The following is a 57,484-nucleotide window of genomic DNA, read 5'->3' on the forward strand; positions in this document are numbered from 1 at the left end:
ATGACAATGGAACAGGATCGCTGGTCACGCGTGAAGGGTCGGCTGCGCTCGAGCGTTGGCGAGGACGTCTACACGAGCTGGTTTGCACGCATGGATCTCGAAGGCGTGCAGGACGAGAGCGTGCGGCTCTCGGTGCCGACGCGGTTCCTGAAGAGCTGGATCCAGGCCCATTATGCCGAGCGCGTGCTGTCGTGCTGGCAGGCCGAGATGCCGGAAGTGCATCGCATCGACCTCACGGTCCGCTCCGCCGTGCGCCCGGCGGCACACCCGAAGGAAGCGCCCGCGCCGGTCGAGGCGCGCCGCGCGCCGACACCGGAATTGCGCTCGACCGCGACCGCGCCGGTCTCGGCCAATCACGACGCGCTCGGCGGCTCGCCGCTGGATCCGCGCCTGACCTTCGCGAGCTTCGTCGTCGGCCGCTCCAACACGCTGGCACATGCCGCCGCGCGCCAGGTTGCCGAAGGACGCCGCGGCGATCCCGTCATGTTCAACCCGCTCTACATTCACGCCGGCGTCGGCCTCGGCAAGACGCATCTCTTGCAGGCGGTGACCTGGGCCGGCAATTCCGGCAACGAGCGCAAGGTGCTGTATCTCACGGCGGAGAAATTCATGTACGGCTTCGTCGCTGCGCTGAAGACGCAGACGGCGCTGGCCTTCAAGGAAGCGCTGCGCGGCATCGACGTGCTCGTCATCGACGATCTGCAATTCCTCCAGGGCAAGTCGACGCAGGCCGAGTTCTGTCACACGCTGAACGCGCTGATCGACGCCGGCCGCCAGGTCGTGATCGCGGCCGACCGTCCGCCGTCCGACCTCGAAAGCCTCGACGACCGCGTGCGCTCGCGGCTCGCCGGCGGGCTCGTGGTCGAGATGGGCTCGCTCGGCGAGGAGCTGCGCCACGGCATCCTGAAGTCGCGCGTCGCCGCGGCCCGCGCCCATCATGCGACGTTCGAGGTGCCCGAGGAGGTGCTGCAATATCTGGCGCGCACCATCACCCATAATGGCCGCGATCTCGAAGGCGCGATCAACCGTCTGCTCGCGCATTCCAAGCTCAACAACCGGCCGGTGACGCTGGAGATGGCGGAGCACGAGGTGCGCGACCTGGTGCGGCCGCAGGAGCCCAAGCGGATCAAGATCGAGGACATCCAGCGCGTGGTGGCGCGGCAGTACAATGTCAGCCGCTCCGACCTGTTGTCCTCGCGCCGCACCGCCAACGTGGTCCGCCCGCGGCAGGTGGCGATGTATCTCGCCAAGACGCTGACCCTGCGCTCGCTGCCCGAGATCGGCCGCCGCTTCGGCGGGCGCGACCACACCACCGTGCTGCACGCGGTACGCAAGATCGAGGCGCTGGTCTCCAAGGACACCGCGCTGCTGGAAGAGGTCGAGTCGCTCAAGCGCCAGCTTCAGGAATAAAGGCCTATTTGTTTCACCTTCAGCAGAGGTCGTCATGCCCGGGCTTGACCCGGGCATCCACGTTCTTTGGGCTCCTTAGGCAAGCCGTGGATGGCCGGGACGAGCCCGGCCATGACGCTGTGGGGACGATTGCTACCCCACCAGCGAGGGAGCGCACCTGCACCCGGCTGCCGGCGCCGGTTTGCCGTTAAATCGTGGGGAACTGCCCCCAATGCCTTGAATCCCAGCGCCATCCGCGCCACCTTGCGCGACCCTGACGGCTTTGGTCATATCGGCTCGATGACCCGGCCTTCCGGGGTCTTCGGTGCCGTGGCGCTTTTCGGCTGCCGGGCTTCTTCCAACGCAGTGTTTTCCTTGGGGATCGGGCGAGTAGTGCAATGAAGGTTACGGTCGAACGCGCGCAACTCCTGAAGTCGCTGGGCCATGTCCACCGCGTGGTCGAGCGCCGCAACACGATCCCGATCCTCGGCAACGTGCTGGTCCGCGCCGAAAACGCCAAATTGTCCCTGAAGGCGACCGACCTCGACCTCGAGGTGACGGAGACGCTGCCGGCGGAAACCGCGACCGCGGGCTCCACCACCGTGCCGGCGCACATGTTCTACGACATCGTGCGCAAGCTGCCCGACGGCTCGCAGATCGTGCTGGAGGCCGACGGCGACCGCGCGGTGCTCGCGATCCGCGCCGGCCGCTCGCGCTTCACGCTGCAGACGCTGCCGGAGAATGATTTCCCGGATCTCGCCGCCGGCGACATGTCGCACTCGTTCTCGCTCGCGGCCAAGGACGTCAAGCGGCTGATCGACCGCACCCAGTTCGCGATCTCGACAGAGGAGACGCGCTACTACCTCAACGGCATCTATCTGCACGCGGCCGGCACGGCCAAGGCCGCCACCCTGCGCGGCGTCGCCACCGACGGCCACCGCCTCGCCCAGCTCGACCTGGTGCAGCCCAGGGGCGCCGAGGGCATGCCCGGCGTGATCGTGCCGCGCAAGACCGTCGGCGAGGTGCAGCGCCTGATCGAGGACACCGAGGCCGAGATGACGATCGAGCTGTCGCAGGCCAAGATCCGCTTTACGATCGGCAACGTCGTGCTGACCTCGAAACTGATCGACGGCACCTTCCCCGACTACGGCCGCGTCATCCCGCAGAACAACGACAAGGAGCTCGTCGTCGACAAGAAGGACTTCGAGGACGCGGTCGACCGCGTCTCCACCATTTCCAGCGAGCGCGGGCGGGCGGTGAAGCTGTCGCTGTCGGCCGGCAAGCTGGTGCTGTCGGTGACCAATCCGGATTCGGGCAGCGCGACCGAGGAGCTCGAGGTCGAATACGCCGCCGACGCCCTCGATATCGGCTTCAACTCCCGCTATTTGCTCGACATCGCCGCCCAGATCGAAGGCGACGTCGCAACCCTCCGCCTCGCCGATCCGGGCTCACCAACCCTGGTGCAGGATCGTGACGACAAGAGCGCACTGTACGTGCTGATGCCGATGCGGGTGTGAGGCTATTTTCTCCTCTTGTCATGGCCGGGTCATGGCCGGGCTTGACCCGGCCAGCCATCGAACAGAACGACCTGGGTGTACATCCTCGCCAGCAAGCCCGGTGGAACACTCTACATAGGCGTCACGAACATTTTGGTCCGCCGCGTCTATGAACATCGCGAGGGTCTGGCCGATGGCTTCACCAAACGTTACGGCGTGAAGGCTTTGGTCTATTTCGAGGCGCATGACACGATCGCCGCTGCCCTTCAGCGCGAAAAGAACATGAAGCACTGGTCCCGTGAGTGGAAGATCGATCTGATTGTGAAGAGCAATCCCACCTGGCAAGACCCATATGATGAAATTGCCCGCTGACGCGGGCGAGGGATTGCCGGGTCAAGCCCGGCAATGACGAGTTGAGATGACCCCCTCCCGCATTCATCGCCTGACGTTGACGCACTTTCGCAATTATCGGGCGGCGGGGCTCGAGACGACGGCTGACGTGGTGGCGCTGGTCGGGCCGAACGGGGCGGGCAAGACCAATTGCATCGAGGCGATCTCGTTCCTGTCGCCGGGCCGCGGCCTGCGCCGCGCGACGCTGGAGGACGTCGCCGACAACCAGGGCGACGGCTCCTGGGCGGTGTCGGCGCAGGTCGAGGGCGCGCTGGGGCTCGCCACGCTCGGCACCGGGATCGATACGCCGCGCGCAGATGGGCCGGTCAGCCGGCGCTGCCGCATCGACCGCGAGCCGGTGGGGTCGGCCAGCGCCTTCGGCGACCACATCCGCATGGTGTGGCTGACGCCGGCGATGGACGGGCTGTTCATGGGGGCTGCGTCCGAGCGGCGGCGCTTCTTCGACCGCCTGGTGCTCGCCATCGACAGCGAGCATTCCAGCCGGATCAACGCACTCGAGCGCTCGCTGCGTTCGCGCAACCGCCTGCTGGAGACGCGCAATTACGACGACCATTGGTGCGACGCGATCGAGCGCGAGACCGCCGAGCTGGCCGTCGCGGTCGCGGCAACGCGCGGCCAGACCGCGGCAAGGCTCACCGGCATGCTCAACGCACGCGCGCAAGAATCCGCGTTCCCGTCGGCGCAGATCGCGCTCGACGGCTGGATGGAGAACGCGCTGCTCCAGGAGACCGCGACGTCGGTCGAGGACCGCTACCGCCAGATCCTGCGCGACAACCGCCCGCGCGATGCGATCGCCGGTCGCACCACCGACGGTCCGCATCTCACCGACCTGCAGGTCGTCTACGCGCCGAAAAGCATGCCCGCGCGCGACGCTTCGACCGGCGAGCAGAAGGCGCTTCTGATCGGCCTCGTGCTCGCGCATGCGACGCTGGTCGCCGAGATGACCGGCATCGTGCCGCTGCTGCTGCTCGACGAGGTGGTTGCGCATCTCGACCCGAACCGCCGCGCGGCGCTGTTCGAGGAGCTGAAGAAGCTCGGCGCGCAGGTGTGGCTGACCGGCGCGGATCCTGCCGCCTTCACCGAGATCGGCGCAGGGGGCGAAGTCTTTGACGTCGAGAGCGGACGAGTCTCGGCCCGAAGCTAGACCGCCGCCTTGAACCCGCCCGTTTGCGGCCGCGACTAGCTTTTTGAGCGCGCGGCGGCGATGGCGTCGCGCGCGATATCCTGGGGAGAAAGATGCGGACGGTAATGACCGGGGCGCAAGCCCCGGCACGATGGCTGGCGTTTGCGTGCGGCCTCTGCTTTCTCGCGATCTGCATGCTCGCGGCGAGCGCCGGAGCCTGGGTGTCGCAGCTGCCGCCGCTGTTCTCGGCCGGGCTCACGCCGGATTCCGCGACCAAGCTGCCCGCGCCGACCCGCTACAGCTACAGGGGAATCCACACCACCGTGGTGAGCGGCATCGAAGCGCCGCTCCGTACCAGGCTGGAAGCGACCGTCCCCTTCGATCTCGGCGACGTGCTCGCCTTCTACCGCGCCGAACTCGGCAAGCTCGGCTGGCAGGAAAAGCCTGACGGCGCGGTGATCGCCGCCGATCACGTCGAGCTTGCCTTCGCCTCACCGCTCGGACCGGCGCTGCTGGAGCTCCATCGCAAGGACAACAGCACCGCGATCGAGCTCGTGCAGAAGAATTCGGATACGGCGACAAAGGCGAACGTCATGCCCGAACCCGGCCAGGCCAAGGTGGTGTTCAGCAATATCGGCGAGACGGAGGCCGCGCTCACCATCGACGAGCGGACCATCATCCGCGCCCGCGGCGCCAATGCCGTCGCGCTGGACCTGCCGGCCGGCAAATATCCCTACGAAGTGAACGTGCCCGGGCATCCCGCCCATACGAACACCCTCGTCATCGCGGCCGGCGACACCTGGGAGCTCACGGTCGGACGCGACGGCGATGCGTGGTCGCCGCTGCATCTGTATTGAGCCCGTCTCGATCCGCGGGCAGCGAGACGCGCAGCGTGAAATCTCTCACCCCGGCGGCGCGGAACCAGCCTTCAGCCCCGCAAAATCCACGCCCCCTTCGAGGCCCCAACGGGCCCTCGAATCGCGCTTTTTGCAGTGCCGGAAACCGCCCTCCAAAAGCCTTGAAAACCGGCCCAAAAACCCTATCTACTCAAAGGGTTGCCGGGAGATACTTTGCGCTAGGCGCAAGCGGTCTTTCATGGCACAAATAACCTCGCAAATCAGCGCCTTTTGCGCCGCTGATTCGGGCGACATCTCGAAGGCCTCTCATGACAGAACCTGCTCGGCAGCATGCTGCCGAAAACGAGCCCTCCACCGCGAGCGAATATGGCGCGGAATCGATCCGCGTGCTCAAGGGTCTCGACGCCGTCCGCAAGCGTCCGGGCATGTATATCGGCGACACCGACGATGGCTCGGGCCTGCACCACATGGTCTACGAGGTCGTCGACAACGCGATCGACGAGGCGCTCGCGGGTCATGCCACGCGCGTCGACGTGATCCTCAACGCCGACAATTCCGTCACCGTGCGCGACGACGGCCGCGGCATTCCCGTCGACATCCACAAGGGCGAAGGCATCTCGGCGGCCGAGGTCATCATGACCCAGCTGCACGCCGGCGGAAAGTTCGACCAGAACTCCTACAAGGTCTCCGGCGGCCTGCACGGCGTCGGCGTCTCCGTCGTCAACGCGCTGTCGAGCAAGCTGATGCTTCGCATCTGGCGCGACAACAAGGAGCACTATATCGAGTTCGCCCATGGCGACGCCGTCGCACCGCTCAAGGTGGTCGGCGAGGCACCGGGCAAGCGCGGCACCGAGGTGACGTTCCTCGCCTCGACCGAGACCTTCAAGAACATCGAGTACGATTTCGCTACCCTCGAGCACCGCCTGCGCGAGCTCGCCTTCCTCAATTCCGGCGTGCACATCGCCCTCTCCGACATGCGCCACGCGGTCGAGAAGCGCGAGGAGATGTACTATTCCGGCGGCGTCGAGGAGTTCGTCAAATATCTCGACCGCAACAAGAAGGCGCTGGTGCCCACGCCGATCATGGTGCGTTCGGAAGCCAACGGCATCGGCGTCGAGGCCGCCTTGTGGTGGAACGACAGCTACCACGAGAACGTGCTGTGCTTCACCAACAACATCCCGCAGCGTGACGGCGGCACCCATCTTGCCGGTTTCCGCGGCGCGCTGACGCGCCAGGTCAACGGCTACGCCGAGGCCAATGCCAAGAAGGAAAAGATCGCGCTGACCGGCGACGACTGCCGCGAAGGCCTCACCGCCGTTTTGTCGGTGAAGGTGCCCGATCCGAAATTCTCGTCGCAGACCAAGGACAAGCTGGTGTCCTCGGAAGTGCGTCCCGTGGTCGAGAACGTCCTCAACGAGGCGCTCCAGGCCTGGTTCGAGGAGCACCCCTCCGAGGCCAAGATGATCGTCGGCAAGGTGATCCAGGCCGCCGCTGCCCGCGAAGCTGCGCGAAAGGCGCGCGAGCTGACGCGCAAGAGCCCGCTTTCAGTCTCCTCGCTGCCCGGCAAGCTCGCCGACTGCCAGGAGAAGGATCCAGCCAAATCCGAGCTCTTCATCGTCGAGGGCGACTCGGCAGGCGGCAGCGCGAAGCAGGGCCGCAACCGCGAATTCCAGGCGGTGCTGCCGCTGCGCGGCAAGATCCTCAACGTGGAACGGGTCCGTCCCGACAAGATGCTGTCGTCGGAGCAGATCGGCACCCTGATCACCGCGCTCGGCACCGGCATCAGCGACGAGTTTTCGGTCGAGAAGCTGCGCTATCACAAGATCATCGTGATGACGGACGCCGACGTCGACGGCGCTCACATCCGCACGCTGCTGCTCACCTTCTTCTACCGGCAGATGCGCGACATCATCGACGGCGGCTATCTCTATATCGCCCAGCCGCCGCTCTATAAGGTCTCACGCGGCAAGTCCGAGCAGTACCTGAAGGACGAGCGAGCGCTGGAAGACTATTTGATCGACGCCGGTCTCGATGACTGCGTGTACATCCCTGGCACCGGCGGCGACCGTTCCGGGCGCGATTTGCGCGCGCTGGTCGACGACGCCCGCGTCGTCCGCAGCATCCTGCGCAACCTTCACAGCCGCTATAACCGCAAGGTGGTCGAGCAGGCCGCCATCACCGGCGTGTTGAACAAGGACATCTACGGCGATCCCGAGAAGGCCGCTGCGGCCGCGCAATACATCGCGAGCCGGCTCGACAACCAGGCCGAGGAGGTCGAGCGCGGCTGGGTGGGACAATTCGTCGAGGGCCAGGGTTTCGTGTTCGAGCGCACCGTGCGCGGCGTCAAGGAAGCGGCTGTGATCGACGATGCGCTGCTCGGCTCGGCCGAGGCGCGCAAGCTCGACGAATATACGACCAGGCTCCAGGACGTTTACGCCCGCTCCGGCAAGCTGCGGCGCAAGGACAACGAGCACGTGGTCCACGGCCCGGTCGATCTGTTCGAAGCCGTGACCGACGCTGGCCGTAAAGGCATCACGCTGCAGCGCTACAAAGGCCTCGGCGAGATGAACCCCGAGCAGCTCTGGGAGACCACGCTCGACACCGAGGCACGCTCGCTCTTGCAGGTGAAGGTCAAGGAGGTCGACGAGGCCGACGACATCTTCACCAAACTGATGGGCGACGTGGTGGAGCCGCGCCGCGACTTCATCCAGGAACACTCGCTGAGCGCGACGATCGATATTTGAGGCCGGGTTGGCTTGATCGGAGCCAACCACGGATGCAGATCACCTGATCGGCGCGCTGATCCTGATCGCGATCCTCTATGTGATCGGGAATATCGTCGGGCTGTTTTGAGGGCCGCTTCCACAAGCTTCATCCTCATCCTGAGGAGCCCGCGAAAGCGGGCGTCTCGAAGGATGGCCACAGGCGACATAGGGGCCTGCATGGTTCGAGACGCGCGTTCCGCGCTCCTCACCATGAGGGATCAGCAGCTTCGCCTGGGCTCACGGATCGGCTACGAACCACCGCCCAGCACAATTGCTCCCGCGCTCAAATCTCTGTAGTTTCCGCCCGAAACAGCCCTCCCCACTCCATCAGGACAGCGAGAATCCATTTGGCGCCCATCCAATATATCGTCGAGGGCGGTCACCGGCTCTCGGGCTCGATCGAGCCGTCCGGCAACAAGAACTCGGCGCTTCCGATCATCGCCGCCGCCCTGCTCACCGAGCATCCGGTCACGCTGGAGAACGTGCCGCGGATCCGCGACACCGAAACACTGGTCGAGCTGATCCGCTCGGTCGGTGCATCGGCGGAATGGACTGCCCGCAATACGCTTCACATCCATGCCAAGAGCATCCGCGCCGCCGATCTCGATCCCGAGCTGTGCGTGCGCATCCGTGCCTCGATCCTGCTCGCGGGGCCCCTGCTCGCGCGCTGCGGCGAGGTGATGCTGCCGCCACCGGGCGGCGATGTCATCGGCCGCCGCCGTCTGGACACCCATGTGCTGGCGCTGGAGCAGCTGGGGGCCAAGGTCACCGCGACCGACCGGCTCGAGTTCCGCGCGCCAAAGCTCGCCGGCGCGGACGTGTTTTTGGACGAGCCGAGCGTCACCGCGACCGAGAACGCGCTCGTTGCAGCGGTCGCCGCCGAAGGCGTCACTTACTTGCGCAACGCCGCCTCCGAACCGCATGTGCAGGACCTCGCCAACTTCCTGGTCGCGCTCGGCGCGAAAATCGAGGGCATCGGCACCAACACCATGACCATCCATGGCGCGGCGACGCTGGGGGAAGCGAGCTACAGGATCCAGCCCGACCACATCGAGGTCGGCTCGCTGATCGGACTTGCCGCGGTGACGCGCTCGCCGCTGCGCATCACGCGCGCCGGTGTCGAGCATCTGCGCTCGATCCGCATGGGTTTCGAGCGACTCGGCATCGTCTGCCGAATCGAGGGCGATGACCTCATCGTGCCCTCCAATCAGACATTGAAGATCCAGGACGATTTCGGCGGCCATGTGCCCAAGCTGGAGGACCAGCCCTGGCCGGCCTTCCCGGCCGACCTGATGTCGATCGCGATCGTCACCGCCACGCAATGCGAGGGCGTGATCCTGATGTTCGAGAAGATGTTCGAATCGCGGATGTTCTTCGTCGACAAGCTGATCGCGATGGGCGCGCGCATCGTGCTCTGCGACCCGCACCGCGCCATCATCGCCGGCCCCAGCCGCCTGCGCGGCGCGCCGATGACCTCGCCCGACATCCGCGCCGGCATGGCGATGCTGCTCGCCGCCGTCTGCGCCGAGGGCACCTCCACCATCAACAACGCCGACCAGATCGAGCGCGGCTACGAGCGCATCGAGGAACGGCTGAATGCACTGGGCGCGAAGATCAAGCGCGTGCCGGAAAGGAAGAGCTGAAGGCTCTTTCTTCATTCTCCCCCTGTGGGAGAAGGTGGCGCGAAGCGCACAATATCGTAGATTCCATGGGCGGTGGCTCCTGTTGGGTCCCGGCTCGCGCTTCGCGCGTCCGGGACACGTGGGCCATGTTTTCGACGTGTGGCCGTGCTATTGACCGGCGATGCTCGACACCGTGCAACATCATTCGCAGCCGCAGGCCGGCGTGCCGCCAAATCATCTCGCCGAAGAGTTCGTCCAGACGCTGCGCCTCGCCGTGCCGATGATGCTGACGCAACTCGGGCAGATCGCGATGATCACGACCGATCTCGCGATGATCGGCCACCTCGGCGAGAGCGCAGTGGCCGCGGCGGCGCTGGCGCATACGGTCTATTTCGTCAGCTTCACCTTCGGGCTCGGACTGATGTCCGCGGTGTCGCCGCTGGCCGCGCAGGCGTTCGGCGCCGGCGATATCAGGCGCATCCGCCGCTCCCTCCGCGTCGGCCTCTGGGCCGCGCTCTTGATCTCGCTGCCGATGATGGCCTCGCCGCTCTATGGCGAGCAGATCCTGCTCGCACTCGGACAAGTGCCACAATCCGCCGCGCTGGCGCAGCGCTACCTGAACGGCCTCGCCTGGGGAATCGCGCCGGCGCTGGGCTTCATCGCGCTGCGCAGCATGATGAGCGCGGTGAACCGGCCGCAGGCGCCGCTCTGGATCACGGTGGCGGCGATCCCGGTCAATGCCGCGCTGGTCTACGCCCTGATCCACGGCCTGTTCGGCCTGCCGGAGCTCGGCCTGTTCGGCGCGGGGCTTGCGACCACGCTGGTCAATCTCGGCACCTTCCTCGCCGCGCTCGCCATCGCGGCATGGCGAAAACCCTTCGCCGGCTATCATCCCCTCGCCCATCTCTGGCGGATCGACTGGCCGCTGATGCGTCAGCTGGTTGCGGTCGGCGCGCCGATCTCGTTTTCCCTGCTGCTGGAATACGGCCTGTTCTCCTCGGCCGCGCTGCTGATGGGGCTGATCTCGACCACGGCGCTCGCCGCGCACCAGATCGCGCTCCAGGTCACCGCCGTGCTGTTCATGGTGCCACTCGGCATCGGCATGGCTGCGACGGTGCGGGTCGGTCATGCCTTCGGCCGCCGTGATCCGGCGGCGGTGAAGCGCGCAGGGCTCGCCGCAGCCGTGCTCGGTGTCGCGCTGGTCTTCGCGCTGACGATCGCCATCGTGATCGGGCGCTATCAGCTCGGCCGGCTGTTTTTCGGCGGCGCCAGCGAAAGCGCGGCCACCGTCGAACTGACGGGGACGCTGCTCCTGGTCGGCGCCACCTTCTTCATCGCCGACGGCCTGCAGACCATCATGGGCGGCGCGCTGCGCGGCATCAACGACACCAGGATGACACTGCTGTTCGCGGCGATCGGCTATTGGGGCGTCGCCTTTCCCACAGGCTGGATGCTCGCGTTCCACGCAGGGTTGGGCGCGATCGGCGTCTGGATCGGCTTCTCGATCGGCACATTCGTCTATGCCGGGCTCCTGGTCTTGCGCTTCCGAATGCTGACGCGCAGATTGGTGGAATGAAGGGGACGGTCCACGAAGTCACGCCTGAGGTCGATGCCAATGCATTGCTGCCCGGCGCGCAGTTCATCGACGCGTTTCGCGTCGAGATCGGCGCGGCGGCGGTCGATGCCCGCCAGGCCTGCGTCCGGATGGTGCTGCACGGGCGGCGCTGGGTCGACGGTCTGGTGCACCTGCGCAACATTCTGGTGACGCCGTTCGGGCTGAAGACCTCGGGCGAAGGCGCGCCGGCGCCGCACGGCCTGATCGGCCTTTTTCCGGTGGTGAGCGAGACGCCGGAGCGGCTCGTCGCGGGCTTCAACGATTCTCATCTCGACTTCCGCCTCGTCGTCGACGTGACGGGCGATGCCGCGAGCCGCCGGGTGACCTCGACCACGCTGGTGCGCACGCACAATCTGCTCGGCCGCACCTACCTCGCCCTCATCACGCCCTTCCACAAGCTCGTGGTCCGCGGCATGATGGGACGGATCGTGGAGCCGGCCCGTTAAAGCGCGATGAGATTTGGATGAATCGTCATCGCGCTTTAGCTTGTTGTTTACGCATGATCTTTCCGGAAAACCGCTTCGCACTTTTCCGGATCATGCTCTAGCTTACTCCGCCACCCGCGCGGACTTGTTGCTCGACGCCTCCGACCATTCGCCGACGACGCGATCGAGATCGCACAGATTCTGGTGCATCTGCTCCAGGGAGAAGCCGAGGGCGAAGAAGCGCTCGGCGGTGTCGCCGGGCTGGCCGCGGATCAGGCCGTCCTGGCGGACAGAGGCGACCGCTTCGGCGTAATGCTGGAGCGCGAGGTGGACAGGATGGATCGGCGGCGCGCCGGCGCCTTCGCGCAAGGCGGCAGCGGCCGAGCGCAGGAAGCGCGCGATCACGGTCGAGACTTCCATGAGCGGGCCCGATAGGCGCGTCTGCACCTCGATCGGCAGTGGCACGACAGTCGCTCGGCCAATCATCACGACGTCATGGCGCAGCCGCAGGATCGTTCGCAGCAACGGGCCGGTGTCCGGGCCGCTCGACAGGCGCGCGGCGCGCTCGCGCTCGGCTTCTGAGCCGATCGCATTGAGGCTGACCATGGCCGTGCCGATGCCGTCCTGGATCCTATGCAGCGCGTCATTGTCGCGTCCACGGGTGAGACCCGCCAGCGGCTCGGTGAAGGCATCCGCGATCAATTCGAGCAGCGTCGCCGCGCTGGCGCGGATCTGCCGCACCGCGCGCGAGGGCAGCACCAGGAAGGAGACCAGCAGACCCGTGATGGCACCGACCGCGACCTCGCTGACCCGATCGATCGCCGAGGTCATGGGATCGGAGTGATGCATGGTCGGCACCAGGAGCACGATCACCGCGGTGACCGTGGCCGCGCTGAGGCTCGGATTGATCGCAGCGATGAAGGCGAGCGGAGCGACCGACAGCACGAGGAGGCCGAGAAGGCCGGCTTCGCTGGAATAGGGGATCAGGATCGCAATGGCACCGCCATAGACGGCGCCGCCGATGGTGCCGAGCATGTAGTCGCGCGTTGCCTTCAGCGAGCGGCCAACGCTCATCTGGGTCACGATCAGCGAGGTCAGCACCGCCCAGAGCGGCAGCAACAGATGCAGGGCGGTCGCGATCGCATAGGCCGCTGTCGCGGCCACCGTGACCCGGATCGCCAATCCCAGCTGGGTCCGCCGCGACCGGATGCGAGCGAACAGCGCTTTTGCGAATGCCATCGGCGGAAGTCTCGATCCTCTTGAAGCCAAGCAAAAGCATGGCTGATGCCCGCGGCCGCAAGGCCGCTTGAAAGGCCAAATCAGCCGGCTTAACTTGCGCGCCAAACGAGGAAACACGATGGCCCACGAAACTGCAACGCTCGCCGCGTACGTCTTCAACCTGAAATACCAGGATATTCCGGCGGAGGTGCTGGAGCGCGCCAAGGTGCTGACGCTGGACTTCCTCGGCAGCGCGATACGGGCTCGGCGCCAGGCCGAATCGACCCCGTCGATGCTGAAGATGCTGGAGGCGCTGGCGCTCGACACCAAAGGCGAGTCCACCGTGTTCGGCGACACCAAGACCTGGACGCCGGCGGTCGCGGCCCTGCTCAACGGCGCGCTCGGCCATTCCCTCGATTTCGACGACACCCACGCCGATTCCTCGCTGCATCCGAGCGCGCCCGTGGTGCCGGCCGCCTTCGCCGTCGGCGAGATGGTCGGGGCGTCGGGACGCGACGTGCTGACGGCGATCGTCGTGGGCTATGAGGTCTGCTGCCGGCTCGGCAACGCGCTCGACCCGACCTCGCATTACGCGCGCGGCTTCCACCCGACCGCGACCGCCGGCACTTATGGCGCCGCTGCCGCGGCAGGAAAGCTGTTCGGCCTCAGCGAGAAGCAGCTGATCGCCGCGTTCGGCGTTTCCGGCAGCCAGGCCGCGGGCTCGCTGCAATTTTTGGTCAACGGCGCCTGGAACAAGCGCTACCAGGTCGGCGCGGCCGCGATGAACGGCGTGATCGCAGCGACCCTGGCACGCAACGATTTCGTCGGCGCGACCGAGTCAGTTGAGGGCAAGCACGGCCTGCTCGCCGGCTACACCGACGACGCCCATCCGCAAAAGGCGGTGGCCGATCTCGGCAAGACCTATGAAACGATGAAGATCGGCGTAAAGCCCTATCCGAGCTGCCGCTACACCCATGCCGCGATCGACGCGCTGATCGCCATGCGGCGCGAGCACAATCTGACGCCCGATCAGGTCAAGCGTGTCGAGATCGGCCTGCATCGCAACGGCATCACGCTGACCGGCGATGCCGCGACCAAGCGGCATCCGCGCTCGATCGTCGGCGGCCAGTTCTCGATGTTCTTCACCGGCGCGCTCGCGCTGGACCAGGGCTCGTTCGGCTGGGACGACTACAACCGCCTCGGCGATGCCGCCATCGACGCGCTCGCCGACAAGTTCGACGTGGTGCAGGACGACCGGCTCGAGATCGGCCGCACCCATCCGTTCGGCGCGCGCGTGAGCATCACCACCGACGATGGCGTGCACGAGCGGCTCTATGCGGATCCGTCCGGCGAGCCGACGTCCTTCCCGGATACGCAGGCGATGCAGCAGAAGTTTTTGACGCTGGCTCGCCCGGTGCTGAACGCGCGCGCAGAGAAGTTTGCCGATGCGATTCTGGCGCTGGAGCGGTTCGACCGCGTGGCGCAGGCGACGGAATTGGGGAGGTAGAAGCTAAGCCGCAGCCGCATCTTACCCTCCCCTGGAGGGGTCCGGGACGAGCGTAGCTCGCCCGTGGGTCGGCACGCGATCGAGCGACGCGAGATTGCGTGACGGGGTGGGGTGATCTCTCCACTCGGGCACTGTTCGTCGCGGAGAGACCGTCACCCCACCCCGCTCGCGGTGCGCGCGATCGACCCTCCCCCTCCAGGGTCCCTCCAGGGGAGGGTAAGAAGCGGCGCGGTCCGCTCTTCTCAATCCGCCCCCGCCAGCTTCCCCTTCTCGCGCGTGGCCGCGACCACATCGTGCACGAGATCGAACACGCCGTCGGCTTGCGGCGGCCAGTTCGGCGAGCGCCCCATGCGCACGATCACCAGCTGCTCCGACGGAATCACGATGGTGTATTGCCCGATCGTGCCCTTGGCGAAGAAGGCATCGCGCGGCCAGCCGTGCTCCACGCGAAAATTTGCGCCAAAGCTGTCGCCCTGGTTGGTCCAGAAGCCGGCGCCGATGCCGACCCACGCATTCGGCGTGGCCCTCGACGAATAGTTCACCCACCCTTCCGGCAAGATGCGCTTGCCGCCGGCGACGCCGCCATTGAGATAGAGCTGGCCGAAGCGCGCCCAGTCGCGTGCGGAGGCCAGCATCTCGCTCGATCCCTCGATCGTGCCGGCGCCGTCGAGCTGGAGCACGACACGACGCATGCCGAGCGGGGCGAACAATTCGCGGCGCGCAAAGGCAAGCGCATCTGCGGGACTGCCGCCGGCCGCAGCACGGATCAGATGCGAGAGGATGAGCATATTGCCATCGTGGTAATTCCACGCCGCGCCCGGTGCGGTCTCGAGCGGAATGGTCTCGGCATAGGCCACCATGTCGGTCTCCACGAACTTCATCCGGTTGACGGGCTCGAAGGCCGAGCCGAGCGAGGCTTGCAACGAACTGCCGAGCGCAAGGCCCGCGGTGTGACGCAGCAGCTGATCGACGGTGATGGCATGGCGCGGATCATCGGGGTTCTTCCAGGCTGCGATCGGCGCAGGCCCCTCGAGCTTCAGCTTGCCCTGGCGCACCAGCACACCGATCAGCGCCGATATCACCGACTTTGTCATGGAGAAGCCGAGCAGCGGCGTCTCCGGCCCGATGCCATCCGCGTAGCGCTCGGCGATGATACGGCCGTCCTTCATCACGACGATGGCACGGGTGCGGCGGTAGGGCGGCTCTGCGGGTTCGGTGAAGGCACGGTCGAGCGCGGCGGCGAGTGAGGGGCTTTGCGGCGGCACGATCGCGGGGCCGGCGATCTCGGGTAGCAACGCCGGCCGTTCGTCGTCAGGCAGCGGTTCGACGGCAGTCATGCCAGCGCCATGTTCGAGCGTGCAGCCGAGTCCCTCGCGGTAGACGGCGTGGCTGCGGCCGAGGCCGAACAGCGTCACCGTGACGTCCTTGCGGACGCTATCGACCCTGTAGTCCATCGCCCAGCTGATCAGGCTGGTCCCGGGCATGGCATCGGTGGTCTCGGCGAAGTTGCGTTGGGGATCGAGGCCGGAGACGAACGTCTCGGAGCAGAGAATGTCAGCGACGAAGCCGGTCGCGACCTCAGGCAAGTCGCGGGCCCGGGCGGCGCCGAGCGCAAGGCCGGCTGCGGCAATGGTGGTGGCGAGGAGGACGATCTTGCGGCGGCGGGTCACAGGCTTTCTCCGGCTGGGGCGTATGGCGGGAGGAAGCGGAAGGCGGACGGTGGATGCTCGCCGGATTCGGAAAATGGGCTGGCCTAAAACTGAACGAGACTGGCCGGTTCTGGAATAAGTCAGTTATTTCAGAGTAATACGAAAAATGCCGCCGCAGCTGCGGTGGCCTCCCCGGGGGAGAGGCGAAGCGGGCGCGTCACGCCGCATTCACCTTGAGCCGCCGGTATTCCGTCGGTGTCACGCCGGTGACTGCCTTGAAGGCACGGTTGAACGGACCCAGCGACTGGAAGCCGGCATCCATGGCGATGGTGATGATTGGGACTTCGGCCTGGGCGGGATCGGCGAGCGCGGCCTTGGCTTCCTCGATCCGGTGGTTGTTCAGAAACACATTGAAATTGCGATAGCCGAGCCGCTGGTTGATCAGCCGGCGCAACCGGTATTCGGGAATCTTGAGCCGGGTCGCAAGCACGCCGATGGTGATGTTCTCCTGGCGATAGACGCGCTCGTCCGCCATCAGCCGCATCAGGGCGTCGATGAGCTTCTGGTCGGCGGATTCATCGCTCCTCGCGGGTTGAGGAAAAATTGCCGGCGCGGACGTTGACGCCGGAAACAGATCGGCGCCGTCGATGCGCATCATCGCACAGGCAATGGCCGCAACGATGCAGGCGAGCACACCGGCGTTGATCGTGTTGGCGACATCGCCTGCACTGCCGGCAGCAAGGATCTGAAGCAGCGCATTCAGCCCGCCATAGAGCGCGGCGGCGCACACGATGAAGACGCGCACGCGACGGCGACGCTCGACCAGATCGGCGGACCACGATCGGATGGTCTGCGCCACCGCGAGCGCGATGAAACCGAGCACGATCAGATTGACGACCGTCACCGAGAACCGCGCGTTCCCGCCGGGCGCGATCCACAGACACCCGACCAAGCTGAAGGCGGTTACCGCAGCCCAGATCAAACCGTGCCACCAGCGCAACCGAAAGGCTTCGTCGAACAGCCCACGCGTGAACAGCCAGAACACGACGATATTGCCGGTCGACAGCGCGATCAGCGGCGCGTGCCAGACCGGAACGAGCGACGACACGCCGATGGAATAGCTCGCCGCATGCGCCGCCGAGCCGAGCGCGAACGCCGCGCCGAGGCGGGCTGCCAGCACGTTGCGGAAATCGGAGAGCAATGACACCGCCAGCACAAGCAGCAGCGCGACGCTGGCAGCGCGAAAGGCGAGCTCGGTTGCGGCAAGGGTCATCGGATGGTTCGATTGACGTGGTTGGAAGCAGCCGAACATCGTTCGTTGTGCCCGGTTTTTCAAGGACCATCCGCATGCCATTGTCGTAGCGGCATCCACCGCTGTCATCGCCCGGCTTGGTTGACCGGGCGATCCAGTACTCCGAGACGTCGGTGATTGAATCGATGGCTGCGGCGTATTGGATGCCCCGGTCCCGGCGCCGCCAAGCTACGCCGGGCCTACACGCGCTCGGCCGGCGAAGCTTCAGCGAAGACGGCAAGCCGGGGCATGACAGCGGAATTTGAGGAGCGACCTTTGCCGCGACGACGATGCGAAATCCTGCTAGGCTCCCGCTCAACAAAGCCAAAAAGGAGTCCACCCATGAGCTGGCAGCCCTCGAACGACCCCGTGCTCGGCGATCCCATGTCCTGCGATGCGCTCGATCTGGTCATCGTGCCTCGCACGCGCGATCTCGGCGACGGATTTGCGGTGCGGCGCGCGCTGCCGCATGGCAAGCGGCAAATGGTCGGGCCCTTCATCTTCTTCGACCATTTCGGCCCGGTGCAGTTCGTCTCCGGCAAGGGCATGGACGTGCGGCCGCATCCGCATATCGGGCTCGCCACCGTCACCTATCTGTTCGACGGCGCGATCATGCATCGCGACAGTGAGGGCAACGTCCAGGAGATCCAGCCTGGCGCGATGAACCTGATGACGGCCGGGCGCGGCATCGCCCATTCCGAGCGCACGCCGGATGCACAGCGCGCCTCGGGCCAGAAGATGCTGGGACTGCAAAGCTGGATCGCGCTGCCGGCCGGATCGGAAGAGATCGCGCCGTCGTTCCAGCATTATGCGGCGGGCGACTTGCCTATGATCTCCGAGCGCGATTTTACCGCACGCGTGATTGCGGGCTCGTCCTTCGGCATCGCCTCGCCCGTGTCGATGGTCTCGCCCTGGTTCTACACCGAGGTCACGGCGGTCGCGGGCGCGACGGTGCCGCTCGACCCTGATCATGAGGAGCGCGCGATCTACCTGGTTGACGGCGAGGTCGAGATCGCGAACGAACGTTACGAGGGGCCGCGGCTCCTGATCTTCCGACCCGGCGATCGCATCACCGTGAAGGCGCTCGAGGCGACGCGGATGATGTTTCTCGGCGGCGATGCATTGGAGGGCCCGCGCCACATCTGGTGGAATTTCGTCTCCTCCAGCAAGGAGCGGATCGAGCAGGCCAAGCAGGACTGGAAAACCGGCCGCTTCGCCGCAGTTCCGCAGGAACACGAGTTCATTCCGCTGCCGGAATAGGCTAATCCGGTTTCCGGCTGCGCCATCCGGCGCGTCCGGACTCTCTGCCCGAAGGCCATGTCTGCAAAGACTTGCCTGCAAAGACTTGCCTGCAAAGACTTGCCTGCGAAAGATCTGCCGATGACCACCATGCTCTCCAGTGACCTGCCCCTGCCCAAGATCGGACGCGGCAAGGTGCGCGATATCTACGCCGTCGATGATGACCGCCTGCTGCTCGTTACCACCGACCGCATCAGCGCCTTCGACGTGGTGATGGGCGAGACCATTCCGATGAAGGGCGCGGTGCTGACGCAAATCAGCGCGTTCTGGTTCAATGAGCTCGAGGGCGTGGTGCCGCATCACATGATCAGCGCCGATACCGACGAGATCGTAGCGGCCGTGCCGGCGTTGAAACCGCATCGCGCCGAGATTCTCGGCCGCGCCATGCTGTGCAAGCGGACCACCGTGTTTCCGATCGAGTGCGTGATCCGCGGCTACCTCTCGGGCTCCGCCTGGAAGGAATATGCCGCCAGCGGTACGCTGGCGGGCGAGAAGCTGAAGGCAGGCCTCGTGGAGAGCGAGAAGCTGGAGCCTGCGATCTTCAGCCCGGCGACCAAGGCCGAGAGCGGCCATGACGAGAACATCACCATTGCGAAGATGCGCGCGGTGGTCGGCGACGAGGTCGCCTACACGCTGGAGAGCATGACGCGCGCGATCTACACGCTCGGCGAGGAGCTCGCCCGCGAGCAGGGCATCATCATCGCCGACACCAAGTTCGAGTTCGGCCGCGACAAGGACGGCCGCATCATCCTGATCGACGAGGTGATGACGCCGGATTCCTCCCGCTTCTGGGCTGTCGATTCCTACAAGCCCGGCCAGCCGCAGGCGAGCTTCGACAAGCAACCCTTGCGCGACTATCTCGACGCCGAGCGCCGCGCGGGCCGCTGGAACGGCGACGCCCCGCCGCCGCCACTGCCGGCGAGCGTGGTCGAGGCGACCAGCAAGCGGTATCTGGAAGCGTATCGCCGCGTGACGGGCAAAGAGCTGAAGATTTAAGTCCGGCTGTCGTCACTCACTCCTTCATTGCGAGGAGCCCTCGCGACGAAGCAAATCCAGGCTGTTTCCGCCCGCGGATTTACGAATCCGTGGAGCCGCCCAATGCGGCCGCCATCCAGCACCGCCATGTCGATGCCTGTGGCAGCGGGTGTTGTAGCCCCCGGCGCAGCCAGCCTCCAGCCGAACAAGACCTGATCGTGATGCGCGTTCACGGGACCTGCGAGCGTGAAGCGCAGGTCCGGGACCCTCGCTTGCAAGGCTTCCACCAAGTGTTCGATTGCATCCTTTCCCGCGACCGAGTCATTCGGATCGATATAGGCACAGGCATCGTTGAAGACCGAATCGATCAGCCGCCGGCGTTTCCCGGCATCTCGTTCGTTCCACACCGCGATGTAGTCCTGAACAAGTTTTGTCACCTGCGCGCTCATGTTCTTTCCCATATCCATGCGTGCCACCTACGAAAGGGTGTCACGAACCATCGTGTCCAGGCTGCTCGCGGTGACGCCCAGCAGTTTCTCGGTCTCCCCGGCATCGAGCAGAAGCGGCTTTTCGAACAGATAGGCCATCTCGATCCCTTCGCCGAAGCCGATGCGTTCCAGATCGGTCGCGGTGAGCCGAAGCAAATCCGGAACGTCAATCTTCAGCGCGACCGCGAATCTTCGCACGAGCTCGCGCACGGACGCGGACTGCGACGGCACGTGAAAGGCGCGGCCCCATTCTCCGGTGAAGCGCGACGCCGCGATCAGCGTCCTCGCCGTGTCCTTGGTGAACGTCCAGGCGTGGGCCACATCGGGATCGCCGAGGAAAGATACCGGCTCGTTCCTGAGCAGCGACGGCAGGGCCAGCAGCGAGAAATACGCAACCGCATCCTTGCCCAGATAGTCGCTCGCGCGGACTTCGATGGCGGGAACGTTCGATCGCAACGCACGCTGCCACATGATGTGCCGGGTCGTGCCCTTGCGGCTGGTCGGGTCCGGCTCGAGCTCCGGAGTGAGAGGACTAGCGGCCGCGGCGCCATAGCCATAGACATTCCCGACTACGAGCAGTTTGGCGCCAACCTGCTCGGCCGCCTTGACGGTTCCGTCCATGATCGGGAAGAAATCGGTTGGCCATCGATGATAGGCCGCCATAGCGCACATGAAGATCGCATCCGCACCCTTGCCGAGAGCCGCCAGTTGCGCGGCGTCGGTGGCGTCGGACGAAACCGTTCGGACGTCTCCGGCATCGAGCGATCCGGCATTCCTGCTGGTCAGGATGACACTATGCCCTTCCTCCGCCAGAAGGCGCGCGGTTTCGCGCCCGACAGGGCCGGCTCCGACGATCACGTAATGACTCACTTGGCATCCTCATTGTCACGAATGACGGATGAGTTCTTTGCCGTCGGCGCGGTTGAAAATCGCGCACGATGCGCCAAATATCGAACACGTTCCGCCAAGATCTGGAGCCCGGCCCATGCGAGCGAGACCGAGTTCGGCGCCAACATCAGCCGGCGTCGCCGCCGCTGCCAGGCGGACCGAGCCTGATGCCGTTGCGCTCGAGCCGATCGGCGACCATCGGATCATCATCCATCTCAGCCCCGCGACGCGCTCGTTATGCATCGAGACCGGGGACGAGTTCCTGCGTCAGGCCGGCGACATCGACGTGATTCCCTCTGGTGCGTTCGGCCGGCTTCGTCGCCGAGACACCCTACCAGTCGCTTCAGATTCGGCTGGCGCCGAGCATGCTCGACCATGCTGCAGCAAGGAGCCGGCAGCCGGCATCTGCCCGCCTCGCGCATCATCATATGCTGCGGAATGACCGCATCGTTCTGCTTGGACAGGCCCTCGAAAGCGACGTCAGGGCAGGCTCGCCGAGCGGCCCGCTATTTGCCGAAAACGTTGGCATGGCCCTGGCGGTCGAATTGCTCAACCTGGCGAACGATCCGCCAGGTGACCCCATCCGCCTCTCGGACGCGCAGCTCCAGAGAGTGCTCGCCTATATCGACGCAAATCTCGACCAGCCGCTCACCATTGACATTCTCAGCCGCGAGGCCGGCGTCAGCAACTCACATCTGCGGACCTGGTTCAAAGCGGCGATGGATGTCACGATCCATCGCTATATCCTGAGAAGGAGAGTGGAGCACGCACGTCGGCTTCTCCTTCAAGGCAACCGCAAACTAAGCGATATTGCCGCCGAAGCCGGCTTTGCCCACCAGTCTCATCTGGCGAAATGGATGCGGCACGAGCTCGGATATAGCCCCAGCGAACTGCGTCGAAGCAGGAATTGATCGAGCGAGGCCCCTAAACCCCGCCATCATCGCGTATTTGATCTCGACATACTCTTCCATGCCGTGACGCGAGCCTTCGAGGCCAAGGCTGCTTTCCTTGACGCCGAGGCGCTTTGCGACCCTGCGATATCGCCTCCATTGATCCAGATCAAACCGGGAGCCAACGATAAGAGAAAGCTGATCACCTCGGCTTGATACAACAACGAGGGAGATCGCCATGACGCTGGTCGGCACCAAGCGAATGTTACTTTTTACAGCCGTCCTGAGCTGCGGAATTTTCGGCTCGACCAACTGGTCAAAAGACGCCGGCATCGCGTTCGGCGTTCCAAGCGCTGAAGCCAGGGTCGGCCGGCCGGCAACCCCCGTGAGCGTTGCCGGCGTAGCACGTCGAACCACGCGACGCGCGGTCGTTGGGGGAGCGGCGGTGGGTGCGGCGGCTGCCGGCGCGGCATGCGTCCGTGTCTATGTGAACGGCGCCTACGTCTGCCGCTGATGCGATTCGCGCCGGCACACTCAAATCGCCGGCGCGCATCTCGATTGCCGGTTAGACCCCCGCCATCATCACGTATTTGATCTCGACATATTCATCCATGCCGTGATGCGACCCTTCGCGCCCCAGGCCGCTTTCCTTGACGCCGCCGAAGGGGGCGACCTCGGTGGTGATGAGGCCGGTGTTGACGCCGACCATGCCTGACTCCAGCGCTTCGGCGACACGCCAGACGCGGCCGAGATCGCGGGAATAGAAGTACGAGGCGAGGCCGAACGGCGAGGCGTTGCACATCGCGATGACGTCGGCCTCGTCCTTGAAGCGGATCACGGGTGCGAGCGGGCCGAAGGTCTCTTCCTGCGACACCAGCGAGTCCGGCTTGACGTCGGCGAGCACCGTCGGCTCGAAGAAGGAGCGGCCGAGCTCGCTGCGCTTGCCGCCGGTGACGACCTTTGCGCCGCGCTCGACGGCATCGGCGATGTGACGCTCGACCTTGTCGACCGCCTTCATGTTGATCAGCGGCCCTTGCGTGACGCCGCTCTCGGTGCCGTCGCCGATCTTCATCGCCGCGACCTTCTTCGACAGTTTCTGCACGAACTCGTCGTAGATCCCGTCCTGGGCGTAGATGCGGTTGGCGCAGACGCAGGTCTGGCCCATGTTGCGATATTTCGAGACGATCGCGCCTTCGACCGCGGCATCGATGTCGGCGTCGTCGAACACGATGAACGGCGCGTTGCCGCCGAGCTCGAGGCCGAGCCGCTTCACGCCGACCGAGGCCTGCTGATAGAGGATCTTGCCGACCGCGGTCGAGCCGGTGAAGCCGACGAAGCGCACCGCCGGATGCTCGCACAGCACCTTGCCGATCGGCGGCGCGTCACCGGTGATGATGTTGAGCACGCCCTTGGGGATGCCGGCCTTCTCGGCGAGCACGGCGAGCGCCAGCGCCGAGAGCGGCGTCTCGTTGGCGGGCTTGAGCACCACGGTGCAGCCGGCCGCCAGCGCCGGCGAGACCTTTCGGGTGATCATGGAGTTCGGGAAATTCCACGGCGTGATCGCGCCGCAGACGCCGATCGGCTGCTTGATCGCGAGCAGGCGCGCATCGGGCCGCTGCGTCGGGATGGTCTCCCCATAGACGCGGCGAGCTTCCTCGGCGAAGAACTCGATATAGGCGGCGCCGATATCGACCTCACCCAGCGCCTCGGTGAGTGGCTTGCCCTGCTCGGAGGTGAGGATCAGCGCGAGATCCTCGCGGTTGGCGACGATCAGCTCGAACCATTTGCGCAAGATGTTGGAGCGCTGCTTGGCGGTGTGCTTGGCCCAGCCCGGAAAGGCGCGCTGGGCGGCTTCGACCGCCCTGGTGGTATCGTCAGCACCAAGCTGCGGAACCTTTGCGAGCTCGACTCCGGTGGCGGGATTGTTGACGGCAAAAACCGGCGTGCCGACCCAGGCACCGTCGATGTAGCAGGCCTCCTTCAACAACGAGGGGTCCTTCAACCGGTCGCGCAGGGAGGCGGTGGCTTGCGGGGCACGTGCAGCGGCAGTCGAGGTCATGGCGTTACTCCCTGAGACGATCGGATCGGCCCGGAATATAGGGACAGGTGGCGCGCAATGCACCGCCCGGCAACGCACATCTGCCGGGAATTATACTGAGAGCCGTGGGTCCCTTGCCTCTCCCCTGTTCAGACCGGGGAGAGGTGTGGCGTCGCGATCGAGCAAGCAGTCAGGCCGCGCCGCTGATATAGGTCTCGCGGCGACCGATCATGCGCTCGGCCGCGGCCTTGGCGTCCGCCTTCGTGGAGGTCGCGCATGTCCGGTATTCGAGATCAGGCACCTGAGAGGTATCCCGACGGCCGAACCAGGATTTTGAGCCGACCGGCAGCAGCGCCAGCGCCTGCGCCAGATTGTCGACGGCGCCGAAGGAATAGAGTGCGCCGGTGCCGGCGATGCGGACCTCGTAAATGCCGGGCGAAATCGGCGCCTCCAGGTTCTCGCCGCGCCCCGGACGGGGATAGCGCTTCCATTCGCTCCAGGTCGAAATCATCTGAGGTCCCCCTCGCCGCCCATCCGCGGCCGGCAACATTTTGCATCAAGTCTTAATCGGCCCATGGATCGGACCGGGTGCTGAACGCGGCAGCTCGCGAAATGTTTCAGGTGTCCGAAAACTCACGAAACATACGCCTGCAGCCCGTCTCAGGTGAGAGCGAATTCCGGCAATCCACCACAGATTGTGAGGGCGCATCACCGTTCAGCCCCGTTGTCGTCCTGCGTGGGACCAAGACCGTCAAGTCACGACATCGCGACCGGCGCAGGACCATAGATGCGCTGGCCGCGCCGGGCATGCAGGAGGACAATCGATCACTTCCAACAATAATCAAACCCGAGGAAACCCCACGCAAAGCCAAGCACAGTCCCGGCCATCCACGTCTTAGCGGCGCGAGACGTGGAACGTGGATGCCCGGGACAAGCCGGGCATGACTACCAAGCATGAAGCGCGAGCATCGATCCACCGCAATGACGGGGAACGAGCCGCGCCTTAAGCCGTCAACCCGCGCTGCTGCGCGAGCTCCTTCAGCGATACAAGCGGACGCGCACCGATGTGCTGGATCACTTCGGCGGCGGCAAGCGCGCCGAGCTCGCCGCACTGCTTGTAGCCGAAATTGCGCGCCAGGCCGTACAGGAAGCCTGCAGCGAAAAGATCGCCCGCGCCGGTGGTGTCGACCACCTTGTCGACCGGGGAGGCGGGCGCCGCGATGGCGTCTTCCGACGACACCACCATGCAACCTTTCTCGCTGCGGGTGACGACGCCGAGATTGACGTCGTTGCGCAGCTGCTTCAGCGCGGTGTCGAAATCCGAAGTCATGTAGAGCGAATGCAGCTCGGACTCGTTGGCGAAGACGATGTCGACCGTGCCGTTGCGCATCAACGAGAGAAATTCGTCGCGATAGCGGTCGACGCAGAACGAATCCGACAGCGTCAGCGCCACCTTGCGCTTGGCATCATGTGCGATCTTGGCCGCCTTGACGAACGCATCCTTGGCGTTCTTGGGGTCCCAGAGATAGCCTTCGAGATAGACGATGGCGGCGCCGGCGATCTCGGCCGGGTCGATGTCGGCGGGCGACAGGTCCTGCGCCGCGCCGAGATAGGTGTTCATGGTACGCTCGCCGTCGCCGGTGACCAGGATGTAGGAGCAACCGGTGGCGGGACCGTCCTTGGCGGCGGGCGTGTTGAAGGCGACGCCGGCGGCACGGATGTCGTGCACATAGAGATTGCCGATCTGATCGTCCTTGACCTTGCCGACATAGGCGGCGCGTGCCCCCAGACTGGCGATGCCGACGATGGTGTTGGCGGCAGATCCGCCCGAGACTTCCGTGGCCGGGCCCATGTCCTTGTAAATGGCCGCCGCGCGCGCCTCGTCGATCAACGACATGCTGCCCTTGGTCATGCCATGCTTGGCCAGAAAGGCCTCGTCGGTCCTGACCAGCACGTCAAAGAGCGCGTTGCCGATGCCGAGAACGTCATATTTCACGTCAGCCATTCACCTTGATCCTGTTTGGCGGATTGCGATCCCTGCGGAAATCCGCTTCCTGTCGGCCTGAAATCTGAGCTCGCGGCCTATCACGACCGGGCCTTGGCGGGCAAGCAACGGTAATCTCGACGGCAATGATCCGCTCCTTCCTCACCGTGTCGACGGGAACATTGGCCTCGCGGCTGCTGGGTTTCGCCCGCGATTCCCTGATCGCGGCACTGCTCGGCACCGGCGCCGTGGCGGACGCCTTTCTGGCGGCATTTCAGCTCGTCAACGTGGTACGCCGGCTGCTCAGCGAGGGCGCGCTGAACGCGGCGCTGATCCCGGCCTGGCTGCGCGCCCGCGATCGCGACGGGGCCGCGGCCGCAGCGGCATTCGCCGGACGCGTGCTCGGCACGGTTAGCGCCGCTCTGATCGCGATCTCGATCGTCATTGCGCTTCTGATGCCGGTGATCATCGCGGTCATCGCGCCGGGGTTCCTTGGCAGCGGCACGCTCGATCGCGCGGTGGAGAACGCGCGGCTGATGCTGCCTTATCTCGCCTTCGCCGGTCCCGTCACTGTGCTGATGGGGCTGCTCAATGCGCAGGGCCGCTTCGCGCTGACGGCGTTCTCACCGCTGCTGTTCAACATCGCGCTCATCGCCGCGATCGCAGTGCTGCTCGTCTGGCATGCTGACGCGGATTTCGCTGCGCGGATTCTGGCGGCCACCGTCGGCATCGCCGGCCTGCTGCAGCTCCTGATGCTGCTGTCGCAGCGAAGCGCGCGTCTTGCGACGCCGCTGCGCGCCAGTTTCGACAAGGAGATGCGCGGCTTCTTCGCCAAGGCGATCCCCGGCATGATCGCAAGCTCGGGCCCGCAATGGCTGACGGTCGCGGGCGCGATCATCGCCTCGGCGACGCCGTCCGCGGTGTCCTGGCTCTATTTCGCCAACCGCTTGATCGAGCTGCCGCTCGGCATCGTCGGCGTCGCCATGGGCACGGTGCTGGTGCCGGAGCTGACGCGCTCCGTGAGTAGCGGCGATCGCGACGCGGTGGCGCATGCCGAATCACGCGCGCTGGAGCTTGCGACCGGGCTGGCGCTGCCGGCGACGCTCGGCCTGATCGTGCTGGCAGAGCCGATCGTGCGGCTGTTGTTCGAGCATGGCGCCTTCGGCGCGGAGGACAGCACCGCCACCGCGCATGCGTTGATGTGGCTGGCGCTGGGCCTGCCGGCGCATGTGCTGATCAAGGCGCTATCGCCAGCGTTCTATGCCCGCAGCGACACGATGACGCCGCTGCTCGCAACCGCGATAGGTTTCGTGATCGCTGTGGTGCTCGCGCTGCTGCTCGGCCATGTCTTCGGCGCCAGCGGGATTGCGATGAGCATCGCGGCCGGCGCCTGGAGCAGCGCACTTTCGCTGCTCCGGAAGGGCACGAGCGAGTTCGGCTTCTCGGTCGATGCGGCCGCCCGCACGCGATTGCCACGGATCGTGCTGGCCGCGATCGCCATGGGGGCCCTGCTCCGGCTGACCACGGGTCTGGTGCCTGTCGAGACCCATGGCGTCATCAAATTCGTCGCGCTGGGCGTGCAGATCGCCGCCGGAATCGCCGTCTACGGCCTGCTGCTGCAAATCCTCGGCGCAGCCTCCTGGCGCGAAGCGGTTAACGCCTTGAAACGACCGGGTCGTTAGAGCGCTCGGCGCCGGCCTCTTCACCTCTCCCGATGGGAGAGGTGGAATTGCCCTTGACGGGGGAGCGCCGCTGTTGGAAACGACGGCCGTGTCTTCCAGGAAAGCTGACCATGCCATTCGTTGAACGGGTCTTTTCGGGCGTCCAGCCGACGGGCAATCTGCATCTCGGCAATTATCTCGGCGCGATCGTCAACTTCGTGAAGATGCAGGAAACCCACAACTGCATCTATTGCGTCGTCGACATGCACGCGATCACGCAAGGCGTCGACGTCTGGGGCGGACCGGCCGAGCTCACGCGCAACACCCGCGAGGTCACAGCGGCGTTCATCGCGGCCGGCATCGATCCCAAGAAGCACATCGTGTTCAACCAGAGCCAGGTCTCGGGCCATGCCGAGCTCGCCTGGATCTTCAACTGCGTCGCGCGCATGGGCTGGCTCGGCCGCATGACCCAGTTCAAGGAGAAGGCCGGCAAGGATCGCGAGAATGCCTCCGTCGGGCTGTTCGATTATCCCGTGCTGATGGCGGCCGACATCCTGCTGTATCGCGCGACCCACGTTCCGGTCGGCGAGGACCAGAAGCAGCATCTCGAGCTCTCGCGCGATATCGCGCAGAAGTTCAACAACGATTTCGGCGATTCCATTCGCGCGCAGGGACACAGTGACGGCCTGTTCTTCCCGCTGCCGGAACCGTTGATCACGGGCCCGGCGACGCGCGTGATGAGCCTGCGCGACGGCACCAAGAAGATGTCCAAGTCGGATGCCTCGGACAATTCGCGCATCAACTTGACTGACGATGCCGACACCATCGCGCAGAAGATCCGCAAGGCGAAGACCGATCCGGAGCCGCTGCCGACGGAGGAAAAGGGCCTGGAAGCGCGCCCCGAAGCCGACAATCTCGTCGGCATCTTCGCCGCGCTCTCCGGCCGTTCCAAGGCCGACGTGCTCAGGGATTTCGGCGGCGGCCAGTTCTCCAGCTTCAAGAACGCGCTGGCGGAGCTGTGCGTCACCAAGCTCGCGCCGATCGCCGGCGAGATGAAGCGCCTCGTCGCCGACCCCGGCCATATCGACGCGATTCTGAACGAGGGGTCCGACCGTGCGCGCGCGATCGCCGACGAGACGATGAAGCTCTCCAAGGACATCGTCGGCTTCATCCGCCGGCGCTAGGCGCCGAGGTGCCGGCCGCGTCTCCTCTCCCCAAGCGGGAGGGAGTGTGGCAGCATGCGGCGATGCGCACGCCGGGACATGCATGACCAGCAAGCGACTTTGCTACGAGCCGGGTCACAAGCCCAAATGCCTCGTCGTCGTCGACGACAGCGCCGAATGGGATCGCGCGGTCTATTACGCCAGCCGCTGGGCGATCCGCGCCGGCGGCGGGGTGGTGATGCTGCGCATCATCGAGCCCGAACCGCAGAGCCAGGAATGGCTGGGGGTCGCCGATATCATGCGCGCCGAGGCGCAGGAGGCAGCGGAGGCCGCGCTCGACCGTGCCGCCGGGAGAGCCAACGGCATCGCCGCGATCACGCCGGAACGGGTGATTCGGGAAGGCGCCGCGATGGAACAACTGCTCGCGGTGATCGATGAGGATCCTGACATCGCCGTGCTGGTGCTGGCCGCCAATCCCGGCGCCGAGGGTCCCGGACCTCTGGTCACGCTGCTCGCGCATGAGCTGGGCACGTTTCCCGTGCCGGTGACGATCATCTCGGGCGCGCTAAGCGACCAAAGCGTGGATTCGCTGTCGTAGCCGGTGTGCGCCTTTCGCCTCTCCCCGCAAGCGGGTGCCAGCGGCGAGAAGGGAAGGAGAACCTAACCTACTGATCTAATAAGGAAATGCACTCCAACCCCCTTGATCGTGCGTTCGCCGTCGCCATCTGCTAGGGATGGAGCACGCGCCGGCCTTGAACCGGCGACGTCTGGAGAAAACCATGTTCATTCAAACCGAAGCCACCCCCAATCCCGCCACGCTGAAATTCATTCCCGGCCGCGTCGTGGTCGAGGGCACCCCGGTGGAGTTTTCGAGCCGCGAAGCCGCCGGCCGTTCGCCGCTCGCCGAAAAGCTGTTCGACGTACCCGGCGTCACCGGCGTGTTCTACGGATCGGACTTCATCACCGTGACCAAGGCGAGCGGTGAATGGCAGCAGCTCAAGCCCGCGATCCTGGGTGCCATCATGGAGCACTACATGTCCGGTGCGCCGCTGCTTGCCGACGGCACGGCCACGAGCGACGTCGATCTCGACGACGAGGACGAGTTCTTCGACGAGGCCGACGCCGAGACGGTCGACATGATCAAGGACCTGATCGAGACCCGGGTGCGGCCGGCGGTCGCCAATGACGGCGGCGACATCACCTTCCGCGGCTTCAAGGACGGCATCGTCTATCTCAACATGAAGGGCGCCTGCTCCGGCTGCCCATCATCGACCGCGACGCTCCAGCACGGCATCCAGAACCTGCTCAAGCACTTCGTGCCCGACGTGGTCGAAGTCCGGCCGATGTGAATTGCGCGGTCTGCGCACCGATTTTTCTCCGTCATGCCCGGGCTTGTCCCGGGCATCCACGTTTTTGAGGCTGCAAAGTCGTGGATGGCCGGGTCAAGCCCGGCCATGACGGCAAGAAGCTTGGGCATCATCCGATCGGCAATGCTATGATCAGGCCATGCTGATCCTTGCCATCGATACTGCGCTGGAAGCGTGCGCGGCCGCCGTGCTCGACACCGAGGCCGGCCAGCTGCTCGCGCAGGAATCGCTGCTCATGAAGCGCGGCCATGCCGAGGCGCTGATGCCGGTGATCGCGCGCGTAATGCAATCCGCCGATCTCGCTTTCACCTCGATCGACCGCATCGCGGTCACCGTCGGCCCCGGCAGCTTCACCGGCTTGCGCGTCGGCATTTCCGCGGCGCGCGGCCTTGCGCTCGCAGCCGGCAAGCCGGCCGTGGGGTTGACGACATTGTCGGCCTATGCGGCCGCCGTCGTCTGCCAGCGCAAGTCGGCACCCGTGATCTCTGCAATCGATGCACGGCACGATCACGTCTATTTCCAGATCGTCGCCGGCGACGGCAGCCAGCTGGTACGGCCGGGCGTCGCGCCCATCGACGAGGCGATCGCGGCCTCGCAATTCGGTGCGCCGCATCTGGTCGGCAATGCCGCCAAGATCCTCGCCGGTCGCTGGCCGAAGGATGGACCGCAACCTGTTGCGGTCGACGCGCAGCCCGCGCCCGACATCGGCTGGGTCGCATGGCTCGGAGCCGCAGCCGATCCCGAGACGAACCCGGCGCGGCCGTTCTATCTGAAGGCGCCCGACGCAAAGCCGGCCGCAACTCCGCCGCTCGCCCAAGCCGCGAGCTCGTGATGAGATGGCTGTCGGAATGGTGGCGCGGCGGCACGGCCGCCGTCGAGCCGGCTTCCATGCACGATGCCGCACGGCTGGCGCAGCTGCACGGCGCCTCCTTCGCGCGCGGCTGGGGCGAAGGCGAGTTCGAGAGCATGATCAGCGAGCGCAACACGCTGGTGCATCGCTTGCGTCTCGGCCGCAAGACGATCGGCTTTGCGGTGTCGCGGACCGGCGCGGACGAAGCGGAAATCCTCTCGATTGCGGTGGACGGGGCCTATCGCGGCCGCGGTCTCTCCCGCACGCTGCTGATGACCCATCTCGGCCACCTCGCCGGGCGCGGCGTCCGCACAATATTTCTCGAAGTCGAGGAAAATAACCAGCCGGCGCGGCGGCTCTACGCCGGATGCGGATTCGTGGTGGTCGGACGCCGCGATCGCTACTATAAGCAGCCTGACGGGGAACAATTGAACGCCCTTCTGATGCGACGTGACTTGTCGTAACATTGGTGACAGAAAGCCCCGCCAGGCAGACAACGCTATGACCACACTGAAATCCTCCTCTGCATCCAAGGCGTCCGATATCGAGTCGCGCTGTGCCGCCACGGGTATGCGCATGACCGAGCAACGCCGCGTCATCGCCCGCGTGCTCGCGGAAGCGATCGATCATCCCGATGTCGAGGAACTGTACCGGCGCTGCGTTGCGGTCGACGACAAGATCTCGATCTCGACCGTCTATCGCACCGTGAAACTGTTCGAGGATGCCGGCATCATCGAGCGTCACGATTTCCGCGAGGGCCGCGCGCGCTACGAGCAGATGCGCGACAGCCATCACGACCATCTCATCAATCTGCGCGACGGCAAGGTGATCGAGTTCACCTCCGACGAGATCGAGAAGCTTCAGGCGGAGATCGCCCGCAAGCTCGGCTACAAGCTCGTCGATCACCGGCTCGAGCTCTATTGCGTCCCGCTCGACGACGACAAGCCGACGAATTGAATTCGTGCCCATCGACCTCATCATCTTCGACTGCGACGGCGTGCTCGTGGACAGCGAGGTGATCTCCTGTCGCGCGCATGCGGATGTGCTGACGCGCCACGGCTACCCGATCACATCGGATCAGGTGTTCGAGCGCTTTCTCGGCCGCTCGACGCGCCAGGCCAATCTCGAGATCGAGACCGAACTCGGCCGCAAGCTGCCCGAGGCCTATCACGGCGATCTTCAGGACGAGCTGTTCCGCTCGTTCGAGGCCGACCTCGAAGCGATCCGCGGCATCCATGATGTGCTCGATGTCGTCACCCAGCGCGTCTGCGTCGCCTCGAGCGGCTCGCATGAGCGCATGCGCGTGAGCCTGGGAAGCACCGGTCTCTACGAACGCCTGGCGCCGAATATCTTCTCGGCCTCGCAGGTGAAGAACGGCAAGCCGGCGCCGGACCTGTTCCTGTTCGCGGCGAGCGAAATGGGCGTGCCGCCCGAGCGCTGCGTCGTGATCGAGGACAGTCTGGCCGGCATCGCCGGCGCCCGGGCGGCCGGCATGACCGTATTCGGCTTCTACGGGGGCAGCCATTGCCGCGACGGCTACGCCGAGACGTTGCGCGAGGCCGGCGCCGACCTGCTCTTTGCCGACATGCACCAGCTGCCGGAGCTGGTCCGGCGGGTCGACACGGACGTCCTGGCGGGCTGATTGTTGTCGTCTTGCCGTCATTCCGGGGCACGCGCGACGCGCGTGAACCCGGAATCCGGAGGTTTTGGCGCGGGATTCCGGGTTCGCGACTGTGCTGCGCCCCGGAATGACGACCTAAAGGCCCGCATTCGCTGGATTTCCGCCTCTCCAGCCTATATCTGAGGGCCGTCCTCCACCTCAATTTCGGGTTCCATGTCGCCGCCGCGCAAGCTGCACATCAAATCATATGGATGCCAGATGAACGTCTACGATGCCCAGCGCATGGTGGATACGCTGGCGCCGGAAGGATTCGTGGAGACGGCGAGCGCAGAGGATGCCGACCTCGTCATCCTCAACACCTGCCATATCCGCGAGAAGGCCTCGGAAAAAGTCTATTCCGAGCTCGGCCGGCTGCGCCTCGCCAAGGACGAGGCCGCGCGTGGGGGCCGGACGATGCAGATCGCGGTCGCGGGCTGCGTGGCGCAGGCCGAGGGCGAGGAGATCGTGCGCCGGGCGCCTGTCGTCGACGTCGTGGTGGGACCGCAGAGCTACCATCATCTGCCGGAGCTCTTGAAGCGCGCCGGCGACGAGGGCCGTGCGATCGAGACCGAGTTTCCCGCGGCCGACAAGTTCGGCTTCCTGGCCCAGCCGAAGCCCGATGCGATCCGCGCGCGCGGCATTTCCGCCTTCGTCACGGTGCAGGAAGGCTGCGACAAGTTCTGCACCTTCTGCGTCGTGCCCTACACGCGCGGCGCGGAAGTCTCCCGCCCCGTAGCGAAGATCGTCGAGGACGTGAAGCGGCTCGCCGACAACGGCGTGCGCGAGCTCACCTTGATCGGGCAGAACGTCAACGCCTATCACGGCGAAGGGCCGGACGGGAAAATCTGGCCGCTCGGCCGGTTGCTCGAACATCTGGCGGCGATTCCCGGCATCGCGCGGCTGCGCTATTCGACCAGCCATCCCCGCGACGTCGACGACAGCCTGATTGCGGCCCATCGCGATCTCGGTGCCCTGATGCCGTTCGTGCACCTGCCGGTGCAATCGGGCTCGGACCGGATTCTGGCAGCCATGAACCGCAAACATACCGCCGATGATTACCGCCGCGTCATCGACCGTTTCCGCAGTGCACGCCAAGACATTGCTTTTTCATCGGATTTCATCGTCGGCTTCCCTGGCGAGAGCGAGCAAGATTTTCGCGCCACTCTCGCGCTTGTCACGCAAATCGGCTACGCTGCGGCCTATTCGTTCAAATACTCCGCCCGGCCGGGAACGCCGGCCGCGGACATGCAGGAGACGGTGTCCCCCGCCGAGATGGACCAGCGATTGGAGCGGCTCCAGGAACTGATCGACAGCCAGCAATCGGCCTTCAACAAGGCCGCGATTGGCTCAACGGTCGACGTGCTGTTCGAGCGTCCGGCGCGCAAGGAAGGCCAGATCGTGGGCCGCACCGCCTACCTGCAGCCCGCCCATGTGATGGCATCAATCGACATCATCGGACAAATCCTGCCGGTGCGGATCGACAGCCTCGAGCGCTACAGCTTTCTCGGTGAGCTCATGACGCCGCATGGCGCGCGCGAGCCCGCTTTATCGCAAGCCACTGGAGCCTGAACCCTTGCCAAAAAGCGCATCGGATTCGTCTTCGTTCGCTCCCAGCCGCAAATTTGACCGCGACATGCAAGTTCCGCCCGAAACCCAGGTCGTCATCGATTTCGACGACAACCGCGCCGCTTCCGCGCTGGTCGGCCCGTACGGCCAGCATCTGGCGCAGATCGAGCGGCGGCTGGGCGTGATCGTCGATTCCAAGGGCAACCACATCACCATCGGCGGCACCCGCGACGGCTGCGACGCCGCGCGCCGCGTGCTGGAGATGCTCTACACGCAAGCGGTGAAGGGGCAAGATCTCGACCAGGGCGAGGTCGAAGGCGCAATCCGCGCCGTGATCGCGCAGGGCTCACTGTTCGAGTTCGACGCCAAATCGGCCAAATCGACGTTCGACAGCATCAATCTGCGCAAACGGCCGGTGCGTGCGCGCACGGCTGCACAGGACTCCTATATCCGCGCGCTGAAGCGGCACGAGCTGGTGTTCGGCATTGGTCCCGCCGGCACCGGCAAGACCTGGCTCGCCGTCGCCCATGCCGCGCAGTTGTTCGAGCGCAAGGAGGTCGATCGCATCATCCTGTCGCGTCCGGCGGTGGAAGCCGGCGAGCGGCTCGGCTTCCTGCCCGGCGATCTCCGCGAGAAGGTCGATCCTTATCTGCGGCCGATCTATGATGCGCTCTACGATCTCATGGATGCACGCATCGTCGAGCGCGCGCTGCAGACCGGCGAGATCGAGATCGCGCCGCTCGCTTTCATGCGCGGCCGCACGCTGACCAATGCCGCCATCATCCTGGACGAGGCCCAGAACACCACGTCGATGCAGATGAAGATGTTCCTGACGCGTCTCGGCGAGAACAGCCGCATGATCGTGACAGGCGATCCCTCGCAGATCGACCTGCCCAACGGCCAGACCTCGGGCCTGGCCGAGGCGACCCGCCTCTTGAACGGCGTCGAGGGAATTGCCCAGGTTCATTTCAAGGCCGAGGACGTGATCCGCCACGAACTGGTGGCGCGGATCGTCGCCGCCTACGAAGGGCCGCCGCAGCGGCCGGCCAGCGGTCAATCCTGACGAGGCAACACCGGACCCAAAGGGCGCGAACACGGCGCCTTTCGTCCCAGACAGCACAATGTCCCATCCCAATCTTCCCATGACCGAGGTCCTCGTCGTCGCCGATTGCTGGCAGCGCGAGCCTGATTCCGAAGCGGTGATCCAGCGCGCCGTGGCGGCCGCCGCCGAGAGCGTCGAAGACGACGTTGCCGACGCCGAAGTGGCTGTGATGCTGACCGATGACGCCGGCATCCGTGCCCTCAACAGCAACTGGCGCGGTATCGACAAGCCCACCAACGTGCTCTCGTTCCCCGCGCTCCAGCCGGAAGGCGAATGGAAACCGGGCGATGCGCCGCGCATGCTCGGCGACATCGCCATCGCCTATGAGACCACGCGGCGCGAGGCGGACGAGGAAGAAAAGCCGTTCGACCATCATTTGAGCCATCTCGCCGTGCATGGATTCCTGCACCTGATCGGTTACGACCATGAGAACGACGGCGACGCCGAGGAGATGGAAGCGCTCGAACGTGAGATCCTAGCTCATCTCGGCATACCCGATCCCTATGCAGACCGCCCGGGGACGCATTGAGATGCCGGATTCCGATCCGATCCAAGACAATCCGCGCAACACCGCCAATTTGCCGGCCGTGGTGACGCAAGGCGAGGTGATGCGCCCGACGGCGGACAACTGGCTGCTGCGCGCCATCCGGACGCTGTTCGGCTGGAAGGCGGGATCGGTCCGCGATGACCTGCAGGTCGTGCTGGACGCGACGACACCCGACGACACCGGCTTCTCGGCCGTCGAGCGCACCATGCTGCGCAACATCCTCGGCCTGCACGAGCGCCGTATCGCCGACGTCATGGTGCATCGCGCCGACATCGTCGCAGTGAAGCGCGACATCCCGCTCGGGGAATTGATGGACCGCTTCGAGAGCGCCGGCCATTCCCGCCTCGTGGTCTTCAACGAGACGCTCGACGATCCCGTCGGCATCGTCCACATCCGCGACCTGCTCGCTTTCATGACCGCACGCGCCCGCGTGCCGGAAGCCACCAAGACCAAGCGCAAGAAGCCGCTGCCGGCCGGGCTCGACTTGCGCACCGTCGATCTCGCGCTGCCGCTTCATGACGCGCACATCATCCGCAAGCTGCTCTACGTGCCGCCCTCGATGCGGGCGATCGACCTGCTCGCGCAGATGCAGGCCTCGCGCATCCATCTGGCGCTGGTGGTCGACGAATATGGCGGCAGCGACGGGCTGGTCTCGATCGAGGACATCGTCGAGCAGATCGTCGGCGAGATCGACGACGAGCACGACAGCGACGAGCCGCCTTCGATCGTGCGCCTGCCCGACAACGCCTTCATCGCCGATGCCCGCGCCAGCCTCGACGACGTCCGCTCGGTGATCGGCGAAGACTTCGTCACCGGCGAGGCCGGCGAGGAGGTGGAGACGCTGGGCGGCTATCTCGTGAGCTTCGTCGGACGCCTGCCGGTGCGCGGCGAGGTGATCTCGGGTCCCGGCACCTACGAGGTCGAGGTGCTCGATGCCGATCCGCGCCGTGTCAAGCGGCTGCGCATCTCGACGCGGAAGGAGCGTCCGGCGCCGCGCACCCAGCGCGAGAGCCGGCGCCGTGAAGCCACGCCCGAGAGCGGACAACCGCCGGCCAGCGACACGCCCACGCCGCCCCCGAGCGACGGGGCCGGCCCGCAGTGAGTCCATCGCAGCGACTTCGGCAGATTGCGCTCGCCATCATCCTCACCTGGGGATGGCAGCGCGCCGTCATCGCCATGGCGGCCGGGGCACTGTCGGTGCTGGCGCTGGCGCCGTTCAATCTCTTCCCGGTGCTGTTCGTCACCTTCCCGGTGCTGGTATGGCTGATCGACGGCGCCGGCGGCGGACGCTATGGCGGCGTCCCCACCGCCGCGTTGACCGGCTACTGGTTCGGGCTCGGCTATTTCGTGCCCGGCCTCTACTGGATCGGCTACGCCTTCTTCGTCGACGCCGACATGTTCGCCTGGCTGACGCCGTTCGCCGTGCTGGGCCTGCCGGCCTATCTGTCGATCTTCACGGCGATCGGCTTTGCGCTGGCGCGCCTGCTGTGGACCAAGAACGCCACGCGCGTGCTTGCGCTCGCGGCGAGCCTCACCATCAGCGAATGGCTGCGCGGTCATGCGCTGACCGGCTTTCCCTGGAACGCGTTCGGCTATGCGCTCTCCGAGCCACTGCCGCTGGCGCAGACGGCCTCGCTGATCGGCCTGTGGGGCATGACGTTCCTGACGGTTGCGATCTTCGCAAGCCCAGCGACGCTGATCGACCGCACGGCCGATCGCCGCCTGCAATGGCGGGTGCCGGCGGCCGCCGTCGCGCTTCTGGTGGCCATGGGCATCTTCGGCGCAATCCGCCTGTCGCTGCATCCGACCACGATGGTGTCCGGCGCCAAGCTGCGCCTGATGCAGCCGAACCTGCAGCAGGACGCGAAATTCAACTACGCCGCCAAGGCGGAGGTGATGAAGACGTATCTCGCACTGTCGGACCGCGCCTCCGGCCCGCAATCAACCGGCGTGCGCGATGCCACCATCCTGATCTGGCCGGAATCCGCCTTTCCGTTCTTCCTGACCCGCGAAGCCGACGCGATGGCGCAAATCGCGGACCTGCTGCCGAAGGGCACCGTGCTGATCACGGGATCGGTCCGCGCGCCCGACCTGCCGCGGGGCACGCCGATCACGCGCGCCTATAACTCGATCTACGTGATCGATCACGACGGCAGCGTGCTCGCAGTGTACGACAAGCTGCATCTGGTCCCGTTCGGAGAATTTCTCCCCTACCAGGCGCTGATGGAGAAGCTCGGTTTAGAGCAACTGACGCGTGTGCGCGGCGGCTTCATTCCCGGCACCGTGCGGCATGCACTGACGGTGCCCAGCGCGCCGCCTGCGCTGCCGCTGATCTGCTACGAAGCCATCTTTCCCGGCGAAGTGGCTGGACGCAATGAACGTCCGGGCTGGATCGTGAACCTCACCAACGACGGCTGGTTCGGCATCTCGACCGGCCCCTATCAGCATCTGGAGCAGTCGCGGATGCGCGCGATCGAGCTCGGATTGCCACTGGTCCGCTCCGCCAATACCGGAGTGTCCGCAGTGATCGATCCGGTCGGGCGCACGGTCGCGAGCCTCGGTCTCGGCATCGAAGGCATTTTGGACGCAAACCTGCCCGCCGCAATTCCACCGACCGTCTATGCACGGGTGGGTGATGCGCCCGCAGCCTTGCTCGTCGCGGTGGCCGTGCTCCTGGCGGTCCGCCGACGCGTCGGCAAGCGTCAGCCCTGATCGCGCCGCCGCCGCGGCCAGAATCCTTTGACAACCGTAGTCCCACGGTTGACAGACTGCACGCGGGCTCCCCATTCTGCACCGGCTGCGAAAGACAGCGGCGCATTGCTAAATTTCTCCGCAATGTTTCCCAATAACAGGGTTCGATTTTGACGAGTTTGCACCCGAGGCAGGCGTGATGATTGCGCCGAAGGTGACGTTTGGAGGGCTGAGGAAATGTCGAAAGCGCCCAACCCTGTTGACAAATATGTCGGCAGTCGCGTGCGCATGCGCCGCATCATGTTGGGCATGAGCCAGGAGAAGCTCGGTGAAGCTTTGGGCCTGACTTTCCAGCAGATCCAGAAATACGAGAAGGGCACCAACCGGGTCGGCGCGAGCCGCATCCAGCAGATCGCCGAGATTCTGCAGGTGCCGGTGTCATTCCTGTTCGAGGGCGGCCCGAGCGGCGTGCCGGGTCCGGAAGGCTTCAGCGAAGGCGCCTCGCCCTCCTACGTCTCGGACTTTCTCGCGACCTCCGAAGGGCTCGCCTTGACCAAGGCCTTCACGCGAATCACCGATTCAAAGATGCGCCGTTCGATCGTCGATCTCGTCGAGCAGATTGCGGCCCGCGAAGGTCCCGACAAGCGCTAAAGCGCCATCTGCATGGCGATTTGAGACTGCATCAAATCTGGCCTATGTCGTCATTTACGACCGCGCTTTGATGCGCGTCCGCTTCGATGATGCGATTCAAAGGCACAGATGCGTCCATGACTGACTCCAATTGGTTCGACTCACAAACTATTCTCGATGGCATCCGCCGCTGGGTGGAGATCGAGACGCCGACCGAAGCACCTGAACAGGTCAACAAGCTGGTCTCCCTGGTCGCGGAGCAATATCGCGACCTGCCCGTCACGCTCGAGCGCATCGCCGGCGTGGACGGCTGTGGCGATCATCTCGTGGCGCGCACGAATTGGGGGCAGCATCGGCCAGGCATCCTGGTGCTGAGCCACCTCGATACCGTTCATCCCATCGGATTCATCGAGCGCCTGCCGTTCAAGGTCGAAGGCGACGTCGCGTTCGGCCCTGGGATCTACGACATGAAGGGCGGCGCCTACATCGCCCATCACGCCTTTCGCGCACTCTGCGCCACCGGCGACGGTTCGCCGCTCGGCATCACCCACATGTTCACCTCCGACGAGGAGATCGGCAGCCCCACCTCGCGCGCGCTGATCGAGCGGGAGGGACGCAAGGCCAAATATGTACTGGTGACCGAGCCGGCGCGTGACGGCGGCAAGATCGTCACCGGACGCAAGGGCGTCGGACGCTTCCAGGTGTTCATCACAGGCGTGCCCGCACATGCCGGTACGCGTCCCGAGGACGGCCGCAGTGCCGTTCGCGAGCTCGCCAACGTGATCCTGGAGCTGGAAGGGATGAACGATCTGACGCGCGGCGTCAGCGTCAATGTCGGCGTGGTGCGCGGCGGCACGCGCCCCAACGTCACGCCGGAAGCGGCCTATGCCGAAGTCGATCTGCGCGTCGTGAGCCTCGAGGATGCGGACGAGTTCGTCGGCAAGATTCTCTCTCTGAGATCGAAGACCGACGGCGTTACCGTTGAGGTCACCGGCGAGCTCAATCGACCGCCTTACGAGAAGAGCAATGCAGGCGCCTCGCTGTACGAGCATGCGAAGGCGCTCGCCAGCGAGATCGGCTTCGAGCTGATCGATACCCACACCGGCGGCGGCTCGGACGGCAATTTCACCGCCGCGCACACCGCAACGCTCGACGGGCTCGGCGTCGACGGCAAAGGCGCGCATACCCATTATGAGCAGCTCTACGTCTCGTCGCTCGCGCCGCGCGCGCGGCTGCTCCATCGCCTGTATCAGACGCTGCGATGAGCGAACGCAAATCAGATCCCGATCGCGAGGACAGCGAGCGCGCCTTCTTCGGGCGCCGCAAGGGCCACAAGCTCAGGCAACACCAGGCCGGATTGATCGAGCAGCTGCTGCCGCATCTTGCGCTCGACATCGACCGTGAGGCGCCGGCGGACGCCCGCGAACTCTTCGACCCGGCAGCCGAAGATGTCAGGCTCGAGATCGGATTCGGCGGCGGTGAGCATCTCGCGGCCGAAGCGAAGAGCTTCCCCACGACCGGCTTCATCGGCTGCGAGCCCTATGTCAACGGCATGGCAAAGATCCTGGCGCAGATCGAGGCCGCCAACATCGGCAACATCCGCCTGTTCGCGGGCGATGCCGCCGAACTGCTGGCCTGGCTGCCGAAGGCTTCGCTGTCGCGGATCGACCTGATCCATCCCGATCCCTGGCCGAAGCGGCGGCACTGGAAGCGGCGTTTCGTGCAGGACCGGACCATCGCCGCGATGGCGCGCGTGCTCAGAAGCGGCGGCGAATTCCGTTTCGTCTGCGACATCGACGATTACTGCGCCTGGACGCTGTCGCATCTTGCGCGCTCGCCGGACTTCGTCTGGCTTGCCGAGCGCGCCGACGATTTCCGGCGGCCGTGGCCGGGCTACACCATGACGCGCTACGGCCGGAAGGCCGCGCGCGAAGGACGCAAGGCGGCTTACTTGCGGTTCAAGCGGGTGTAGATTTCGCGCGGCCCATCCGCAGTGGTCATGCCCGGGCTTGTCCCGGGCATCCACGCACTTTCTTTCGGTGGCACGAAGAACGTGGATGGCCGGGACAAGCCCGGCCATGACGGCGAAGACCTGAACCTCGATCAAATCGTCTGCCGGTTGCGCCAGAAATTCACGACCCGTTCGGCGGTCGTCGGCATAAGGCGCGTGAAGTTCAGGCGTGCGGCCTCGATGTCGGCATCGGCGGGCGTACGGTTCGATCCGTACCAGAGCAGGATCAGCGCGCGCACCGTGGGCCAGCCCAGGTTCAGCACGCGGCCAAGGATCAGAAGCGGATCGTAGCGGTCGCCCCCGATCAGGCGGTCGAGGACCTGGAGGCGAACGCCGGACATCGCCGACAGCGCGGCGATCGATTCCTCGGATTTGTTCGCCTTGGCGAAGCCGAGCAATGCGCTCTCGCCGAGATGGCCCTCGCGATGCAGGGTCAGCACGGTGCGCTGTGCCGCGGAGAAATCGCGCCGCGGCCCCGGCGGCCGAGCAGCTTCCTCCATCGCCGACATGGCGCGCTTGATCTCGGCCTGGCGCGCGGGATTGACCACGGTGGAGAGGCGGCGGCGGATGACGTCGAGCGTGCCGTCGAGCAGCCGCTTCAGGTTCTCGCCTGAGAGATCATTGCGCTGGCCGATCTTGAGCGTCAGCACGCCGTCCTGCGCCGCGCGCTTGATCAGCTCGGAATAGCTGCTTGGCGAGAACACCGCACCGGCATTGGCTGCGGCGCGCCGCACCACGTCGCGATCGCCGCGCTCGACGAGCACGTCGGTGACGACGGCAGACAGAGCGGGGCGCTCTGTCATCGCCAGGAGATGGCCCTGCCCTTTCAAGCGCGCGATCTCGACCAGAGCGACGTCGTCGAGCACGGGCGAGCGGCGCAGCACGGGACCGGCCACCATGATCTCGTTTTCGCGCGCGAGCTGATTGACGAGGTGCGGCGGCGCGTTGTTCAGGCGCGAGAAGCGCTCGGCCAGATCGATGCGCGAGGCGAGTTCGGCATGCGGGACGAGATCGATAAGGAGATTGTCGAAGAGATCGATCAACTCGGGGCGGAGCTTCTCCGCGCCCTGGAAGAACAGCTGGGCGATGGCACGCGCGATCTCGCCGCGTCGCCGCGGATCGCCGCGTTTGACGATATCGTCCAGTCCAGGAATGAGCGACGTGGCAACGGCCATGAATACGCAACTCGAACGGGGCACGCCGCGGGTGCGCCCTTGGTTCAAGCCGCCCCACAATCCGGCAATCTAGGCCTGCTTGATGAAGGAAGCGTTGCGCGGGATCCGCGGATCGGCGCAAAAAGGCCCGTTCCGGCTGCAATGGGCCTTGTCCGGGAGCTGGGAAAGCGCTATATCAGCGCCAATTCATCTTCTCATACGATCCGCGTAGTGAGAGTGGGCCCGCAAGGACCCGCTCTTTTTTATTACCTGAACGCGGCTTGGCGGAAGATGCGGCCCGACGCGTCGTCGGGAAAGTTCCGAAACGGGCTTTGACGTCGTAACCAAGCCTTAACCATCGAGCGCCCTGACCCTGGACATGACCGAACCGACCCCTGGTTCCACGGATGCCGAATTGTTGGCCGAGCCGCGGCTCGTGGTCGAGCCCGGCGTCGCGGCACGGGTGTCGGCGGTGGCGACGCCCGTGCTCCAGGGCATGGGCTACCGCCTGGTTCGAATCCGCATTTCCGGAGAGGCAGGCTGCACCGTGCAGATCATGGCCGAGCGGCCGGACGGCTCGATGCAGATCGAGGATTGCGAGGCGATCTCGCGGGCCTTGTCGCCCGTGCTCGACGTCGCCGATCCCATCGATCGCGCCTATCGCCTCGAGATCTCCTCGCCGGGCATCGACCGTCCTCTGGTGCGCCGCTCCGATTTCGAGCGCTATTCCGGACATCTGGTGAAGATCGAGATGGCGGTCGCGCATGAGGGGCGCAAGCGTTTCCGCGGCACGCTCGGCGCGGTCGAAGGCAACCGCGTGCATCTGCATCGCGACGACGTCAAGGCGGGCGACGATGCCGACGTTCTCCTGACCATGGAGGATATCGGCGAGGCACGCCTCGTGCTGACCGACGAGCTGATCGCCGAATCCATGCGTCGCGGCAAGGCCGAGGCGCGCGAGATGCGCCGCAATCTCGGTCTCGAGCCGCCGCAGGCGCCACACGCCAAGATCAGCGAGAAGACCACCAAGAACACCAAGCCGAAGAAGAAGCCGGCCCCCACCAACACGAAGAAACATCGCCTTGCCGCCGAACGCGCGCGGCGCGGCGAGACCGAGCCTGACCAAGGAGACTAGCCATGGCAGTCAGCGCCAACCGACTTGAATTGCTTCAGATCGCGGATGCCGTCGCTCGCGAGAAATCGATCGACCGCGGCATCGTCATCGCGGCGATGGAGGACGCCATCGCCAAGGCCGCCAGGGCACGCTACGGCAGCGAGACTGACGTTCATGCCGAGATCGACCCGAAGAAGGGCGAGCTGCGGCTGTCGCGCCACATGCTGGTGGTCGACAAGGTCGAGAACCATGCCAACCAGATCTCGCTGGTCGACGCGCAGCGCGCCAATCCCGGCGCCCAGGTCGGCGACACCATCGCCGACACCCTGCCGCCGCTGGAATATGGCCGCATCGCCGCGCAATCGGCCAAGCAGGTGATCGTGCAGAAGGTGCGTGAGGCCGAGCGTGACCGGCAGTACCAGGAATTCAAGGACCGCATCGGAGACATCGTCAACGGCGTCGTCAAGCGCGTCGAATATGGCAGCGTGATCGTCGATCTCGGCCGTGGCGAAGCCATCATCCGCCGCGACGAGATGCTGCCGCGCGAAGTGTTCCGCAACGGCGACCGCGTCCGCGCCTACATCTTCGACGTCCGCCGCGAGACGCGAGGTCCGCAGATCTTCCTCTCCCGCACCCATCCGCAGTTCATGGCGAAGCTGTTCGCGCAGGAAGTGCCGGAGATCTATGACGGCATCGTCGAGATCAAGGCGGTGGCCCGCGATCCCGGCTCGCGCGCGAAGATCGGCGTGATCTCCCGCGATTCCTCGGTCGATCCGGTCGGCGCATGCGTCGGCATGCGCGGCTCGCGCGTGCAGGCCGTGGTGAACGAGCTGCAGGGCGAGAAGATCGACATCATTCCCTGGTCGCCCGACATCGCGACCTTCGTCGTCAACGCGCTGGCGCCGGCGGAAGTGTCCAAGGTCGTCATCGACGAAGACCGCGAGCGCATCGAGGTCGTCGTGCCCGACACCAACAACCAGCTCTCACTGGCGATCGGCCGTCGCGGCCAGAACGTGCGTCTGGCCTCGCAGCTCACCGGCTGGGACATCGACATCCTGACCGAGCAGGAGGAATCGGAGCGCCGCCAGGCCGACTTCGAGAACTCCACCCGCGTCTTCATGGAATCGCTCAATGTCGACGAGGTGGTCGGCCAGTTGCTGGCGTCCGAAGGCTTCACCTCGGTCGAGGAACTCGCGATGGTGGACGTCAAGGAACTCGCCGGCATCGAAGGCTTCGACGAGGAGACCGCGCAGGAGCTGCAGAATCGCGCTCGCGAATATCTGGAGCAGCAGGAAGCCGAGCTCGAGGCCAGGCGCAAGGAGCTTGGCGTCGAGGACGCCCTCAAGGACGTGCCCGGCGTGACCTCGAAGATGCTGGTGAAGTTCGGCGAGAACGACATCAAGACCGTCGACGACCTCGCCGGCTGCGCTACCGACGATCTGGTCGGCTGGACCGAGCGCAAGGAAGGCGGCGAGCCGACCAAGCACGCCGGCGCGCTCGACGGCATCGACATCTCCCGTGACGATGCCGAAGCGATGATCATGCAGGCCCGTGTCAAGGCCGGCTGGATCACCGAGGGCGATCTCGCCAAGCTGGCCGAAGAGACCGAGGCGACCGAAGACCAGCCGGCCTAAGCCGGCCTAAGGCGTGTTCAGCAAAAGTGGAGACCGGCTTTGCGTAAAGATCACGCGATCTAGAAGGCCAAGGAGGATGTCGCCCGGATGCTCGCCAGCACTGACAGCGAACTCGACCATGGGCCGCGGACCGAAAGGTCCGCGACCATGCGCATGTGCGCGGTCAGTCGCGAGGTCCGGCCGATCGACGAGCTGATCCGCTTCGTCGTCTCGCCGGACGGGCACGTAGTTCCCGATCTCAAGCGCAAGCTGCCCGGACGCGGCATGTGGGTCACCGCCTCACGCAAGGTGGTTGCGGAAGCCGTGCGGCGTCACCAATTCAGCAAGGCCTTCAAGCGCGATCTGCGCGTCCCTCAGACGCTTCCCACTGACATCGAGGCGCTCCTGGTTCGGAGCGTGACGGAAGCCCTTGGGATCGCCGCCAAGGCGGGCCAGGTCGTGGCCGGCTTCGGCAAGGTCGAGAGCGCCCTTCGGGAAGGAACGGTCGAGGTCCTGATCCATGCCAGCGACGGGGCCGCGGACGGAATCCGCAAATTGGACATGCTGGCGCGTCAAAATGCCGGAAATCGCGGCGCCAAGCCGCAGATTCCCGTCGTCACCGCACTGAAATCATTAGAATTGGATTTGGCACTGACCCGGTCAAATGTGATACATGCTGCCCTGCTCGCGGGCCCGGCGAGCAAGTCATTCCTGTCACGTAGCCAGATGCTGGTCCGATACCGGATGGCGGACGATGACAAGACTGCCGACAAGCCCGGCCAGGATTTCTGAGAGACAAGACGACCCGATAGGACGGTGCGGCAACGCACAACACTGACAAATCAGGATTAGGACTGCTGAATGGTTGATACCAAGACCCCTGGCGACAAGAAGCTGAGCGTTCCGAGCAAGACGCTATCGCTCAAGCCGCGCGTCGAAACGGGCACCGTGCGCCAGAGCTTCAGCCATGGCCGCAGCAAGCAGGTCGTGGTCGAGAAGCGCGGCAAGCGCCGCATTGGCGACGGCCCCGAGCCGCACGCGCCCGAGGTGACTGCAAAGCCCGCGCCGGCCGCACCCGCCGCTCCGTCGCGTCCGGCTCCGCCCGCCCCGCCCCGCAACGCCGGTTCCGGCGTGGTGCTGCGCACCCTGACCGAGGACGAGCGTTCCGCCCGCGCCAGCGCACTGGCCGATGCCAAGCTGCGCGAGATCGAGGAACGCCGCCAGGCCGAGGAAGAGGCCCAGCGTCGCGCCGCCCGCGAGGCCGCCGAACGCGCCGAGCGCGAAGCCGCCGAAGCCCGTCGCAAGGCCGAGGAAGAGCGGCATCGCCATGAGGACGAAGCCAAGCGGAAGGCCGAGACCGAGGCCAAGAAGCGCTTTGGGGAAGGCGAGCAGCCGGCCGCCGCGCGTCCCACAACCGCGGCACCGGCCGCGCCTGCGCCGCGGCCCGGCACCACGACGGCACGCCCGGGAACAACGCCGGCGCGGCCTGCAACGACGACCGCGCAGCGTCCGGGTGGCCCCGGTCGCGGCCCCGCTGTTGCGGCCGAGCCGGACGAAGACGAGGCTCCGCGCCAGGTTCGTCGCGGCCCCGGCGGCGCGATGCGTCCCGCGGCAGCCCCGAAGACCACACACAAGCCCGGCCCTCAGAAGGAACGCGGCCGCCTCACCGTCGTCACGGCGCTCAATGCCGATGACGTGCGCGAGCGCTCGATCGCCTCGTTCCGCCGCCGCACCCAGCGCCTGAAGGGCCACGCCTCGAACGAGCCGAAGGAGAAGCTGGTCCGCGAGGTGACGATCCCGGAAGCGATCACCATCCAGGAACTCGCCAACCGCATGTCCGAGCGCGCGGTCGACGTCATCCGCCTGCTGATGAAGCAGGGCGCGATGCACAAGATCACCGACGTGATCGACGCCGACACCGCCCAGCTGATCGCCGAAGAACTGGGCCACACCGTCAAGCGCGTCGCCGCATCGGACGTCGAGGAAGGCCTGTTCGACACCGTCGACGATTCCACCGATACCGAGACGCGTTCGCCTGTGGTGACCGTGATGGGCCACGTCGACCACGGCAAGACCTCGCTGCTCGACGCGCTCCGCCATGCCAACGTGGTCTCCGGCGAGGCCGGCGGCATCACCCAGCACATCGGCGCCTATCAGGTGGTGTCGCCCGAAAGCGGCAAGAAGATCACCTTCATCGACACGCCCGGCCACGCCGCGTTCACCGCGATGCGCGCTCGCGGCGCCAAGGTCACCGACATCGTCGTGCTGGTGGTCGCGGCCGATGACGGCGTCATGCCGCAGACGGTCGAAGCCATCAACCACGCCAAGGCGGCAAAGGTGCCGATCATCGTTGCCATCAACAAGATCGACAAGCCCGACGCCAAGCCCGAGCGCGTGCGCACCGAACTGCTCCAGCACGAGGTGCAGGTGGAGTCCTTCGGCGGCGAGGTCGTCGACGTCGAGGTGTCCGCCAAGAACAAGACCAATCTCGACAAGCTGCTCGAGATGATCGCGCTGCAGGCCGAAATCCTCGACCTGAAGACCAACTCGCAGCGTCCGGCCGAAGGCACCGTGATCGAGGCCAAGCTCGATCGCGGCCGCGGTCCGGTCGCCACCGTGCTGGTGCAGCGCGGCACGCTCCGTGTCGGCGACATCATCGTCGCTGGTGCCGAAATGGGCCGCGTCCGCGCGCTGATCTCCGATCAGGGCGAGACGGTGCAGGAGGCCGGTCCCTCGGTGCCGGTCGAAGTGCTCGGCTTCAACGGTCCGCCGGAGGCCGGCGATCGGCTCGCGGTGGTCGAGAACGAAGCCCGCGCCCGTCAGGTCACCAGCTACCGCGCGCACCAGAAGCGCGAGAACGCGGCAGCCTCGATCTCCGGCATGCGCGGCTCGCTCGAGCAGATGATGTCGCAATTGAAGACGGCGGGCCGCAAGGAATTCCCGCTGATCGTTAAGGCCGACGTGCAGGGCTCGCTGGAAGCGATCCTCGGCTCGCTGGAGAAGCTCGGCACCGACGAAGTCGCCGCCCGCATCCTGCATGCCGGCGTCGGCGGCATCTCGGAATCCGACGTGACGCTGGCTGAAGGCTTCAACGCCGCGATCATCGGCTTCTCGGTTCGTGCCAACAAGGAAGCCGCTGCGGCCGCCAAGCGCAACGGCATCGAGATCCGCTACTACAACATCATCTACGACCTCGTGGACGACGTGAAGAAGGCGATGAGCGGTCTGCTCGCGCCGACCTTGCGCGAAACCATGCTGGGCAATGCCGAGATCCTGGAGATCTTCAACATCTCCAAGGTCGGCAAGGTCGCCGGCTGCCGCGTCACCGACGGCACCGTGGAACGCGGCGCCAATGTGCGCCTGATCCGCGACAACGTCGTCGTGCATGAAGGCAAGCTGTCGACGCTGAAACGCTTCAAGGACGAAGTGAAGGAAGTCCAGTCCGGTCAGGAATGCGGCATGGCCTTCGAGAACTACCACGACATGCGCGCAGGCGATGTCATCGAGTGCTATCGCGTGGAGACGATCCAGCGCTCCCTGTAAGTCCAAATCTTACCGAAGCGTTCGGATTTTTTTGAACTGAGATTGCGGGAGTGCGATGGCCGGATTTTTCCGGCCATCCACCCCACTTCGTTTCAACGGGACAAATGACAATGCCCGTGTCCCAGGCACGGGCATGACGAGGTGATTTTCGACAAATGCCACGGCATCATCAGAAGAAGAGTTCCGCGCCCGGCGGCTCGCAGCGTCAGTTGCGCGTCGGCGAGCAGGTTCGCCACGCGATGGCCGATATTCTGGCGCAAGGCAATGTGCATGATGCGGATCTCGAAGGTCACATCATCACCGTGCCGGAGGTACGGATGTCGCCCGACCTGAAGCTCGCGACGGTCTACGTGATGCCGCTCGGTGGCCGCGACACCGAGGTCGTGATCGCTGCGCTCGAGCGCAACAAGAAATTCCTGCGCGGCGAAGTCGCGCGGCGCGTTAACCTGAAATTTGCACCTGACATTCGCTTCCGCGTCGATGAGCGATTCGACGAGGCGGAACGGATCGAGAAGCTTTTGCGAACACCTGCGGTGCAGAAGGACCTGGAACAGGATCCGGCTTCGGATCGGGAAGAAGAGCAATGACGATGAACCCGGCTCACGGCACGATCGGCGGCAATGATGCCGATCAGCGCGACGTGCAGAAAAATAATCTTGCGGATCTGGAGAGCGATGCCCGGCCGCATCAGGAGCCGCGCCGCGTCAACAACGATCCGCGTGCCAAGCAGAAGGGCAACCAGGTTCGCCGCGACCGGCGCGACGTCCATGGCTGGGTCGTGCTCGACAAGCCGATCGGCATGACCTCGACACAGGCGGTCGCCGTGCTCAAGCGCCTGTTCAACGCCAAGCGGGCCGGGCACGCCGGCACTCTCGATCCGCTCGCCTCCGGCGGGCTGCCGATCGCGCTCGGTGAGGCCACCAAGACCGTTCCCTTCGTCATGGACGGCCGCAAGCGCTATCAGTTCACGGTATGCTGGGGCGAGGAGCGCGACACCGACGATATCGAGGGCCGGGTGACCGCGACCTCCGACCAGCGCCCGACGCGGGAGGCGATCCTGGCCCTCCTGCCCCGCTTCACCGGGGTGATCGAGCAGATCCCACCGCGCTATTCCGCGATCAAGGTCCAGGGCGAGCGCGCCTATGACCTCGCCCGCGACGGCGAAGTCGTGGAACTGGCGCCCCGCCCGGTCGAGATTCACCATTTAACCCTTGTAGATCAACCGGATAACGACCGGGCCGTGTTCGAGGCCGAATGCGGCAAGGGCACCTATGTCCGGGCGCTGGCCCGCGACATGGGCCGGCTTCTCGGCACCTATGGCCATATCTGCGCGCTCAGGCGGACCCTGGTCGGTCCATTTGGCGAGAACGACATGATTCCGCTGGATCAGTTGGAGGCTTTGTGCCATAGAGCCGCGTCCGGCGAGGGCAGCCTCGCCGACGCGCTTTTGCCCGTTGAGACCGCGCTGGACGACATCCCGGCACTGGCCGTCACTCGGGCTGATGCGGCAAGGCTCCATCGGGGCCAGGCCGTTTTGTTGCGCGGACGGGATGCGCCCACTTGTAGCGGCACAGTCTATGTCACGGTGGCAGGCCGTCTTTTGGCGCTTGCCGAAGTCGGCAATGGCGAAATCATCCCCAAGCGTGTGTTCAACCTGACCGGCCTGACTGCCAGCCCCGGTCGCAACGAGAGAAATTGACGATGTCGATTGCCGCAGAACGCAAAGCGGAAGTCATCAAGACGAATGCCACCAAGGCCGGCGACACCGGCTCGCCCGAGGTTCAGGTCGCGATCCTGTCGGAACGCATCAACAACCTCACCAACCATTTCAAGACCCACGTGAAGGACAACCATTCGCGTCGCGGCCTCTTGAAGCTGGTCTCGACCCGCCGCTCGCTCCTCGATTACCTGAAGAAGAAGGACGAGGCACGGTACAAGGCGCTGCTCGAGAAGCACAACATTCGTCGTTAACGGTTCCTGCGCGCGCCACCGGCGCGCGTTTTTGCGCGTGGTTTCGAACGAAAGCGCTTCCTTAAAGGTTTTTGATCGAGGCTGCGTGCGCGTCGGATGCGAGTCGTTGAGGATTCGCATCCGGGCATGAAGAGCGAAGACCGCGATTCGGTGTTCGCGTTCGTGCCGACTGACAGTCCAGCAGCAATCCGGCGGCTGGGCACAACGGGCAAGGCGCCCGTATGACCGAAAGGATGGACGCCATCCGACATCCAAAGACCATGGCAGGATCGCAGGACGCTGATAATCCGCTCCGATCAGCGCCCCGCAATCTTGCGCATGGTTTTTGTTTTTCGAGAGCCGTCCCTTCTTTCGAGAACCCATGAAAGAAGACCTCCATGTTCAATAAGCATTCAGTCGAGATCGACTGGGGCGGACGCCCACTCAAGCTCGAAACCGGCAAGATCGCCCGCCAGGCCGACGGCGCCGTCGTCGCCACCTATGGCGAGACCGTGGTCCTCGCCACCGTCGTTGCGGCCAAGGCGCCGCGCGAAGGCGTCGACTTCCTGCCGCTGACCGTCGACTACCAGGAGAAGGCCTACGCTGCGGGACGCATTCCCGGCGGCTATTTCAAGCGCGAGGGCCGTCCGACCGAGAAGGAGACGCTGGTCTCTCGCCTGATCGACCGTCCGATCCGCCCGCTGTTCGTCGACGGCTGGCGCAACGAGACCCAGGTGATCGTCACCGTGCTGTCGCACGACATGGAGAACGATCCTGATGTCGTGGCGATGGTTGCGGCCTCCGCCGCCCTGACGCTGTCCGGCGTGCCCTTCAAGGGGCCGATCGGCGCGGCCCGTGTCGGCTTCGCCAATGACGAATTCGTCCTCAACCCGACGCTCGACGAGATGGTCGACACCCAGCTCGACCTCGTCGTCGCCGGCACCGCCGACGCCGTGCTGATGGTCGAATCGGAGGCCAAGGAGCTCAACGAAGACGTGATGCTCGGCGCCGTGATGTTCGGTCACCGCCACTTCCAGCCGGTCATCAACGCCATCATCGAGCTCGCCGAGAAGGCCGCGAAGGAGCCGCGCGAAGTCACCGCGATCGACAATTCGGCGCTCGAGAAGGAAATGCTCGGCCTGATCGAGCAGGAGCTGCGCGCCGCCTATGCGATCCCGATCAAGCAGGAGCGTTATGCCGCCGTCGGCGTCGCCAAGGAAAAGGTGATGGCCCACTACTTCCCGGAGGGCCAGGAGCCGAAATACGACAAGCTCCGTGTCGCCGGCGTGTTCAAGGAGCTGGAAGCCAAGATCGTTCGCTGGAATATCCTCGACACCGGCAAGCGCATCGACGGCCGCGACGTCAAGACCGTGCGCAACATCATCGCCGAGGTCGGCGTGCTGCCCCGCGCCCATGGCTCGGCGCTGTTCACCCGCGGCGAGACCCAGGCGATGGTCGTGACCACGCTCGGCACCGGCGAGGATGAGCAGTATATCGACGCGCTGTCGGGGACGTACAAGGAGACGTTCCTGCTGCACTACAACTTCCCGCCCTATTCGGTCGGCGAGACCGGCCGCCTCGGCGGCACCAAGCGCCGCGAGATCGGCCACGGCAAGCTGGCCTGGCGCGCGATCCATCCGGTGCTGCCGCCGCACCATGAATTCCCCTACACCGTGCGCGTGGTCTCGGAGATCACCGAGTCCAACGGCTCCTCCTCGATGGCCTCGGTCTGCGGCGCCTCGCTGGCGCTGATGGATGCGGGCGTGCCGTTGAAGCGGCCGACCGCGGGCATTGCGATGGGCCTGATCCTCGAAGACAAGCGCTTCGCGGTTCTCTCGGACATCCTTGGTGACGAGGATCATCTCGGCGACATGGACTTCAAGGTGGCCGGCACCGAACAGGGCATCACCTCGCTCCAGATGGACATCAAGATCGAGGGCATCACCGAAGAGATCATGCGCGTCGCCCTTGGCCAGGCCAAGGAAGGCCGCATCCACATCCTCGGCGAGATGGCCAAGGCCCTGAACGCGGCCCGCGCCGAGCTCGGCGAATACGCGCCGCGCATCGAGAGCTTCAAGATCCCGACCGACAAGATCCGCGAAGTGATCGGCACCGGCGGCAAGGTGATCCGTGAGATCGTCGAGAAGACCGGCGCCAAGGTCAACATCGAGGACGACGGCACCGTGAAGGTCGCCTCCAGCGACGGCGAGGCGATGAAGGCCGCGATCAAGTGGATCAAGTCGATCGCGTCCGAGCCGGAAGTCGGCCAGATCTACGACGGCACCGTCGTCAAGGTGATGGAGTTCGGCGCCTTCGTGAACTTCTTCGGCTCCAAGGACGGCCTCGTCCACATCAGCCAGCTCGCGGCCAATCGCGTGCAGAAGACCTCCGACGTCGTCAAGGAAGGCGACAAGGTCAAGGTCAAGCTGCTCGGCTTCGACGACCGCGGCAAGACCCGCCTGTCCATGAAGGTGGTCGACCAGACCACCGGCGAAGACCTCGAGGCCAAGGAGAAGGCCGCAGAGGGCGAGAAGGCCCCGCGCGAAGCGGCGGGCGAGTAAATCTCGCTACGGTCCGGAAAAACGAAGGGCGGCCGAAAGGCCGCCCTTTTTGTTTGTGGCTTCGATCGGGCAGCGCGCTGATCTTCACCTCTCCCCAGCGGGGAGAGGTGAATCGGCCTCACGCCGCGATGTCGTACCGGTCGAGGTTCATCACCTTGGTCCAGGCCTTGGCGAAGTCCTTGACGAACTTCTCCTTGGAGTCCGAGGTCGCATAGACCTCGGCGAAGGCGCGGAGCTGGGAGTGTGCGCCGAAGATCAGATCGACGCGCGTGCCGGTCCACTTCACCGCATTGGTCTTGCGGTCGCGTCCCTCGTAGCTGCCGTCGGCGACGGGCGTCCACTGCGTGCTCATGTCGAGCAGGTTGACGAAGAAGTCGTTGCTCAGCGTTCCCACCTTCGCGGTGAGCACGCCGTGCTTCGAACCGTTCGCGTTGGCGCCGAGCACACGCAGGCCGCCGACCAGCACCGTCATCTCGGGGCCGGTGAGCCTCAAGAGCTGCGCGCGATCGACGAGGGCTTCTTCCTGCTGCAGGAACTGATGCTTCTTGCCGACATAGTTGCGGAAGCCATCGGCGCGCGGCTCCAGCGGTGCGAACGAGGCCGCATCCGTCTGCTCCTGCGAGGCATCCATGCGGCCCGGCGTGAAGCCGACCTTCACGTCGACGCCGGCATCCTTGGCGGCCTTCTCGACCGCGGCGGTGCCGCCGAGCACGATCAGGTCCGCGAGCGAGACCTTCTTCGCACCTGACGATGCGTTGAACTCCTTCTGGATGGCTTCGAGTTTGCCGAGCACCTTCGAGAGCTGAGCCGGCTGATTCACCTCCCAGTCCTTCTGCGGGGCAAGCCGGATGCGCGCGCCATTGGCGCCGCCGCGCTTGTCCGAGCCGCGGAACGTCGAGGCCGACGCCCAGGCGGTCGAGACCAGCTCCGGCACCGAGAGTCCCGAAGCGAGGATCTTCGTCTTCAGCGAGGCGATATCCTGCTCGCTGACCAGCTCGTGGTTCACGGCCGGAATCGGATCCTGCCAGATCAGCGTCTCCTTCGGCACCAGCGGGCCGAGATAGCGCTGGATCGGTCCCATGTCGCGGTGGGTCAGCTTGAACCAGGCGCGGGCGAAGGCGTCCGCGAACTGATCCGGGTTCTCGAGGAAACGACGCGAGATCTTCTCATAGGCTGGATCAAAGCGCAGCGAGAGGTCCGTCGTCAGCATCGTCGGCCGATGCTTCTTCGATTTGTCGAAGGGGTCGGGAATGATCGCCTCGGCGCCCTTGGCCACCCACTGGTTCGCACCGCCCGGGCTCTTGGTCAGCTCCCATTCGTACTTGAACAGGTTCTCGAAGAAGTTGTTGCTCCACTTCGTCGGGGTCTGCGTCCAGGTCACCTCGAGGCCGCTGGTGATGGCATCGCCGGCGATGCCCGACGCGTGCTTGCTCTTCCAGCCGAGGCCCTGATCCTCGAGCGCGCCCGCTTCCGGCTCCGGGCCGACCAGCGAGGGATCGCCCGCGCCATGGGTCTTGCCGAAGGTGTGGCCACCGGCGATCAGCGCGACGGTTTCCTCGTCGTTCATCGCCATGCGGAAGAAGGTCTCGCGGATATCCTTGGCCGCGGCGATCGGATCCGGCTTGCCGTTCGGGCCTTCCGGATTGACGTAGATCAGGCCCATCTGCACCGCGCCGAGCGGCTCGGCGAGCTGGCGCTCACCGCTATAGCGTTCATCGCCGAGCCAGGTGCCTTCGGGGCCCCAATAGAGCTCTTCCGGCTCCCAGACGTCGGCGCGGCCGCCCGCAAAGCCAAAGGTCTTGAAGCCCATCGATTCCAGCGCGACGTTGCCGGCCAGCACCATCAGATCGGCCCAGGAGATCTTGCGGCCATATTTCTGCTTGATCGGCCAAAGCAAACGGCGCGCCTTGTCGAGGTTGGCGTTGTCGGGCCAGCTGTTGAGCGGCGCGAAGCGCTGCTGACCGGCGCCGGCGCCGCCGCGACCATCGGTGATGCGGTAGGTGCCCGCGCTGTGCCAGGCCATGCGGATCATGAGGCCGCCATAATGACCGAAGTCGGCGGGCCACCATTCCTGCGAATCCGTCATCAGAGCGGTCAGGTCCTTGATGACCGCGTTCAGGTCGAGCGATTTGAATTCCTTGGCGTAGTCGAATTCCTTGCCCATCGGGTCGGACAGGTCGGAATTCTTGTGCAGCATCTCGATGCTGAGCTGGGTTGGCCACCAGTCGCGGTTCACGCGCGTGGGTTTTCCGCCCGAAAACGGGCACTTCGAAGTGTCATCCATGATTACCTCCTCTGGTGGCGTCCGACGGCGCCATTTGACCAGGTAGAGCCACTCTAAGCGCCAGGTCCTATCAGGTGAAGTTGACTTTAATGATCGCTGCGATAGGATTTTCTGATGATGAATCTGACGCTGCGCCAGCTCCGCTATTTCGATGCGCTGGCCCGTCACGGCCATTTCGGCCGCGCGGCCGAGGCCTGCTCGATCTCGCAGCCGGCTCTGTCGATGCAAATCAAGGAACTGGAGGAGACGCTCGGCGGCCTGCTGCTGGAGCGCAGCGCACGGCAAGTGGCGCTGACCCGTTTCGGCGAGGAGCTCGCTCAGCGGGTCCGCGACATCCTGCGCTCGGTCGACGAGCTCGGCGATTTCGCGCGGGCGTCCCAGGACCGCTTCGCCGGCCGCCTGCGCATCGGCATGATCCCGACCATCGCCCCTTACCTGCTGCCCAAGATCACCAAGAATCTCACGCGCATGCATCCGGAGCTCGACATCCGCGTGCGCGAGACCATGACGCCGCGGCTGATCCAGGAACTGGTGGAAGGCCGGCTCGACACCGCCATCGTGGCACTGCCAGTGTCGGAGCCCTCGCTCACCGAGGTCGCGCTGTTCGAGGAGAAATTTCTGCTGGTGCGGCCGGGTGCGGATGAAGGCACACCGGTGCCGTCGCGCGAGATGATGCGCGAGATGCGGCTTCTGCTGCTCGAGGAGGGGCACTGCTTCCGCGACCAGGCGCTCTCGTTCTGCAACATGCAATCGGCGCCTCCGCGCGAGATGCTGGATGCGAATTCACTCTCGACGCTGGTGCAGATGGTCAGCGCCGGTATCGGCGTCACCTTGATCCCGGAGATGGCGGTGCCGGTGGAGACGCGATCGGCCTCGGTCTCGCTGGCGCGCTTCCGCGACCCCGAGCCCTCGCGTATCATCGGCATGGTCTGGCGCAAGACCAGCCCGTTGGCGCGGCAGCTGCTGCAGATTTCCGAGGTGGTGTGCCTGTCGGCCGGCAAGGTGCGCGCGCGGCAATCCGTGCGCAGCCAGCGGGTTTGAGCGGCGTATGTCGCATCCGATCATCCGCCCCGCCTGCCCAGAGGAGTATGACGAGATCGGCCGTGTCTGGATGGAGAGCTGGGTCTCGACCGGGCTTGCCGAAGCGAGCGGCTTCCTCCTCGCCAATTTGCGTGCGCGCATCAGGCGCGAGATCGAGAACGGCTGGAGCCTGTTCGTCGCCGACGATAAGGGCACCATCGCTGCCATGCTGGCGCTGCATCTGCCCAAGCTCGATCTCGACATGCTCTTCGTTGCGCCCGCCTATCAGGGCCAATCGCTCGGCCGGCAGCTGCTCGCCTTCACGCGCACGCAGCTGCCCGACGAAATCTGCCTGCGCTGCGTCCGCGAGAACGAAAAGGCCTGGCGCTGGTACGAACGCGAAGGTTTCGTGTTCGAAAAGGAAGAGACCGAACCGTCGAACGGTTTCGTGATGAAGTATTACCGGTGGAAGAACGAACGAAATGCCCCATGATCAAGCTCTACTGGTCGCCTCGCTCACGCTCGTTCACGACGCTCTGGCTGATGGAGGAGAGCGGCCTGCCCTATGAGCGCGTGCTGACCGACATCTCGACCGGCGCGCAGAAGGCGCCGGACTTTCTCAAGATCAACCCGATGGGAAAGGTGCCGGCGCTGACCGACGGCTATGCTGCGCTCGGCGAAGCCGCGGCGATCTGCGCTTACATTGCCGATCGCTATCCCGAGACCAAGCTCGCGCCCGCCGTGACCGATCCGCGCCGCGCGCGCTATCTGCAATGGCTGTTCTTTTGCCCTAGCTGCATCGAGCCCGCCATCATCCAGATCTTCACCAAGATCGAGATCCCGACCTCGACCGCGGCCTGGGGCAGCGCGACGCAGGTTTTCGACGTACTGGAAGCCGCGCTCGCCAAGGGTCCGTGGATCCTCGGCGAGGAATTTTCCGCTGCCGACGTCACGGTCGGCTCGGGCCTGAATTTCGCGGTGCGCCTGTTCAAGATGGTGCCGTCGCGCCCGGCCTTCGATGCCTATCTCGCCCGCTGCATGGCGCGGCCGGCGTTCCAGCGCGCGGA

At 65.4% G+C, this 57,484-nt stretch carries 51 protein-coding genes (1 of these 51 cut by a window edge); 41 read left to right on the top strand and 10 right to left on the bottom strand.

Going from position 1 to position 57,484, the window contains the following annotated elements:
• The 9 genes from dnaA (at nucleotide 1) to P6U27_RS00045 (ending at nucleotide 11,724) form a co-directional block, all read left to right on the top strand.
• On the top strand, nucleotides 1–1,410 hold the full coding sequence (gene dnaA / locus P6U27_RS00005; RefSeq protein WP_122400102.1) for a chromosomal replication initiator protein DnaA: 1,410 nt from the start codon (nucleotides 1–3) through the stop codon (nucleotides 1,408–1,410).
• Between the two features lie 377 nt (nucleotides 1,411–1,787).
• Nucleotides 1,788–2,906 carry a DNA polymerase III subunit beta gene (gene dnaN, locus P6U27_RS00010; protein WP_407193537.1) on the top strand — a complete coding sequence of 373 codons (1,119 nt, stop codon included), beginning with the start codon at nucleotides 1,788–1,790 and terminating at the stop codon, nucleotides 2,904–2,906.
• 75 nt (nucleotides 2,907–2,981) lie between these two features.
• Nucleotides 2,982–3,257 carry a GIY-YIG nuclease family protein gene (locus P6U27_RS00015; RefSeq protein ID WP_407193538.1) on the top strand — a complete coding sequence of 92 codons (276 nt, stop codon included), beginning with the start codon at nucleotides 2,982–2,984 and terminating at the stop codon, nucleotides 3,255–3,257.
• Nucleotides 3,258–3,303: 46 nt separating this feature from the next.
• On the top strand, nucleotides 3,304–4,440 hold the full coding sequence (gene recF, locus P6U27_RS00020; protein WP_407193539.1) for a DNA replication/repair protein RecF: 1,137 nt from the start codon (nucleotides 3,304–3,306) through the stop codon (nucleotides 4,438–4,440).
• A gap of 92 nt (nucleotides 4,441–4,532) precedes the next feature.
• Nucleotides 4,533–5,276: a hypothetical protein gene (locus tag P6U27_RS00025; protein WP_407193540.1), complete on the top strand. Its 744-nt coding sequence runs from the start codon at nucleotides 4,533–4,535 to the stop codon at nucleotides 5,274–5,276.
• A gap of 308 nt (nucleotides 5,277–5,584) precedes the next feature.
• Nucleotides 5,585–8,020, top strand: a complete 2,436-nt coding sequence (gene gyrB, locus P6U27_RS00030; RefSeq protein ID WP_122400107.1) for a DNA topoisomerase (ATP-hydrolyzing) subunit B — start codon at nucleotides 5,585–5,587, stop codon at nucleotides 8,018–8,020.
• Nucleotides 8,021–8,388: 368 nt separating this feature from the next.
• Nucleotides 8,389–9,684: a UDP-N-acetylglucosamine 1-carboxyvinyltransferase gene (gene murA, locus P6U27_RS00035; protein ID WP_122400108.1), complete on the top strand. Its 1,296-nt coding sequence runs from the start codon at nucleotides 8,389–8,391 to the stop codon at nucleotides 9,682–9,684.
• Nucleotides 9,685–9,844: 160 nt separating this feature from the next.
• On the top strand, nucleotides 9,845–11,239 hold the full coding sequence (locus P6U27_RS00040; protein WP_129142326.1) for an MATE family efflux transporter: 1,395 nt from the start codon (nucleotides 9,845–9,847) through the stop codon (nucleotides 11,237–11,239).
• Entirely contained in the window at nucleotides 11,236–11,724 is a 489-nt protein-coding gene (locus P6U27_RS00045; RefSeq protein WP_407193541.1) for a DUF2867 domain-containing protein, read from the top strand. Before P6U27_RS00040 ends, P6U27_RS00045 begins: the two co-directional genes overlap by 4 nt.
• A 102-nt stretch (nucleotides 11,725–11,826) precedes the next feature.
• Here the strand turns inward: P6U27_RS00045 and P6U27_RS00050 are convergent, their stop codons facing one another.
• Entirely contained in the window at nucleotides 11,827–12,942 is a 1,116-nt protein-coding gene (locus tag P6U27_RS00050) for an FUSC family protein (RefSeq protein ID WP_407193542.1), read from the bottom strand.
• Nucleotides 12,943–13,060: 118 nt separating this feature from the next.
• Here P6U27_RS00050 and P6U27_RS00055 point away from each other — a divergent pair, with 118 nt between their 5' ends.
• A complete protein-coding gene (locus P6U27_RS00055) occupies nucleotides 13,061–14,428 on the top strand; it encodes an MmgE/PrpD family protein (protein ID WP_407193543.1) in 1,368 nt (455 codons plus the stop codon).
• Between the two features lie 242 nt (nucleotides 14,429–14,670).
• On the opposite strand, the gene P6U27_RS00060 is transcribed toward P6U27_RS00055, so the two are convergent.
• Entirely contained in the window at nucleotides 14,671–16,098 is a 1,428-nt protein-coding gene (locus tag P6U27_RS00060; protein ID WP_407193544.1) for a serine hydrolase domain-containing protein, read from the bottom strand.
• 196 nt (nucleotides 16,099–16,294) lie between these two features.
• Complete coding sequence (locus tag P6U27_RS00065) at nucleotides 16,295–17,350, bottom strand: helix-turn-helix domain-containing protein (protein ID WP_407193545.1); 1,056 nt, start codon at nucleotides 17,348–17,350, stop codon at nucleotides 16,295–16,297.
• 360 nt (nucleotides 17,351–17,710) lie between these two features.
• On the opposite strand from P6U27_RS00065, the gene P6U27_RS00070 reads away from it, so the two are divergent.
• Together P6U27_RS00070 and P6U27_RS00075 are read left to right on the top strand one after the other, a co-directional pair.
• Complete coding sequence (locus tag P6U27_RS00070; protein ID WP_129142329.1) at nucleotides 17,711–18,628, top strand: pirin family protein; 918 nt, start codon at nucleotides 17,711–17,713, stop codon at nucleotides 18,626–18,628.
• A gap of 120 nt (nucleotides 18,629–18,748) precedes the next feature.
• On the top strand, nucleotides 18,749–19,663 hold the full coding sequence (locus P6U27_RS00075; RefSeq protein WP_129142330.1) for a phosphoribosylaminoimidazolesuccinocarboxamide synthase: 915 nt from the start codon (nucleotides 18,749–18,751) through the stop codon (nucleotides 19,661–19,663).
• Here P6U27_RS00075 and P6U27_RS00080 read toward each other — a convergent pair.
• Both P6U27_RS00080 and P6U27_RS00085 read right to left on the bottom strand, forming a co-directional pair.
• Nucleotides 19,660–20,109: a nuclear transport factor 2 family protein gene (locus P6U27_RS00080; protein WP_129142331.1), complete on the bottom strand. Its 450-nt coding sequence runs from the start codon at nucleotides 20,107–20,109 to the stop codon at nucleotides 19,660–19,662. The two genes, P6U27_RS00075 and P6U27_RS00080, sit on opposite strands and share 4 nt — an antisense overlap.
• Before the next feature lie 9 nt (nucleotides 20,110–20,118).
• Complete coding sequence (locus tag P6U27_RS00085; RefSeq protein ID WP_129142332.1) at nucleotides 20,119–21,000, bottom strand: NAD(P)H-binding protein; 882 nt, start codon at nucleotides 20,998–21,000, stop codon at nucleotides 20,119–20,121.
• A 317-nt stretch (nucleotides 21,001–21,317) separates the two neighbouring features.
• Here P6U27_RS00085 and P6U27_RS00090 point away from each other — a divergent pair, with 317 nt between their 5' ends.
• Nucleotides 21,318–21,929: a helix-turn-helix domain-containing protein gene (locus P6U27_RS00090; protein WP_407193546.1), complete on the top strand. Its 612-nt coding sequence runs from the start codon at nucleotides 21,318–21,320 to the stop codon at nucleotides 21,927–21,929.
• 217 nt (nucleotides 21,930–22,146) lie between these two features.
• Nucleotides 22,147–22,422: a hypothetical protein gene (locus P6U27_RS00095; protein ID WP_129142334.1), complete on the top strand. Its 276-nt coding sequence runs from the start codon at nucleotides 22,147–22,149 to the stop codon at nucleotides 22,420–22,422.
• 51 nt (nucleotides 22,423–22,473) lie between these two features.
• Here the strand turns inward: P6U27_RS00095 and P6U27_RS00100 are convergent, their stop codons facing one another.
• The 3 genes from P6U27_RS00100 to P6U27_RS00110 form a co-directional block, all read right to left on the bottom strand.
• Nucleotides 22,474–23,967, bottom strand: a complete 1,494-nt coding sequence (locus tag P6U27_RS00100) for an NAD-dependent succinate-semialdehyde dehydrogenase (protein ID WP_129142335.1) — start codon at nucleotides 23,965–23,967, stop codon at nucleotides 22,474–22,476.
• A gap of 169 nt (nucleotides 23,968–24,136) precedes the next feature.
• Entirely contained in the window at nucleotides 24,137–24,457 is a 321-nt protein-coding gene (locus tag P6U27_RS00105; protein WP_407193547.1) for a hypothetical protein, read from the bottom strand.
• A gap of 492 nt (nucleotides 24,458–24,949) precedes the next feature.
• On the bottom strand, nucleotides 24,950–25,951 hold the full coding sequence (locus P6U27_RS00110) for an adenosine kinase (protein ID WP_129142336.1): 1,002 nt from the start codon (nucleotides 25,949–25,951) through the stop codon (nucleotides 24,950–24,952).
• A 125-nt stretch (nucleotides 25,952–26,076) separates the two neighbouring features.
• On the opposite strand from P6U27_RS00110, the gene murJ reads away from it, so the two are divergent.
• From murJ to trmB, 16 genes are all read left to right on the top strand, one after another.
• Complete coding sequence (murJ, locus tag P6U27_RS00115) at nucleotides 26,077–27,612, top strand: murein biosynthesis integral membrane protein MurJ (protein WP_129142337.1); 1,536 nt, start codon at nucleotides 26,077–26,079, stop codon at nucleotides 27,610–27,612.
• 110 nt (nucleotides 27,613–27,722) lie between these two features.
• The gene (gene trpS / locus P6U27_RS00120) at nucleotides 27,723–28,775 is read left to right on the top strand and encodes a tryptophan--tRNA ligase (RefSeq protein ID WP_209296364.1); all 1,053 of its coding nucleotides are present in this window, start codon (nucleotides 27,723–27,725) and stop codon (nucleotides 28,773–28,775) included.
• A gap of 82 nt (nucleotides 28,776–28,857) precedes the next feature.
• Nucleotides 28,858–29,352, top strand: coding sequence for a universal stress protein (locus P6U27_RS00125; RefSeq protein WP_129142339.1), 495 nt, complete (start codon nucleotides 28,858–28,860; stop codon nucleotides 29,350–29,352).
• 181 nt (nucleotides 29,353–29,533) lie between these two features.
• The gene (locus P6U27_RS00130; RefSeq protein ID WP_122400126.1) at nucleotides 29,534–30,103 is read left to right on the top strand and encodes a NifU family protein; all 570 of its coding nucleotides are present in this window, start codon (nucleotides 29,534–29,536) and stop codon (nucleotides 30,101–30,103) included.
• Nucleotides 30,104–30,260: 157 nt separating this feature from the next.
• On the top strand, nucleotides 30,261–30,953 hold the full coding sequence (gene tsaB / locus P6U27_RS00135; RefSeq protein WP_407193548.1) for a tRNA (adenosine(37)-N6)-threonylcarbamoyltransferase complex dimerization subunit type 1 TsaB: 693 nt from the start codon (nucleotides 30,261–30,263) through the stop codon (nucleotides 30,951–30,953).
• Entirely contained in the window at nucleotides 30,950–31,435 is a 486-nt protein-coding gene (gene rimI, locus P6U27_RS00140; protein WP_129142342.1) for a ribosomal protein S18-alanine N-acetyltransferase, read from the top strand. The genes tsaB and rimI overlap by 4 nt, the downstream gene beginning before the upstream one ends.
• 37 nt (nucleotides 31,436–31,472) lie before the next feature.
• A complete protein-coding gene (locus P6U27_RS00145; RefSeq protein ID WP_027572387.1) occupies nucleotides 31,473–31,928 on the top strand; it encodes a Fur family transcriptional regulator in 456 nt (151 codons plus the stop codon).
• Nucleotides 31,929–31,932: 4 nt separating this feature from the next.
• Nucleotides 31,933–32,613, top strand: coding sequence for an HAD family hydrolase (locus P6U27_RS00150; RefSeq protein WP_407193549.1), 681 nt, complete (start codon nucleotides 31,933–31,935; stop codon nucleotides 32,611–32,613).
• Between the two features lie 192 nt (nucleotides 32,614–32,805).
• Nucleotides 32,806–34,200, top strand: a complete 1,395-nt coding sequence (gene miaB, locus P6U27_RS00155) for a tRNA (N6-isopentenyl adenosine(37)-C2)-methylthiotransferase MiaB (protein WP_129142344.1) — start codon at nucleotides 32,806–32,808, stop codon at nucleotides 34,198–34,200.
• Between the two features lie 64 nt (nucleotides 34,201–34,264).
• A complete protein-coding gene (locus tag P6U27_RS00160; protein WP_122400131.1) occupies nucleotides 34,265–35,260 on the top strand; it encodes a PhoH family protein in 996 nt (331 codons plus the stop codon).
• Nucleotides 35,261–35,318: 58 nt separating this feature from the next.
• Nucleotides 35,319–35,828 carry an rRNA maturation RNase YbeY gene (gene ybeY, locus P6U27_RS00165; RefSeq protein ID WP_129142345.1) on the top strand — a complete coding sequence of 170 codons (510 nt, stop codon included), beginning with the start codon at nucleotides 35,319–35,321 and terminating at the stop codon, nucleotides 35,826–35,828.
• 1 nt (nucleotide 35,829) lies between these two features.
• Nucleotides 35,830–36,948, top strand: a complete 1,119-nt coding sequence (locus P6U27_RS00170; protein ID WP_162500040.1) for a hemolysin family protein — start codon at nucleotides 35,830–35,832, stop codon at nucleotides 36,946–36,948.
• Nucleotides 36,945–38,558 (top strand): apolipoprotein N-acyltransferase, encoded by a 1,614-nt coding sequence (lnt, locus tag P6U27_RS00175; RefSeq protein WP_407193550.1) that lies wholly within the window; start codon nucleotides 36,945–36,947, stop codon nucleotides 38,556–38,558. The genes P6U27_RS00170 and lnt overlap by 4 nt, the downstream gene beginning before the upstream one ends.
• A gap of 216 nt (nucleotides 38,559–38,774) precedes the next feature.
• Nucleotides 38,775–39,188 carry a helix-turn-helix domain-containing protein gene (locus P6U27_RS00180; protein WP_024338547.1) on the top strand — a complete coding sequence of 138 codons (414 nt, stop codon included), beginning with the start codon at nucleotides 38,775–38,777 and terminating at the stop codon, nucleotides 39,186–39,188.
• A gap of 86 nt (nucleotides 39,189–39,274) precedes the next feature.
• Nucleotides 39,275–40,432, top strand: coding sequence for a M20 family metallopeptidase (locus P6U27_RS00185; protein ID WP_407193551.1), 1,158 nt, complete (start codon nucleotides 39,275–39,277; stop codon nucleotides 40,430–40,432).
• The gene (gene trmB / locus P6U27_RS00190; protein ID WP_122400136.1) at nucleotides 40,429–41,139 is read left to right on the top strand and encodes a tRNA (guanosine(46)-N7)-methyltransferase TrmB; all 711 of its coding nucleotides are present in this window, start codon (nucleotides 40,429–40,431) and stop codon (nucleotides 41,137–41,139) included. The genes P6U27_RS00185 and trmB overlap by 4 nt, the downstream gene beginning before the upstream one ends.
• A gap of 131 nt (nucleotides 41,140–41,270) precedes the next feature.
• On the opposite strand, the gene P6U27_RS00195 is transcribed toward trmB, so the two are convergent.
• Complete coding sequence (locus P6U27_RS00195) at nucleotides 41,271–42,353, bottom strand: DUF2336 domain-containing protein (RefSeq protein WP_129142348.1); 1,083 nt, start codon at nucleotides 42,351–42,353, stop codon at nucleotides 41,271–41,273.
• A gap of 358 nt (nucleotides 42,354–42,711) precedes the next feature.
• On the opposite strand from P6U27_RS00195, the gene rimP reads away from it, so the two are divergent.
• From rimP to pnp, 8 genes are all read left to right on the top strand, one after another.
• The gene (gene rimP / locus P6U27_RS00200) at nucleotides 42,712–43,467 is read left to right on the top strand and encodes a ribosome maturation factor RimP (RefSeq protein WP_129142349.1); all 756 of its coding nucleotides are present in this window, start codon (nucleotides 42,712–42,714) and stop codon (nucleotides 43,465–43,467) included.
• A 2-nt stretch (nucleotides 43,468–43,469) separates the two neighbouring features.
• Nucleotides 43,470–45,080: a transcription termination factor NusA gene (gene nusA, locus P6U27_RS00205; protein WP_129142350.1), complete on the top strand. Its 1,611-nt coding sequence runs from the start codon at nucleotides 43,470–43,472 to the stop codon at nucleotides 45,078–45,080.
• 87 nt (nucleotides 45,081–45,167) lie between these two features.
• Entirely contained in the window at nucleotides 45,168–45,851 is a 684-nt protein-coding gene (locus P6U27_RS00210; protein ID WP_129142351.1) for an RNA-binding protein, read from the top strand.
• A gap of 69 nt (nucleotides 45,852–45,920) precedes the next feature.
• Entirely contained in the window at nucleotides 45,921–48,602 is a 2,682-nt protein-coding gene (gene infB / locus P6U27_RS00215) for a translation initiation factor IF-2 (protein WP_122400140.1), read from the top strand.
• Between the two features lie 155 nt (nucleotides 48,603–48,757).
• A complete protein-coding gene (gene rbfA / locus P6U27_RS00220) occupies nucleotides 48,758–49,189 on the top strand; it encodes a 30S ribosome-binding factor RbfA (RefSeq protein WP_122400141.1) in 432 nt (143 codons plus the stop codon).
• The gene (gene truB / locus P6U27_RS00225) at nucleotides 49,186–50,301 is read left to right on the top strand and encodes a tRNA pseudouridine(55) synthase TruB (protein ID WP_164936720.1); all 1,116 of its coding nucleotides are present in this window, start codon (nucleotides 49,186–49,188) and stop codon (nucleotides 50,299–50,301) included. The genes rbfA and truB overlap by 4 nt, the downstream gene beginning before the upstream one ends.
• Before the next feature lie 2 nt (nucleotides 50,302–50,303).
• Nucleotides 50,304–50,573: a 30S ribosomal protein S15 gene (rpsO, locus tag P6U27_RS00230; RefSeq protein WP_008540131.1), complete on the top strand. Its 270-nt coding sequence runs from the start codon at nucleotides 50,304–50,306 to the stop codon at nucleotides 50,571–50,573.
• Nucleotides 50,574–50,950: 377 nt separating this feature from the next.
• Entirely contained in the window at nucleotides 50,951–53,113 is a 2,163-nt protein-coding gene (gene pnp, locus P6U27_RS00235) for a polyribonucleotide nucleotidyltransferase (protein WP_129142352.1), read from the top strand.
• Between the two features lie 118 nt (nucleotides 53,114–53,231).
• Here the strand turns inward: pnp and katG are convergent, their stop codons facing one another.
• On the bottom strand, nucleotides 53,232–55,397 hold the full coding sequence (gene katG / locus P6U27_RS00240; protein ID WP_162500042.1) for a catalase/peroxidase HPI: 2,166 nt from the start codon (nucleotides 55,395–55,397) through the stop codon (nucleotides 53,232–53,234).
• Nucleotides 55,398–55,511: 114 nt separating this feature from the next.
• On the opposite strand from katG, the gene P6U27_RS00245 reads away from it, so the two are divergent.
• The 3 genes in view from P6U27_RS00245 to P6U27_RS00255 are tightly spaced (at most 7 nt apart) and all read left to right on the top strand, a layout consistent with a single transcriptional unit that may run on beyond the window.
• Nucleotides 55,512–56,438, top strand: a complete 927-nt coding sequence (locus P6U27_RS00245) for a hydrogen peroxide-inducible genes activator (protein ID WP_129142353.1) — start codon at nucleotides 55,512–55,514, stop codon at nucleotides 56,436–56,438.
• A gap of 7 nt (nucleotides 56,439–56,445) precedes the next feature.
• Nucleotides 56,446–56,910 (top strand): GNAT family N-acetyltransferase, encoded by a 465-nt coding sequence (locus P6U27_RS00250; protein ID WP_129142354.1) that lies wholly within the window; start codon nucleotides 56,446–56,448, stop codon nucleotides 56,908–56,910.
• Nucleotides 56,907–57,484, top strand: the 5' portion of a protein-coding gene (locus P6U27_RS00255) for a glutathione S-transferase family protein (protein WP_407193552.1). Its footprint extends 19 nt past the window's final position; only the first 578 of its 597 coding nucleotides appear in the window; the start codon lies at nucleotides 56,907–56,909; the stop codon falls past the right edge of the window. Before P6U27_RS00250 ends, P6U27_RS00255 begins: the two co-directional genes overlap by 4 nt.

The sequence above is a fragment of the Bradyrhizobium sp. STM 3566 genome (assembly GCF_045571445.1).
Taxonomy (GTDB): domain Bacteria; phylum Pseudomonadota; class Alphaproteobacteria; order Rhizobiales; family Xanthobacteraceae; genus Bradyrhizobium; species Bradyrhizobium vignae.

Bases quoted from the DNA above. Each gene is read 5' to 3' on its own strand.
- P6U27_RS00075 (WP_129142330.1), top strand. From the start codon at position 18,749: ATGACCACCATGCTCTCCAGTGACCTGCCCCTGCCCAAGATCGGACGC.
- P6U27_RS00065 (WP_407193545.1), bottom strand. From the start codon at position 17,350: ATGACCCTTGCCGCAACCGAGCTCGCCTTTCGCGCTGCCAGCGTCGCG.
- miaB (WP_129142344.1), top strand. From the start codon at position 32,806: ATGTCGCCGCCGCGCAAGCTGCACATCAAATCATATGGATGCCAGATG.
- P6U27_RS00160 (WP_122400131.1), top strand. From the start codon at position 34,265: ATGCAAGTTCCGCCCGAAACCCAGGTCGTCATCGATTTCGACGACAAC.
- gyrB (WP_122400107.1), top strand. From the start codon at position 5,585: ATGACAGAACCTGCTCGGCAGCATGCTGCCGAAAACGAGCCCTCCACC.
- nusA (WP_129142350.1), top strand. From the start codon at position 43,470: ATGGCAGTCAGCGCCAACCGACTTGAATTGCTTCAGATCGCGGATGCC.
- P6U27_RS00210 (WP_129142351.1), top strand. From the start codon at position 45,168: ATGCTCGCCAGCACTGACAGCGAACTCGACCATGGGCCGCGGACCGAA.
- P6U27_RS00110 (WP_129142336.1), bottom strand. From the start codon at position 25,951: ATGGCTGACGTGAAATATGACGTTCTCGGCATCGGCAACGCGCTCTTT.
- P6U27_RS00105 (WP_407193547.1), bottom strand. From the start codon at position 24,457: ATGATTTCGACCTGGAGCGAATGGAAGCGCTATCCCCGTCCGGGGCGC.
- dnaN (WP_407193537.1), top strand. From the start codon at position 1,788: ATGAAGGTTACGGTCGAACGCGCGCAACTCCTGAAGTCGCTGGGCCAT.
- P6U27_RS00070 (WP_129142329.1), top strand. From the start codon at position 17,711: ATGAGCTGGCAGCCCTCGAACGACCCCGTGCTCGGCGATCCCATGTCC.
- dnaA (WP_122400102.1), top strand. From the start codon at position 1: ATGACAATGGAACAGGATCGCTGGTCACGCGTGAAGGGTCGGCTGCGC.
- murJ (WP_129142337.1), top strand. From the start codon at position 26,077: ATGATCCGCTCCTTCCTCACCGTGTCGACGGGAACATTGGCCTCGCGG.
- trmB (WP_122400136.1), top strand. From the start codon at position 40,429: ATGAGCGAACGCAAATCAGATCCCGATCGCGAGGACAGCGAGCGCGCC.
- P6U27_RS00245 (WP_129142353.1), top strand. From the start codon at position 55,512: ATGATGAATCTGACGCTGCGCCAGCTCCGCTATTTCGATGCGCTGGCC.
- recF (WP_407193539.1), top strand. From the start codon at position 3,304: ATGACCCCCTCCCGCATTCATCGCCTGACGTTGACGCACTTTCGCAAT.
- P6U27_RS00195 (WP_129142348.1), bottom strand. From the start codon at position 42,353: ATGGCCGTTGCCACGTCGCTCATTCCTGGACTGGACGATATCGTCAAA.
- rbfA (WP_122400141.1), top strand. From the start codon at position 48,758: ATGCCACGGCATCATCAGAAGAAGAGTTCCGCGCCCGGCGGCTCGCAG.
- P6U27_RS00130 (WP_122400126.1), top strand. From the start codon at position 29,534: ATGTTCATTCAAACCGAAGCCACCCCCAATCCCGCCACGCTGAAATTC.
- P6U27_RS00040 (WP_129142326.1), top strand. From the start codon at position 9,845: ATGCTCGACACCGTGCAACATCATTCGCAGCCGCAGGCCGGCGTGCCG.
- P6U27_RS00185 (WP_407193551.1), top strand. From the start codon at position 39,275: ATGATGCGATTCAAAGGCACAGATGCGTCCATGACTGACTCCAATTGG.
- P6U27_RS00170 (WP_162500040.1), top strand. From the start codon at position 35,830: ATGCCGGATTCCGATCCGATCCAAGACAATCCGCGCAACACCGCCAAT.
- ybeY (WP_129142345.1), top strand. From the start codon at position 35,319: ATGTCCCATCCCAATCTTCCCATGACCGAGGTCCTCGTCGTCGCCGAT.
- P6U27_RS00095 (WP_129142334.1), top strand. From the start codon at position 22,147: ATGACGCTGGTCGGCACCAAGCGAATGTTACTTTTTACAGCCGTCCTG.
- trpS (WP_209296364.1), top strand. From the start codon at position 27,723: ATGCCATTCGTTGAACGGGTCTTTTCGGGCGTCCAGCCGACGGGCAAT.
- P6U27_RS00025 (WP_407193540.1), top strand. From the start codon at position 4,533: ATGCGGACGGTAATGACCGGGGCGCAAGCCCCGGCACGATGGCTGGCG.
- P6U27_RS00050 (WP_407193542.1), bottom strand. From the start codon at position 12,942: ATGGCATTCGCAAAAGCGCTGTTCGCTCGCATCCGGTCGCGGCGGACC.
- P6U27_RS00080 (WP_129142331.1), bottom strand. From the start codon at position 20,109: ATGGATATGGGAAAGAACATGAGCGCGCAGGTGACAAAACTTGTTCAG.
- P6U27_RS00055 (WP_407193543.1), top strand. From the start codon at position 13,061: ATGGCCCACGAAACTGCAACGCTCGCCGCGTACGTCTTCAACCTGAAA.
- P6U27_RS00250 (WP_129142354.1), top strand. From the start codon at position 56,446: ATGTCGCATCCGATCATCCGCCCCGCCTGCCCAGAGGAGTATGACGAG.
- P6U27_RS00125 (WP_129142339.1), top strand. From the start codon at position 28,858: ATGACCAGCAAGCGACTTTGCTACGAGCCGGGTCACAAGCCCAAATGC.
- rpsO (WP_008540131.1), top strand. From the start codon at position 50,304: ATGTCGATTGCCGCAGAACGCAAAGCGGAAGTCATCAAGACGAATGCC.
- P6U27_RS00045 (WP_407193541.1), top strand. From the start codon at position 11,236: ATGAAGGGGACGGTCCACGAAGTCACGCCTGAGGTCGATGCCAATGCA.
- rimP (WP_129142349.1), top strand. From the start codon at position 42,712: ATGACCGAACCGACCCCTGGTTCCACGGATGCCGAATTGTTGGCCGAG.
- truB (WP_164936720.1), top strand. From the start codon at position 49,186: ATGACGATGAACCCGGCTCACGGCACGATCGGCGGCAATGATGCCGAT.
- pnp (WP_129142352.1), top strand. From the start codon at position 50,951: ATGTTCAATAAGCATTCAGTCGAGATCGACTGGGGCGGACGCCCACTC.
- katG (WP_162500042.1), bottom strand. From the start codon at position 55,397: ATGGATGACACTTCGAAGTGCCCGTTTTCGGGCGGAAAACCCACGCGC.
- tsaB (WP_407193548.1), top strand. From the start codon at position 30,261: ATGCTGATCCTTGCCATCGATACTGCGCTGGAAGCGTGCGCGGCCGCC.
- P6U27_RS00145 (WP_027572387.1), top strand. From the start codon at position 31,473: ATGACCACACTGAAATCCTCCTCTGCATCCAAGGCGTCCGATATCGAG.
- P6U27_RS00180 (WP_024338547.1), top strand. From the start codon at position 38,775: ATGTCGAAAGCGCCCAACCCTGTTGACAAATATGTCGGCAGTCGCGTG.
- P6U27_RS00100 (WP_129142335.1), bottom strand. From the start codon at position 23,967: ATGACCTCGACTGCCGCTGCACGTGCCCCGCAAGCCACCGCCTCCCTG.
- infB (WP_122400140.1), top strand. From the start codon at position 45,921: ATGGTTGATACCAAGACCCCTGGCGACAAGAAGCTGAGCGTTCCGAGC.